General features: G+C 42.6%; 58 protein-coding genes and 4 pseudogenes (1 of these 62 running past the window's edge). 30 read left to right on the top strand and 32 right to left on the bottom strand.

Annotated features, from left to right (window positions below):
• The 3 genes from V6D42_RS05505 to V6D42_RS05495 all read left to right on the top strand — a co-directional run.
• A protein-coding gene (locus V6D42_RS05505; protein ID WP_333512614.1) for a YndJ family protein crosses the window boundary here: on the top strand, positions 1 to 849 show its 3' portion. It extends 780 nt beyond the left edge of the window; only the last 849 of its 1,629 coding nucleotides appear in the window; the start codon falls outside the window, past its left edge; the stop codon is at positions 847 to 849.
• 109 nt (positions 850 to 958) lie between these two features.
• On the top strand, positions 959 to 1,270 hold the full coding sequence (locus V6D42_RS05500) for a hypothetical protein (protein ID WP_026014714.1): 312 nt from the start codon (positions 959 to 961) through the stop codon (positions 1,268 to 1,270).
• Positions 1,271 to 1,497: 227 nt separating this feature from the next.
• On the top strand, positions 1,498 to 2,256 hold the full coding sequence (locus V6D42_RS05495) for a poly-gamma-glutamate hydrolase family protein (protein ID WP_333512613.1): 759 nt from the start codon (positions 1,498 to 1,500) through the stop codon (positions 2,254 to 2,256).
• Between the two features lie 22 nt (positions 2,257 to 2,278).
• Here the strand turns inward: V6D42_RS05495 and V6D42_RS05490 are convergent, their stop codons facing one another.
• Genes V6D42_RS05490 through V6D42_RS05480 form a run of 3 tightly spaced genes read right to left on the bottom strand, consistent with a single transcriptional unit; the run spans position 2,279 to position 3,248 of the window.
• Positions 2,279 to 2,731 carry a YndM family protein gene (locus V6D42_RS05490; protein ID WP_333512612.1) on the bottom strand — a complete coding sequence of 151 codons (453 nt, stop codon included), beginning with the start codon at positions 2,729 to 2,731 and terminating at the stop codon, positions 2,279 to 2,281.
• Between the two features lie 8 nt (positions 2,732 to 2,739).
• On the bottom strand, positions 2,740 to 3,039 hold the full coding sequence (locus V6D42_RS05485) for a spore coat protein (protein WP_010334401.1): 300 nt from the start codon (positions 3,037 to 3,039) through the stop codon (positions 2,740 to 2,742).
• Complete coding sequence (locus V6D42_RS05480; protein ID WP_410033825.1) at positions 3,036 to 3,248, bottom strand: DUF892 family protein; 213 nt, start codon at positions 3,246 to 3,248, stop codon at positions 3,036 to 3,038. The genes V6D42_RS05485 and V6D42_RS05480 overlap by 4 nt, the downstream gene beginning before the upstream one ends.
• Before the next feature lie 290 nt (positions 3,249 to 3,538).
• Here V6D42_RS05480 and fosM point away from each other — a divergent pair, with 290 nt between their 5' ends.
• Together fosM and V6D42_RS05470 are read left to right on the top strand one after the other, a co-directional pair.
• Positions 3,539 to 3,961, top strand: coding sequence for a FosM family fosfomycin resistance protein (fosM, locus tag V6D42_RS05475; RefSeq protein ID WP_333512611.1), 423 nt, complete (start codon positions 3,539 to 3,541; stop codon positions 3,959 to 3,961).
• Positions 3,962 to 4,042: 81 nt separating this feature from the next.
• Complete coding sequence (locus V6D42_RS05470) at positions 4,043 to 4,471, top strand: hypothetical protein (protein ID WP_333512610.1); 429 nt, start codon at positions 4,043 to 4,045, stop codon at positions 4,469 to 4,471.
• A gap of 393 nt (positions 4,472 to 4,864) precedes the next feature.
• Here V6D42_RS05470 and lexA read toward each other — a convergent pair whose 3' ends face one another.
• Positions 4,865 to 5,482, bottom strand: coding sequence for a transcriptional repressor LexA (gene lexA, locus V6D42_RS05465; RefSeq protein WP_010334405.1), 618 nt, complete (start codon positions 5,480 to 5,482; stop codon positions 4,865 to 4,867).
• A gap of 156 nt (positions 5,483 to 5,638) precedes the next feature.
• Between lexA and yneA the strand changes: the two genes are divergently transcribed.
• From yneA to V6D42_RS05435, 6 genes are all read left to right on the top strand, one after another.
• Positions 5,639 to 5,950 (top strand): cell division suppressor protein YneA, encoded by a 312-nt coding sequence (gene yneA / locus V6D42_RS05460; RefSeq protein WP_333512609.1) that lies wholly within the window; start codon positions 5,639 to 5,641, stop codon positions 5,948 to 5,950.
• Between the two features lie 17 nt (positions 5,951 to 5,967).
• Positions 5,968 to 6,621, top strand: coding sequence for a YneB family resolvase-like protein (locus V6D42_RS05455; RefSeq protein ID WP_010334407.1), 654 nt, complete (start codon positions 5,968 to 5,970; stop codon positions 6,619 to 6,621).
• Positions 6,622 to 6,684: 63 nt separating this feature from the next.
• A complete protein-coding gene (locus tag V6D42_RS05450; RefSeq protein ID WP_029441406.1) occupies positions 6,685 to 6,918 on the top strand; it encodes a DUF896 domain-containing protein in 234 nt (77 codons plus the stop codon).
• 173 nt (positions 6,919 to 7,091) lie between these two features.
• A complete protein-coding gene (gene tkt, locus V6D42_RS05445) occupies positions 7,092 to 9,095 on the top strand; it encodes a transketolase (protein WP_333512608.1) in 2,004 nt (667 codons plus the stop codon).
• A gap of 152 nt (positions 9,096 to 9,247) precedes the next feature.
• Entirely contained in the window at positions 9,248 to 9,694 is a 447-nt protein-coding gene (sirA, locus tag V6D42_RS05440) for a sporulation inhibitor of replication protein SirA (protein ID WP_029441408.1), read from the top strand.
• An 85-nt stretch (positions 9,695 to 9,779) separates the two neighbouring features.
• A complete protein-coding gene (locus V6D42_RS05435) occupies positions 9,780 to 9,998 on the top strand; it encodes a YneF family protein (RefSeq protein WP_003221221.1) in 219 nt (72 codons plus the stop codon).
• Between the two features lie 73 nt (positions 9,999 to 10,071).
• Here V6D42_RS05435 and ynzD read toward each other — a convergent pair whose 3' ends face one another.
• Positions 10,072 to 10,245, bottom strand: coding sequence for an aspartyl-phosphate phosphatase YnzD (ynzD, locus tag V6D42_RS05430; protein ID WP_024121579.1), 174 nt, complete (start codon positions 10,243 to 10,245; stop codon positions 10,072 to 10,074).
• A 220-nt stretch (positions 10,246 to 10,465) separates the two neighbouring features.
• Here ynzD and V6D42_RS05425 point away from each other — a divergent pair, with 220 nt between their 5' ends.
• The 3 genes from V6D42_RS05425 to V6D42_RS05415 all read left to right on the top strand — a co-directional run bounded on the left by V6D42_RS05425 (position 10,466) and on the right by V6D42_RS05415 (position 12,196).
• Positions 10,466 to 11,173, top strand: coding sequence for a cytochrome c biogenesis protein CcdA (locus V6D42_RS05425; RefSeq protein ID WP_333512607.1), 708 nt, complete (start codon positions 10,466 to 10,468; stop codon positions 11,171 to 11,173).
• Positions 11,174 to 11,262: 89 nt separating this feature from the next.
• A complete protein-coding gene (locus V6D42_RS05420; protein WP_010334411.1) occupies positions 11,263 to 11,625 on the top strand; it encodes a response regulator in 363 nt (120 codons plus the stop codon).
• A gap of 79 nt (positions 11,626 to 11,704) precedes the next feature.
• Positions 11,705 to 12,196 carry a CcdC family protein gene (locus V6D42_RS05415; protein ID WP_081720869.1) on the top strand — a complete coding sequence of 164 codons (492 nt, stop codon included), beginning with the start codon at positions 11,705 to 11,707 and terminating at the stop codon, positions 12,194 to 12,196.
• Positions 12,197 to 12,226: 30 nt separating this feature from the next.
• Here the strand turns inward: V6D42_RS05415 and V6D42_RS05410 are convergent, their stop codons facing one another.
• From V6D42_RS05410 to sspO, 4 genes are all read right to left on the bottom strand, one after another.
• Positions 12,227 to 12,655: a DUF2621 domain-containing protein gene (locus V6D42_RS05410; protein WP_333512606.1), complete on the bottom strand. Its 429-nt coding sequence runs from the start codon at positions 12,653 to 12,655 to the stop codon at positions 12,227 to 12,229.
• Between the two features lie 230 nt (positions 12,656 to 12,885).
• Positions 12,886 to 13,278, bottom strand: coding sequence for an outer spore coat protein CotM (gene cotM / locus V6D42_RS05405; protein ID WP_333513121.1), 393 nt, complete (start codon positions 13,276 to 13,278; stop codon positions 12,886 to 12,888).
• Positions 13,279 to 13,356: 78 nt separating this feature from the next.
• A complete protein-coding gene (locus tag V6D42_RS05400) occupies positions 13,357 to 13,503 on the bottom strand; it encodes a small acid-soluble spore protein P (RefSeq protein ID WP_003221237.1) in 147 nt (48 codons plus the stop codon).
• 31 nt (positions 13,504 to 13,534) lie between these two features.
• Complete coding sequence (gene sspO, locus V6D42_RS05395) at positions 13,535 to 13,681, bottom strand: acid-soluble spore protein SspO (RefSeq protein ID WP_003244839.1); 147 nt, start codon at positions 13,679 to 13,681, stop codon at positions 13,535 to 13,537.
• 226 nt (positions 13,682 to 13,907) lie between these two features.
• Between sspO and acnA the strand changes: the two genes are divergently transcribed.
• From acnA to V6D42_RS05360, 7 genes are all read left to right on the top strand, one after another.
• Positions 13,908 to 16,637, top strand: coding sequence for an aconitate hydratase AcnA (acnA, locus tag V6D42_RS05390; RefSeq protein WP_333512605.1), 2,730 nt, complete (start codon positions 13,908 to 13,910; stop codon positions 16,635 to 16,637).
• Positions 16,638 to 16,710: 73 nt separating this feature from the next.
• Positions 16,711 to 17,220 carry a redoxin domain-containing protein gene (locus V6D42_RS05385; RefSeq protein ID WP_333512604.1) on the top strand — a complete coding sequence of 170 codons (510 nt, stop codon included), beginning with the start codon at positions 16,711 to 16,713 and terminating at the stop codon, positions 17,218 to 17,220.
• 79 nt (positions 17,221 to 17,299) lie between these two features.
• The gene (locus V6D42_RS05380) at positions 17,300 to 17,425 is read left to right on the top strand and encodes an FbpB family small basic protein (protein ID WP_003244964.1); all 126 of its coding nucleotides are present in this window, start codon (positions 17,300 to 17,302) and stop codon (positions 17,423 to 17,425) included.
• A gap of 63 nt (positions 17,426 to 17,488) precedes the next feature.
• Positions 17,489 to 17,635 carry an acid-soluble spore protein N gene (locus tag V6D42_RS05375; protein WP_010334417.1) on the top strand — a complete coding sequence of 49 codons (147 nt, stop codon included), beginning with the start codon at positions 17,489 to 17,491 and terminating at the stop codon, positions 17,633 to 17,635.
• Positions 17,636 to 17,668: 33 nt separating this feature from the next.
• A complete protein-coding gene (gene tlp / locus V6D42_RS05370) occupies positions 17,669 to 17,920 on the top strand; it encodes a small acid-soluble spore protein Tlp (RefSeq protein WP_326128592.1) in 252 nt (83 codons plus the stop codon).
• 80 nt (positions 17,921 to 18,000) lie between these two features.
• Positions 18,001 to 18,417: a YbgC/FadM family acyl-CoA thioesterase gene (locus V6D42_RS05365; RefSeq protein ID WP_010334419.1), complete on the top strand. Its 417-nt coding sequence runs from the start codon at positions 18,001 to 18,003 to the stop codon at positions 18,415 to 18,417.
• Between the two features lie 15 nt (positions 18,418 to 18,432).
• The gene (locus V6D42_RS05360; RefSeq protein ID WP_010334420.1) at positions 18,433 to 18,732 is read left to right on the top strand and encodes a hypothetical protein; all 300 of its coding nucleotides are present in this window, start codon (positions 18,433 to 18,435) and stop codon (positions 18,730 to 18,732) included.
• 32 nt (positions 18,733 to 18,764) lie between these two features.
• Here V6D42_RS05360 and V6D42_RS05355 read toward each other — a convergent pair whose 3' ends face one another.
• Entirely contained in the window at positions 18,765 to 19,052 is a 288-nt protein-coding gene (locus V6D42_RS05355) for a HesB/YadR/YfhF family protein (protein ID WP_029441412.1), read from the bottom strand.
• Between the two features lie 93 nt (positions 19,053 to 19,145).
• Entirely contained in the window at positions 19,146 to 19,727 is a 582-nt protein-coding gene (gene plsY / locus V6D42_RS05350; protein WP_010334422.1) for a glycerol-3-phosphate 1-O-acyltransferase PlsY, read from the bottom strand.
• A 168-nt stretch (positions 19,728 to 19,895) separates the two neighbouring features.
• On the opposite strand from plsY, the gene V6D42_RS05345 reads away from it, so the two are divergent.
• The 3 genes from V6D42_RS05345 to parC all read left to right on the top strand — a co-directional run bounded on the left by V6D42_RS05345 (position 19,896) and on the right by parC (position 25,083).
• Complete coding sequence (locus V6D42_RS05345) at positions 19,896 to 20,303, top strand: CoA-binding protein (RefSeq protein ID WP_268447457.1); 408 nt, start codon at positions 19,896 to 19,898, stop codon at positions 20,301 to 20,303.
• A gap of 391 nt (positions 20,304 to 20,694) precedes the next feature.
• The gene (parE, locus tag V6D42_RS05340; RefSeq protein ID WP_333512603.1) at positions 20,695 to 22,662 is read left to right on the top strand and encodes a DNA topoisomerase IV subunit B; all 1,968 of its coding nucleotides are present in this window, start codon (positions 20,695 to 20,697) and stop codon (positions 22,660 to 22,662) included.
• 3 nt (positions 22,663 to 22,665) lie between these two features.
• Positions 22,666 to 25,083: a DNA topoisomerase IV subunit A gene (gene parC / locus V6D42_RS05335; protein WP_333512602.1), complete on the top strand. Its 2,418-nt coding sequence runs from the start codon at positions 22,666 to 22,668 to the stop codon at positions 25,081 to 25,083.
• A 48-nt stretch (positions 25,084 to 25,131) separates the two neighbouring features.
• Here the strand turns inward: parC and V6D42_RS05330 are convergent, their stop codons facing one another.
• Both V6D42_RS05330 and V6D42_RS05325 read right to left on the bottom strand, forming a co-directional pair.
• Positions 25,132 to 25,257, bottom strand: a complete 126-nt coding sequence (locus tag V6D42_RS05330) for a hypothetical protein (RefSeq protein WP_010334426.1) — start codon at positions 25,255 to 25,257, stop codon at positions 25,132 to 25,134.
• A gap of 24 nt (positions 25,258 to 25,281) precedes the next feature.
• Positions 25,282 to 25,635: a hypothetical protein gene (locus V6D42_RS05325; protein ID WP_229147432.1), complete on the bottom strand. Its 354-nt coding sequence runs from the start codon at positions 25,633 to 25,635 to the stop codon at positions 25,282 to 25,284.
• A gap of 495 nt (positions 25,636 to 26,130) precedes the next feature.
• Here V6D42_RS05325 and V6D42_RS05320 point away from each other — a divergent pair, with 495 nt between their 5' ends.
• From V6D42_RS05320 to V6D42_RS05310, 3 genes and pseudogenes are all read left to right on the top strand, one after another.
• The gene (locus tag V6D42_RS05320) at positions 26,131 to 27,528 is read left to right on the top strand and encodes an alanine/glycine:cation symporter family protein (protein WP_168747955.1); all 1,398 of its coding nucleotides are present in this window, start codon (positions 26,131 to 26,133) and stop codon (positions 27,526 to 27,528) included.
• Positions 27,529 to 27,857: 329 nt separating this feature from the next.
• Positions 27,858 to 28,986 (top strand): annotated as a pseudogene (locus V6D42_RS05315) (glycoside hydrolase family 5 protein).
• Between the two features lie 76 nt (positions 28,987 to 29,062).
• Entirely contained in the window at positions 29,063 to 29,323 is a 261-nt protein-coding gene (locus V6D42_RS05310) for a YnfE family protein (RefSeq protein WP_168747957.1), read from the top strand.
• 426 nt (positions 29,324 to 29,749) lie between these two features.
• Here the strand turns inward: V6D42_RS05310 and V6D42_RS05305 are convergent, their stop codons facing one another.
• The 5 genes and pseudogenes from V6D42_RS05305 to V6D42_RS05285 all read right to left on the bottom strand — a co-directional run.
• Complete coding sequence (locus tag V6D42_RS05305) at positions 29,750 to 30,895, bottom strand: alpha/beta hydrolase (protein WP_333512601.1); 1,146 nt, start codon at positions 30,893 to 30,895, stop codon at positions 29,750 to 29,752.
• 710 nt (positions 30,896 to 31,605) lie between these two features.
• Positions 31,606 to 32,877, bottom strand: a complete 1,272-nt coding sequence (xynC, locus tag V6D42_RS05300) for a glucuronoarabinoxylan endo-1,4-beta-xylanase XynC (protein WP_333512600.1) — start codon at positions 32,875 to 32,877, stop codon at positions 31,606 to 31,608.
• Positions 32,878 to 33,129: 252 nt separating this feature from the next.
• On the bottom strand, positions 33,130 to 34,668 hold the full coding sequence (gene xynD / locus V6D42_RS05295; protein ID WP_333512599.1) for an alpha-L-arabinofuranosidase: 1,539 nt from the start codon (positions 34,666 to 34,668) through the stop codon (positions 33,130 to 33,132).
• A 149-nt stretch (positions 34,669 to 34,817) separates the two neighbouring features.
• A pseudogene (locus V6D42_RS05290) lies at positions 34,818 to 35,038 on the bottom strand (malonyl CoA-acyl carrier protein transacylase); the annotation flags it as partial.
• Between the two features lie 356 nt (positions 35,039 to 35,394).
• Positions 35,395 to 35,542: pseudogene (locus tag V6D42_RS05285) on the bottom strand (6-carboxyhexanoate--CoA ligase); the annotation flags it as partial.
• Positions 35,543 to 35,765: 223 nt separating this feature from the next.
• Here V6D42_RS05285 and V6D42_RS05280 point away from each other — a divergent pair.
• From V6D42_RS05280 to V6D42_RS05270, 3 genes are all read left to right on the top strand, one after another.
• Positions 35,766 to 36,224, top strand: coding sequence for a GtrA family protein (locus tag V6D42_RS05280; protein WP_333512598.1), 459 nt, complete (start codon positions 35,766 to 35,768; stop codon positions 36,222 to 36,224).
• Positions 36,225 to 36,230: 6 nt separating this feature from the next.
• Positions 36,231 to 37,139: a UTP--glucose-1-phosphate uridylyltransferase GalU gene (gene galU / locus V6D42_RS05275; RefSeq protein WP_333512597.1), complete on the top strand. Its 909-nt coding sequence runs from the start codon at positions 36,231 to 36,233 to the stop codon at positions 37,137 to 37,139.
• Between the two features lie 73 nt (positions 37,140 to 37,212).
• Entirely contained in the window at positions 37,213 to 37,809 is a 597-nt protein-coding gene (locus V6D42_RS05270; RefSeq protein ID WP_333512596.1) for a DedA family protein, read from the top strand.
• A gap of 46 nt (positions 37,810 to 37,855) precedes the next feature.
• Here V6D42_RS05270 and V6D42_RS05265 read toward each other — a convergent pair whose 3' ends face one another.
• From V6D42_RS05265 to fenA, 14 genes and pseudogenes are all read right to left on the bottom strand, one after another.
• Complete coding sequence (locus V6D42_RS05265; RefSeq protein ID WP_333512595.1) at positions 37,856 to 39,055, bottom strand: DHH family phosphoesterase; 1,200 nt, start codon at positions 39,053 to 39,055, stop codon at positions 37,856 to 37,858.
• Positions 39,056 to 39,223: 168 nt separating this feature from the next.
• The gene (locus V6D42_RS05260) at positions 39,224 to 40,753 is read right to left on the bottom strand and encodes an acyl-CoA carboxylase subunit beta (protein ID WP_333512594.1); all 1,530 of its coding nucleotides are present in this window, start codon (positions 40,751 to 40,753) and stop codon (positions 39,224 to 39,226) included.
• Between the two features lie 19 nt (positions 40,754 to 40,772).
• Complete coding sequence (locus tag V6D42_RS05255; protein ID WP_333512593.1) at positions 40,773 to 41,552, bottom strand: enoyl-CoA hydratase; 780 nt, start codon at positions 41,550 to 41,552, stop codon at positions 40,773 to 40,775.
• 16 nt (positions 41,553 to 41,568) lie between these two features.
• On the bottom strand, positions 41,569 to 42,471 hold the full coding sequence (ldeG, locus tag V6D42_RS05250) for a hydroxymethylglutaryl-CoA lyase (RefSeq protein ID WP_333512592.1): 903 nt from the start codon (positions 42,469 to 42,471) through the stop codon (positions 41,569 to 41,571).
• Positions 42,472 to 42,486: 15 nt separating this feature from the next.
• The gene (locus tag V6D42_RS05245; RefSeq protein WP_333512591.1) at positions 42,487 to 42,708 is read right to left on the bottom strand and encodes an acetyl-CoA carboxylase biotin carboxyl carrier protein subunit; all 222 of its coding nucleotides are present in this window, start codon (positions 42,706 to 42,708) and stop codon (positions 42,487 to 42,489) included.
• A gap of 14 nt (positions 42,709 to 42,722) precedes the next feature.
• On the bottom strand, positions 42,723 to 44,057 hold the full coding sequence (locus V6D42_RS05240) for an acetyl-CoA carboxylase biotin carboxylase subunit (protein WP_333512590.1): 1,335 nt from the start codon (positions 44,055 to 44,057) through the stop codon (positions 42,723 to 42,725).
• Positions 44,058 to 44,073: 16 nt separating this feature from the next.
• Positions 44,074 to 45,720: an AMP-binding protein gene (locus tag V6D42_RS05235; RefSeq protein ID WP_333512589.1), complete on the bottom strand. Its 1,647-nt coding sequence runs from the start codon at positions 45,718 to 45,720 to the stop codon at positions 44,074 to 44,076.
• A gap of 41 nt (positions 45,721 to 45,761) precedes the next feature.
• On the bottom strand, positions 45,762 to 46,904 hold the full coding sequence (locus V6D42_RS05230; protein WP_333512588.1) for an acyl-CoA dehydrogenase family protein: 1,143 nt from the start codon (positions 46,902 to 46,904) through the stop codon (positions 45,762 to 45,764).
• Positions 46,905 to 47,009: 105 nt separating this feature from the next.
• A complete protein-coding gene (locus V6D42_RS05225; RefSeq protein WP_442893193.1) occupies positions 47,010 to 47,162 on the bottom strand; it encodes a hypothetical protein in 153 nt (50 codons plus the stop codon).
• A gap of 14 nt (positions 47,163 to 47,176) precedes the next feature.
• Positions 47,177 to 47,743: a GNAT family N-acetyltransferase gene (locus V6D42_RS05220; protein WP_333512587.1), complete on the bottom strand. Its 567-nt coding sequence runs from the start codon at positions 47,741 to 47,743 to the stop codon at positions 47,177 to 47,179.
• A 126-nt stretch (positions 47,744 to 47,869) separates the two neighbouring features.
• Positions 47,870 to 49,405, bottom strand: a complete 1,536-nt coding sequence (locus V6D42_RS05215) for a glycoside hydrolase family 10 protein (protein ID WP_333512586.1) — start codon at positions 49,403 to 49,405, stop codon at positions 47,870 to 47,872.
• Between the two features lie 143 nt (positions 49,406 to 49,548).
• Entirely contained in the window at positions 49,549 to 49,941 is a 393-nt protein-coding gene (locus V6D42_RS05210; RefSeq protein WP_010334451.1) for a DUF1360 domain-containing protein, read from the bottom strand.
• Positions 49,942 to 50,064: 123 nt separating this feature from the next.
• Positions 50,065 to 53,889, bottom strand: a complete 3,825-nt coding sequence (fenB, locus tag V6D42_RS05205; RefSeq protein WP_333512585.1) for a fengycin non-ribosomal peptide synthetase FenB — start codon at positions 53,887 to 53,889, stop codon at positions 50,065 to 50,067.
• A gap of 28 nt (positions 53,890 to 53,917) precedes the next feature.
• Positions 53,918 to 57,671: pseudogene (gene fenA / locus V6D42_RS05200) on the bottom strand (fengycin non-ribosomal peptide synthetase FenA); the annotation flags it as partial.

The raw sequence follows: 57,671 nt of genomic DNA, 5'->3' as shown, positions 1-57,671 counted from the left end.
GAAGTCACGCTGACCATCAGCCAAATGATTTGGATACACGGTGTCGTGAACGCATTCGGTGTCATTTTGCCGGCTCTAGTAGGATGGAGAAAAGAAAATCCTCAGCCCTCGGATGCGAGTGTCAAGGTTTTCAGCCGTATATACGGAAAGAGAACAATCGGAAAGAACTTTTTGCATAACATTCACGCTGAAAATAACATTCAATATAGCGGACTTGTGGATGATATGAGAAGCCTTCGTTCAAACGATTTTTCACCGGAGCATTTGAAACCGTTGATTGTTTCTTTTTATGAACAGACGAAAGATTATGAGGTAAAAGCAAAAGTGACGTGGAGCACTTGGTTTCAGCCCTTTGCGAAAATTTATGAATACATCAGCAAAAGAACCGGACAATTACACCTGTCAACGAATCCTAACTGGTATAGAATGCACAGTACAATAAAAGGTGTCCATTCAAAAAAAGACGGAAGAAAAAAGGTGCGTGCCTGGATCAGAACAAATGAAAAAAACGAAACCATTTTCACCGCGCTGTATTCTGTATATCGCTCAAAAGGAGAGGGGTACATGAATATTTCTCTGCCGCTCCCTTTCAGTAACATGACAGGCATTTTAAAGCCTTATCATCACAAAGAGAACCTGATTTTGACCAGCAGGCGGAGAAAAAGCGGTGCTGGGGATGAAGGGATTTATCTTAGAACAAGAATCGGGACATGCCCGCTGCCATTATCTGAAACCTTTCTTATAAAAGCTCCATGTGCAAGCAGATTAACAGCTGTTCACGAAATGTGGCTGTTTGGGATTCAATTTCTGACTGTTAATTATGAAATTACATATTGCCCGTCCAAATGAAGAATATAAAACAAAGACAAGAGTTCATCTGACAGTTGCTCGTCCGGCAAACAATGGACCGGCGCATTTTAATTCTGCACCTCATACAGACGGGGAAGGAAGGGTTTTTATGTTGTATATCAGTTTATTTCTGATTGTATGGCTGGCTGCGGGATTTGCAGTGGGGATGAAGCAAGTTTATGTCGATCAGCTGTTTGATAAAGATGTGATCGAAAGGCTTGAAAAAGAAGCAGGTGACCATGATCTTGTTGTCCGTTTTATCAAACACCGTTTCGTTTATATTGCAGCAGTTACTTTAAGCGGGTTTATTGCTGTTTACAGTGAAATAAAAGCCATTCCGCAAAAGCGGAGTATAAGAAAAATTGAAAAAGACATTAATAAGCTGAACAAAGTAAGGAAACGCGGGAATAACAGAAAGTAAAAGGTGCACAAGCCAGCAGGCGGGTGCATTTTTTTATTTAATGGAAAGCCGGTGCGATCTTACTTTTTTGTTAAAGAGTATAAATTCATAAATGTGAAGAACAGCGCCCGGGCTAATGGTATATAATATTGTGAATTTAACAAAAATTTAACAAGGAGGACGAGATAATTCGTGCTAAAGCCTCAAAGAATCCAGCATCCTGTGTTTTTGGTTTTGAGGCGGAGTAGATGAAACCGGCCAAAGTATCCCTGCTCCGCCGTTTGCTCCATTCCTTGAAGCATGTTGATTGTAACATAGTCAAACGTTTTCCATCAACTTTAAAAAATGTAAAAATATTGTTAATTTTTTTGTTGTTTGTTCCGGTTTCTTCGGTATGTGCAGAGGATATCTATCAGAATTTCGAGGAATTAAAGAATCACGAATATCCTTCTGATTACAGCATTGTCACAAAAGGAACCGGCAGCCCTGTGCTTGTTTTAGCTATTCACGGGGGAGGTATTGAAGGCGGCACAAGTGAATTAGCGAGAGAGCTCAGCCAACAGTATTCCATGTATTTGTTTGAAGGTTTGAAGACGTCTGGAAATTCAGTGCTGCATATAACAAGCACACATTTTGATGAACCTCAGGCACTGAAACTTGTAGCAAGTCATGAGTATGTCATTTCATTGCATGGGTATGCAGGAGAGGACCAACAGATACAAATCGGCGGAACAGACCGATCAAGAGCGGCAGAATTGGTTTCAGAACTGCAGAAAGCCGGTTTTCCAGCTGAATTGCTTGGTACGGATCATCCGCATGCAGGCGTAAGTCCAAACAATATAGCGAATAAATCAAAAACCGGTTTGAGCATCCAGTTAGAGATGAGTACGGGTTTTAGAGAATCTTTGTTTGGCATCTTTTCTTTAAAAAGCAGATCCACGACTCAAAATGAGAGGTTTTATGATTTTACGGAAGTGTTGACCCATTTTATGCAAAACAGTTATTAAAATAAGGAGGCTTTGCGCCTCCTTATTTTTCATCCTTCTGATCAGGGGCTTCAGGGAACAATTCATCTGATGCCTCGGTTTGATATTGCAAAGTGTTATCTTTAGCAGTCAGTTCGTTTCTGAATGTTTCATCCAACACATTTTTCAGCAAATACCGGTGAAAAGAATATTCAAAAACAGTCAGGCAGACAGAAGCAATAAGAGCAGCTGCAAACGGCGAGAAACCGTTTCTCGTTTGCGTTTCAAGAAAGACCCAAAGAATAACGAGTGAAAGTCCGAGGTCAGCCAGTGAAGCTGTCACATTGCTGGTTCTCGGCAAGATCAGGATGTCACCGGAAAGGTAGGTTACAAAGCTTAAGAAAAATGCAATAAACAGCACACTTAAGAAGGAAGCATGGTAAACTCTATCCAAAATCACATACAAGAGGGCAAGAGTTAAAGCTGTTTTAGAAGCAAGAGCGATAATATGTTTCATTTGATCACCTATATTTGAGGCAAATCTTTAGCGGTATCTGCAGCCTCAAGATCGACACTTATTTGCTGAGTTAAATCTTTAGAATGATAAAAACCCTTTGCAGCCATATAAAGATAAATTTGTTCATGGGTATTAATCGCGTCATGTAAATATTGCTGCAACGTTTCTCTGACTTCTGGGGAAGAAGATTCTGTGATGGCAGCTGCAATATTCCTTACGCCTGTCTTTGCCGATATTAAAAAATCCGTTGCGATCACTTGTTCGGTCATGCTGCCCATTCCGGCTAATTTTTGAAAGAACTCATTCACGCTTGTTCACCTCTCACTGACAGCAATTCCTGCAAACGTGCAACCTGCTGTTTTGTTTTTTGAGCATCCTGTTCAAGAATACTCTTTAATTCTTCATCTTGTACAAGTCCCGTCATGGTTGAAGATTTTGTCAAACAAAGATTTTTAAACGTAAGCAATTCGTGCAATTCTAACGTTTCATGAAGGCCGTAGTCATTCATCACGGTCATTCCCTTCTTAAGTAATATGGTTTATTTTGAGCAAATTGCTTTTGTTTACACTGGTATTTTTTGCTGTTGAATTGAAACTTTCTGACTGGAGCGCCCGTACATAAGGGTGGGGATGAGCGTCTGAAAATAAAAATCCAGCTTTCAATCTTTTGAAACGGGCTGAGTAAATATTAGAAGAATTATACGCTTTTACTAAAAAAACGTCTTTATCACAATGTCTGTATTGCCTTATTGAAAGTCCCATATTTAAGTTTTTAAACAGCTTCTATAAATACTGAGGAGGAGACACAGTGGAGATCAAAGGGATCAACCACTTGTTATTTTCTGTTTCTGATTTACTGACATCCATCGAGTTTTATCAAAATGTCTTTGATGCTAAATTGTTGGTCAAAGGAAGGAGCACTGCATATTTTGATTTAAACGGCATATGGCTGGCTCTCAACGAAGAGCGTGACATTCCCAGAAATGACATGAAGGCTTCTTATACCCATATCGCTTTTACAATTGAGGAAAGTAAGTTTGAAGAAATGTCCGCAAAATTAAAAAATCTTCAAGTTACTATTTTGCGTGGAAGAGAACGAGATGAACGTGATCGAAAATCAATTTATTTCACCGATCCTGACGGCCATAAATTTGAATTCCATACAGGAACTCTTCAAGACAGACTTCAATATTATAAGCAAGCTAAAACCCATATGGATTTTTATGATTGAAAAAGTACGGGAAACAGAGTAACAGAGGATATACATATTTATCTTTCAGGGGTAATATATGGTAAAGGAGGGGGATTGCATTTGAGAAATAAAATCTTGCTGATGACAGCTGTTTTGCTATGTGTTTTTGGAACCGGGACGATTCATGCAGCAACTTTACATTATGAATATAAAACTGATTTCATTCTAAATGATGAAACAAAAGCGCTTTATGTAGAAAACATTGGTGATATACCGGCAATTGACTATTTTTTAGGGTACCAGTTTACGATACGAGGAGTGAATACTTGTTCGGTTGACATTAAGCTTCAGCGAATGGCACTTACAGGTAATTATACTACGTTAAGCGCCAAACAATTCACCGGTAATTGGTTTGATTTTAGCGCTCAAGATAAGGTTTCCATTGAACCGTATCATCGGTATCGAGTAGTAGCTGAAGAACATTCCCCAAACTGTGGAAGTGTTCATGTAAAAGGGCGCTATGGTATAGAATATTTTACTTTTGATTGATGCTCACATTTATTGAAAAGCAGTGAGCTTTTTTTGCGGAATAAATTAACTAAATAAACTATGTACTAAATATTCAGTATATTTCTTTTTAATCTCGCTCATGATAAAAGATCAGAGTATAACTAATCTTTTCACGTCCAAAATCGAAACATTTATAAGATAGGAACGTCTACATTTTTAAACAGTATTTTTCTTGAAAAAAGTTTCGTTAAGGAAAGAAAATTTCTTGACTTCAACAATTAAATGATGGATAATTATGGTGTAAACATGATGTTCTTTTTCCTCCTATTCAGGTTCGCACCTAAGCCAGGGCGAACCTGCTTTTTTAAAAAACAAAACCCCCACTCCGTAAGGGAGAGGGGGTTTATTCTTTGTAACTGATAGTTTGATAGTTTAATGGACAGTTCTGAACACACCAATTACTTTTCCTAATATGCTGACATTCTGCAGTATGATCGGAGCCATGGTTGGATTTTCAGGCTGTAGGCGAATGTGTGTATCCTCTTTATAGAAACGTTTTACCGTAGCTTCATCATCTTCTGTCATCGCTACTACGATTTCACCGTTATTCGCCGTGTTTTGCTGTTTTACAATAACATAGTCCTTATCAAGAATACCTGCGTCAATCATACTGTCCCCCATGATCTCCAGCATAAACACATGCTCATCCGGAGGAACCATACGGTCAGGAAGCGGGAAGTATTCTTCAATGTTTTCAACCGCTGTAATAGGTGATCCGGCCGTTACTTTTCCGATCACCGGTACATTAACGACTTGGCTCTTTGGAATCTCTACTTCTTCATCCAGAATTTCTATCGCTCTTGGTTTTGTCGGATCGCGTCTAATCAGCCCTTTTGTTTCCAAACGGGCCAAATGGCCGTGGACAGTTGAACTGGACGCAAGGCCGACAGCCTCTCCGATCTCTCTAACGGAAGGCGGATATCCTTTTGATTTAACCTCTGCTTTAATAAAACGGAGGATATCAAGTTGCCTTTTTGATAGCTTCGTCATTTTTTGCACCTCTAAACGTCGATTTTAAGTAGATTATAGCATGATTTTCCTGACAGTACAAACATAGGTTCGAAAAAAACAATTGACAGAAACGTTTGTTCGTATATACTGAAATTATAAAAATGCGAACAAACATTCTTGTTGGAGGTTGTTATCATGAGGAAAGAATCTATTATTTTTGTCGGCCTGTTCACTGTGATTCTAAGCGTGGTTATCCTTCTGTTGTCATATACAAGCAGCGACCAGGAGCTTAACCAGTATGTTAAAATAAAAGTTCAGCAGGGGGATACGCTTTGGTCGCTCGCCGACCAGGTGGCTGACTCAAAAAAGATAAATAAAAGTGATTTTATTGAATGGGTAGCTGAAAAAAATAATCTTCAGCCGTCTGAACTTCAGCCGGGAGATGAATTGGTGATTCCATTAAAAAAGGAACATCCGGCTGCATACGAACTGGCTACTGTTAAATAGAGAGGAAAGGTAGAAAGGTGAAAGCACTCATTTATGCCCGAGTAAGCACAAATAAAGAACAGCAAGAAACCTCATTAAAGCGGCAGGAGGAGGAGCTTACGGCCATTGCTGCTGAGAACGGCATAGAAGTCGTCAAAGTGATTTCCGAAAAAGCCAGCGGATATGAAATGGACCGGGATGGTGTATTTGATTTGCTTGATCATATCAAGAACTCAAATATTGATGTGATTTTAGTTCAGGATGAAACAAGACTTGGCCGGGGAAACGCGAAAATTGCACTTCTTCATTGTATTTACAGGGAAGGTGTGAAAGTATTTACGACCGCTCACAGAGGTGAACTTGAGTTATCGGAGGCTGACTCTATGGTTCTGGAAATCGTCAGTATTGTGGAGGAATACCAGAGAAAGATCCACAACATGAAAATTAAACGCGGAATGAAACGCGCAGTAAAAAATGGTTTTAAGCCTCAAAAGAACCTGAAAAACCAGCATGAAAACAGCGGAAAAGATAGAATAGAAGTTCCGATCTCGGAGATTGTCCGGTTGAGAGCAAATAAACTGACGTTTGCTGAAATTGCGGCTACGTTGAGAGGTTTTGGCTATGATGTGTCAAAGGCGACAGTCCATCGGCGTTTTCAGGAATACATAGAGAATGAGCAGACAGGCGAGTGAACCAGTTGTAAAACTCCTCGTGTTTTAGTAGTATATAGACAAAATGCAATAAAGGAGTTTATCATGATTTCAAACGAAAAAATTGCCAGAATCAATGAACTTGCCGCAAAAGCTAAAGCTGGCGTTATCACAGAAGAAGAAAAAGCCGAGCAGCAAAAGCTCCGCCAAGAATACCTAAAAGGATTTCGTTCTTCTATGAAAAACACATTAAAAAGTGTAAAAATCATTGATCCTGAAGGCAATGACGTAACACCTGAAAAGTTAAAAAGAGAAAAAAAAAATAACAGACTTCATTAATATAAGAGGAATACGGCAATATCGTATTCCTCTTTTGTATATACTACAAACAGCAGGGCTTTCTTCAGGTGACAAAATTCATCAAGTTTCTCTCAAATTTAAGCTGAAACAGTTGAGAAAAAGTCGTCAGACATTTATGATGAAAGGGTACAACATATAGGAAGGGGATTTTTATGGATACAATTGAAAAGAAATCAGTTGCTACCATTCGCACACTATCAATAGACGCTATTGAAAAAGCAAATTCTGGTCACCCTGGAATGCCTATGGGGGCAGCGCCAATGGCATATACGCTATGGACAAAATTTATGAATGTGAATCCGGCAAACCCTGGGTGGTTTAACCGCGACCGTTTTGTTTTATCTGCGGGACACGGATCAGCACTTTTATACAGCATGCTTCATTTAAGCGGGTATGATCTCAGTATTGAAGATCTTAAGGGATTCCGTCAGTGGGGCAGCAAAACACCGGGACATCCGGAATTCGGACATACAGCCGGTGTTGATGCAACAACAGGACCGCTTGGACAAGGAATCGCAATGGCGGTCGGAATGGCTATTGCAGAACGCCATTTAGCCGAAACTTACAACCGCGATTCATTCAATGTAGTCGATCACTATACATACAGCATTTGCGGTGACGGTGATTTAATGGAAGGTATTTCTTCTGAAGCCGCTTCACTTGCAGGCCATCTTCAGCTTGGCCGTCTTATCGTATTATACGATTCGAATGACATCTCATTGGATGGAGATCTGGATCGTTCATTCTCTGAAAACGTAAAACAGCGTTTTGAGGCGATGAACTGGGAAGTTCTTTACGTTGAGGATGGAAACAATATTGAAGAATTATCTGCCGCAATTGAAAAAGCACGCCAAAATGACAAGAAACCTACATTAATTGAAGTGAAAACGACAATTGGTTACGGTTCCCCTAACCGTGCCGGCACTTCCGGTGTTCACGGTGCTCCGCTTGGCAAAGAAGAAAGTAAATTAACAAAAGAAGCTTATGCATGGACGTATGAAGAAGATTTCTACGTTCCGTCAGAAGTATATGAGCATTTTGCAAAAACAGTAAAAGAATCCGGCGAGAAAAAGGAACAGGAATGGAATGACCAATTCGCTAAATATAAAGAAATTTATCCGGAACTCGCTGAACAGCTTGAACTGGCTATCAAAGGAGAACTTCCGAAAGACTGGGATCAAGAGGTGCCTGTTTATGAAAAAGGAAGCAGTCTGGCATCCCGTGCCTCTTCAGGTGAGGTTCTAAACGGTCTTGCGAATAAAATTCCGTTCTTTGTCGGCGGTTCTGCAGACTTAGCAGGGTCAAACAAAACGACGATTAAAAATTCCGGTGATTATACAGCGCTTGATTACTCAGGCAAAAATTTCTGGTTTGGTGTTCGTGAATTTGCTATGGGTGCAGCCTTAAACGGTATGGCGCTTCATGGCGGACTTCGTGTATTCGGCGGAACATTCTTTGTCTTCTCTGATTACTTGCGTCCGGCGATTCGCCTTGCAGCATTAATGGGTCTTCCTGTGACATATGTCTTTACTCACGATAGTATTGCGGTCGGTGAAGATGGACCGACTCACGAGCCGGTTGAGCAGCTTGCTTCTTTACGCGCAATGCCTAACCTTTCTTTAATCCGCCCTGCAGACGGTAATGAGACAGCAGCGGCATGGAAGCTTGCGGTACAGAGCACAGATCAGCCAACGGCACTCGTATTGACACGTCAAAACCTTCCTACAATCGACCAAACAGCTGAAGAGGCATTGGTTGGTGTAGAAAAGGGTGCTTATGTTGTTTCTAAGTCTAAAAACGAAACACCGGACGCTCTTCTTATCGCGACGGGCTCAGAGGTTGGTCTGGCAATTGAAGCACAGGCTGAATTGGCGAAAGAAAATATTGATGTTTCTGTCGTCAGCATGCCTTCAGTAGATCGTTTTGAGAAACAATCTGATGAATACAAAAACTCCGTGCTTCCGTTAGATGTGAGAAAACGTCTTGCGATTGAAATGGGCGCATCATTTGGCTGGGGTAAATACACAGGGCTTGAAGGAGACGTGCTCGGCATTGACAAATTCGGTGCCTCCGCTCCTGGCGAAACGATCATCAATGAATACGGCTTCTCAGTTGCAAACGTTGTGGATCGAGTTAAAGCATTAATCAATAAATAAGGTTTTCAAAGGGGATGAGTCAAATCATCCTCTTTTTCTTGTTTATCCGACAAAAATAGTATTGGCTGGTTAACAGTAATAGACAATTCTTTCTTCTCTTCTTTTGTATAATAGATTGCAAATGAAATGCTGCTGGAAAAGGGGATGAGAAGATGGAACGTCACTACTATACGTACCTGATCAAAGAGGAATTTGCCAATCACTATTTCGGGCGGGAATCGGTTATGTTTGAGCTGTTTCAAGACTATCATTGGACAAGCCTGACGAGGCAGCAGTATGAAATGACAGAGAAACAAATTCAATATATTACGAAACCTATTCCGATTTTACATATGCATCAGCGGTTAAAAATGAATTTGAATAATACAAACTATACACAGCTGGATTATATTTATAGATTATCTCTGCCAAAAGCAAAGGGACAAGCGTCTTTTATGATGAGGGAACACATGATTGAAATTGTAGCTAACGGAGATTACGAGGCAGAAACGATATTTTTTGAAGTTCTTCGCAAAGTAAGCCCTTGCTTTCTCGCAATGGATTTCAATACGAAGCGGTATGGGTGGTTAAATCCGGTGAAAGAAAGAAATTTTGTCTAAAACCGAAGAAAAAGAGATGTAAATGTTGTATAATAGCTTTTGGTTTAGTACACTTTAAACTAGACAACATGAAGGAGGAAATAAAATGACTTTATGGGTTGGCATCCTAGTGGGCGTTGTTGCACTGCTCATAGGTGTTGCACTCGGGTTTTTTATTGCTCGTAAATATATGATGAGCTACCTTAAAAAGAATCCGCCTATTAATGAACAAATGTTACGCATGATGATGATGCAAATGGGAATGAAACCTTCTCAAAAGAAAATCAATCAAATGATGAAAGCCATGAATAATCAAACGAAATAATACGTAAAGATTATGATATAGAGAAACATGGTTATAAAATAAAAAACCCTTTATCGGGTTTTTTATTTTGCAATCATTCATCACCCGCTACTGCTCGAAGGCGCTGCTTTTGATATTGTATGAGAAGATGGTCAAGCTCCTGACTGAGTTCTATCGTAATATGAGATGTCATTCCGTTCGCCATGACAATTTGCAGCAGCTCTGCTCTTTTTTTTTCAATTTCATTTAATAGATGCTCTCTAATCACAGGGATGTATCCTTTCATACATTAAATCTTCAAAAGTGAATGTTTATATTATATCCATATTTATACTAATTTTCAAATGAGAAGGAGTACAATGTCTCAATGTCAAATTAAATTATATAAGTTTTTTTTGAAAATAGAAATCCTTCGAGTGAAAGTGTTAAAAAAATGAAATGATTTTGTCATAACTTGAAGGAATGTCAAATTATGAAGGGATGATGACATGGGAGATGTGAATTATCTTCTGACATTCGGGGCTGGATTTTTATCATTTATTTCGCCTTGCTGCCTGCCGCTGTATCCGGCTTTCCTGTCATATATTACAGGAGTGAGCATGGATGATGTGAAAACAGAGAAACTGCTGCTGCAAAAAAGAAGCTTGGCTCATACGCTGTTTTTTTTGCTAGGGTTTTCAGTGATTTTTATTGCTTTAGGATATGGTACATCTTTTATTGGAACCTTGTTTAGGGATTATCATGATGTTATTCGGCAAGTTGGCGCTTTGCTCATTATTCTGTTCGGTTTTATCACGCTTGGCGTGTTTCGTCCTGAGGTTATCATGAAAGAGCGCAGAGTCCATTTTAAGCATAAGCCGGGGGGGTTTTTCGGTTCAATTTTAATCGGCATGGCTTTTGCGGCCGGCTGGACGCCTTGCACAGGCCCTATTTTGGGGGCTGTTATCACATTAGCAGGTACGAATCCTGGCTCAGCGGTACCGTATATGATGCTATATGTTCTCGGATTTGCCGTTCCGTTTGTATTATTGTCTTTCTTCATTACGAAGCTGAAGTGGATCAGGCAGAATCAGCTTTTGATCATGAAAGCGGGCGGCGTACTTATGATTGTAATTGGGATCCTGCTATTTTTTAACTGGATGAACTTGATCATTATTTTGCTGTCGGATCTTTTTGGTGGTTTTACAGGTTTCTGACTGTTAAATTACTTTTGCACTACTACTAATCCTTTTGTTTTTGGTACAATAAGACTATTACCTGAGGAATTCGATTTTTGGAGGGGAATATGACAAGAGTTTTAGTTGTAGACGACGCCAAGTTCATGAGAGTAAAAATCAGAGAGATCTTGGAAGAGGCAAATTACATAATAGCAGGCGAGGCGGCGGACGGCGAACAAGCGGCTGACCTGTATAAAAAACTTCGGCCGGACTTAGTGACGATGGATATTACGATGCCGGTGAAAAACGGAATTAAGGCGCTTCGTGAGATCATTTCCTTTGACCCTAAAGCAAAGATAATTATGTGTACCGCAATGCGCCAGCAAAGAATTGTTACGGAAGCCATTGAACTTGGGGCAAAAGATTTTATTGTCAAACCGTTTGAGGAGTCCAAAGTATTAGAAGCTGTGAATCGCGTTATGGGAAATTGAAAGTCATTTCTTTTCAAAATGGTTTTTTTTATTGTTTTGGAGTATAGTATATAGTGTCAACACTCCGAGAAACAAAGGAATGATAAGTATGATGATAATCGTTTCATCAATTGTTGCTGTTTTAATGGCTGCAGCTGTGATGGTAGTCAGAATTAAGTCTTCCGATAAACCTGTTTCAGCGAAAAAAATCATTCTTCCGCCGATTTTTATGAGTACGGGGGCGTTAATGTTTTTATTTCCGGTTTTTTGGGTAACAGGTGAAGAGTTTTTAGAAGCGATCACTTTAGGCGTGATTTTCTCTATTTTTCTTATAAAAACTTCAAAGTTTGAAATTAAAAATAATGAAATTTACATGAAACGGTCTAAGGCATTTGTCTTTATTTTAATCGGCCTTTTGGTGATCAGAATTGTGATGAAATCGATTTTAAGCACATCGGTTGATTACGGCGCACTGAGCGGTATGTTCTGGATTCTGGCTTTCGGTATGATTGTGCCGTGGAGAATTGCCATGTATCTGTCATATCGAAAACTTCAAAGCGAGCTGCAGTCAGCAGACATTCAAATGAATTAAAAAACCTTTCCTCTTCGCGGGAAAGGTTTTTTATTTAAGAAGGGCCTGATAAGGTTCAATTTCGATATTCTTGTCTCTTAGATGTTTCTTTAAAAAGGTATGATCTCTTTTCGGAGTAGCCAGAATATAACCTTTGATAATAAGCCGCTGATCAATCGCTGCTACGTTTTCTTTTAATGCCAGCTCTCCGATTTTTCCGGCAATTTTTGCTCTCGCTATATCTCTGAACAGCTCTGGAACAGGTGTAACCAATTCATCGAGAAATTGTTTGTTTTCATTGCTCCATAGATGCCTGCTGTTTTCAATATAGTAATCCTGCCAATCCAGCTCAGATCTGCCGTCCTCTTTTGGTAAACGCTTTAAAAACTTTCGGAACATAAAAAAACCGCCGATTGATAACAAGACAATCATCGTGATCACCCAAAACAGAATAAACCACAAAAACCAGCCTTCCAGCATCAATCATTCCCCCTTATACTAACCATATTGTATATGAAGAAAGAATAGAAGAACAATGTTAAAAAAAATAGAAAAAAATGATAGACGTCTAGTCAAAAGAGATGATAGATCATATTCTATTGTATAGTGAATCTGCTATTTGGCCATGGGAGAGTCACTAGAGGGTATTTGACGATAAATGGACGGAAAAAAGTCACTTTCATAATAGGGGATGAAAGTGACTTTTGATTTTAGCTGAGAGGAAATTGAAGAGAAAAAGAAGAGCCATCATTTATCTCTTTATTGACAGCAACTGTGAGAATTTGATTTTCGCATTCAGTCTCAATCGATTTGTCATTCAAATAAAAAGGAAGCATCATTTGTTTTTCAAGAGTCTGTTCCGAGGATTTAGCCGTTAGGATGAACTCACATCCGGACAAGGTAATTGTTATTTGTGTTGGCTGTAAAGACGATAGGTCTGCTTCAATAATATATTGCTGACTTGTTTCATATAGATCAATAGGTAATGTTTCGTCGTACCAGGCGAACGGATCTTCAAAAAAATGTCGAAGCCATTCCTCCATACCATCGAAATCATTAGCATCGTTTCGTTTTGAATGGGTCATGGAAGCATTCCTCCATATATCAACCTTGCTTTAGCTTATGCAGTTGGTCAGAAATGGGTGAACGCATAAAAAAACAGACGCTAAGGTCTGCTTTTACTACATATCATGGCTAGAATTGTGCTTTTGTCTTGTGTGATTTCTGTTTTTTACTTTCTTGCTTCCGCTAAGAGGTTCCGGCTGACCCGGATTATGTCCTTTAGGGGCGTTTTTATGCATATCTTTACTAGTATTTTTATTGGTCATAAAATGAGAACCTCCTTAAAAGAGTTCAACGTTATTGATTGGTTTTTCTTTTTTTGTTATTTTGGCGTTCTGCTTCAGTCAGTACAAGCTGATCGTTTTCTATATAGCCGGCGCCTTTGCCTTGGCTTTTCGCGTCATTCATCCCATTTATTACGTGGTTTGCTTTTCTTTTGACCATCATTATCACCTCAATCATAATATGGCTTCTTTCAATGAGGAATATGAGAGAGCGCAAACAGTAAAATTTCCCGGTTTTTCGCCTGATAAGCCGATCTTATTGTATTTAATAAAAACATTGATATTTACTTATGTATGATTTTGTTTTAATATGAAATTGTGAGAAAATTGTGATGGAATGTAACGTTCATCTGAGAATGAACTGATCTGAAGGGGGATTTTGGAGAATGGCAAACGAGCAAAAAACTGTAGCACAAGACGTTTTCCAAGCGAGAAAAACGTTTACTACAAATGGGAAAACCTATCATTACTACTCTTTAAAAGCATTGGAAGATCTGGGGATCGGAAAGGTATCGAAGCTTCCTTACTCCATCAAAGTTCTTTTAGAATCTGTACTGCGTCAAGTTGACGGATTCGTCATCAAAAAGGAACACGTGGAAAATTTGGCAAAATGGGGAACTGCCGAGTTAAAGGAAATCGATGTTCCGTTTAAACCATCTCGCGTTATTTTACAAGATTTCACTGGGGTACCGGCAGTAGTTGACCTTGCTTCATTACGTAAAGCAATGGCAGCTGTCGGTGGAGATCCTGACAAAATCAACCCTGAGATTCCTGTTGATCTTGTCATCGACCACTCTGTACAGGTTGATAAAGCGGGCACAGAAGATGCTTTGGCTATTAATATGGACTTGGAATTTGAAAGAAATGCAGAGCGTTACAAATTTTTAAGCTGGGCAAAGAAAGCGTTTAATAACTACCAGGCAGTACCGCCAGCAACAGGTATCGTTCACCAGGTAAACCTTGAGTTCTTGGCAAGTGTTGTGCACGCAGTCGAAGAAGACGGAGAACTGATTACGTATCCTGATACGCTGGTAGGAACCGACTCGCATACAACAATGATTAACGGAATCGGTGTTCTCGGCTGGGGTGTCGGCGGAATTGAAGCGGAAGCGGGAATGCTCGGGCAGCCTTCTTATTTCCCTGTTCCTGAGGTAATCGGCGCAAAACTTGTCGGAAAGCTTCCGAACGGAACAACAGCCACTGACTTGGCGTTAAAAGTGACACAAGTACTGCGTGAAAAAGGCGTAGTCGGCAAATTTGTTGAGTTCTTCGGACCGGGAGTTGCTGAACTGCCGCTAGCAGACCGTGCGACAATCGCCAACATGGCTCCGGAATACGGTGCTACATGCGGGTTCTTCCCTGTAGATGAAGAAGCTCTTAATTATCTGCGTCTGACAGGCCGCGATGCTGAACATATTGACGTAGTAGAAGCATATTGCAGAAGCAACGGCTTGTTCTACACTCCTGACATAGAAGACCCGCAATTTACTGATGTCGTTGAAATTGATTTGTCTAAAATTGAAGCCAACCTTTCGGGTCCAAAACGCCCTCAGGATTTGATACCGCTTTCTAATATGCAGGAAACGTTTAAAAAGCACTTAGTCAGCCCTGCGGGTAACCAAGGATTTGGCTTAAACGCCGAAGAGGAAGACAAAGAAATTAAATTTAAATTGCTTAACGGCGAAGAAACAGTCATGAAAACAGGTGCAATCGCTATTGCTGCGATTACAAGCTGTACGAATACATCTAACCCATACGTCTTAATCGGTGCCGGCCTTGTGGCGAAAAAAGCGGTTGAATTAGGTCTCAAAGTGCCTAATTACGTGAAAACATCACTTGCACCAGGCTCTAAGGTTGTTACAGGTTATCTTGTGAATTCAGGCCTTCTTCCATACATGAAGGAGCTTGGTTTTAACCTCGTTGGATATGGATGTACAACATGTATCGGAAACTCAGGTCCGCTTTCACCGGAAATTGAAGAAGCAGTTGCGAAAAATGACCTGTTGATTACGTCTGTTCTTTCTGGAAACCGTAACTTTGAAGGACGTATTCATCCGCTCGTGAAAGGTAACTACCTTGCTTCTCCGCCGCTTGTAGTAGCTTATGCGCTGGCTGGAACAGTGAACATTAACCTGAAGACGGATCCGATCGGTGTCGGCAAAGACGGACAAAAAGTGTACTTTAACGATATTTGGCCGTCAATGGACGAAATTAACTCACTTGTTAAACAAACCGTTACACCGGAGCTCTTCCGCAAGGAGTACGAAACAGTATTCGATGACAACAAGCGCTGGAATGAGATTGAGACAACAGACGAAGCGCTTTACAAATGGGATAATGAGTCAACCTATATTCAAAACCCGCCTTTCTTCGAGGAAATGTCAGTTGACCCAGGCAAGGTTGAACCTTTAAAAGGCCTTCGTGTAGTCGGTAAATTCGGCGATTCAGTCACAACCGACCATATCTCTCCTGCAGGGGCAATCGGAAAAGATACACCTGCCGGAAAATACTTGCAATCAAAAGGTGTGTCACCTCGTGACTTTAACTCTTACGGTTCACGCCGCGGAAACCATGAGGTTATGATGAGAGGAACATTTGCAAACATCCGCATCAAAAACCAGATCGCGCCGGGCACAGAAGGCGGATATACAACGTATTGGCCGACTGGTGAAGTGACATCTATCTATGATGCCTGCATGAGATATAAAGAAGATAAAACAGGCCTTGCCATCTTAGCTGGAAAAGATTATGGTATGGGATCTTCCCGTGACTGGGCTGCAAAAGGAACAAACCTGCTCGGCATTAGAACTGTAATTGCTGAGAGCTTTGAAAGAATCCACAGAAGTAACCTGGTATTCATGGGTGTGCTCCCTCTTCAATTTAAACAAGGTGAAAATGCAGATACACTCGGCTTAAGCGGTAAAGAAGCGATTGAGGTGGATGTTGATGAAAGCGTACGCCCTCGTGATATCGTTACAGTAAGAGCAATTGATGAAAACGGAAATGTAAAAACATTTGAAGCACTTGTGCGTTTCGATAGTGAAGTTGAAATTGATTATTACCGCCATGGCGGAATTCTGCAAATGGTGCTTCGCGAAAAAATGAAGCAATCATGACGTATGAAGAAGAGAAGGCGCCCTGCTTTCTCTTCTTTTTATGAGATAAGATAGCTCCGGGGGTGGATGACATATGCTGAAAAAATGGGTCGCAGGAATCCTGTTGATTGGGCTTGCCGGATACATGTGCTGGAACATCTATCAGCAATTTAGCAAAAAAGAAATAGGCATCGAAGAGGGACAGCAAGCGCCTGACTTCACTTTGAAAACGCTATCAGGGGAAAGAAGCTCCTTATCAGATGTCAGAGGCAAAAAAGTTCTGCTTAACTTCTGGGCAACTTGGTGCAAACCGTGCCGTCAGGAAATGCCGGCGATGGAGGAACTGCAAAAGGAGCACTCAGATTTAGCTGTTATTGCAGTTAATTTCACTTCAGCTGAGAAAAGCGAAAAACAGGTGCAAGCCTTTGCAGATACGTATCATGTAACCTTCCCCATTTTAATTGATAAAAAAGGTATTAATGCAGACTATAATGTGTTTTCATACCCAACTACCTATATTTTAGATGAAAAAGGCGTGATACAAGACATACATATCGGGACCATGACAAAAAAAGAGATGAAAGAAAAACTGGATATTCATTAGATTCAGTTTTTTTTTGTGCGAACATGCTTACAAATTTTCAGAATTGGAAAAAATAAAAGAATACGCGGAGGTGAGAAGAGTGAAGAAGATGAGAAAACGTTCTTTTCATGAGCTCGTCATGGAAAACAAAAAAGAGCTGATGACGAATACGGAATATTTAAATCAGCTTGAGGAAAAACTTGAACAGAGATTCAAGCAAAAATAACCTTTAATTTGTATTCATGTTTACCCCTCCTTTTGAGAATCCTATTTGTGAGGAGGGATAAACATGGGAAACAACAAGAAAAACGGTCAGCCTCAATATGCTCCGAGCCACTTGGGTACAAAGCCTGTTAAATATAAACGCAATAAAGGGGAAAAAATGCACGATACTTCTGGTCAGCAGCCAGTTATCATGCAGACGAAAGGCGAGTAGCCGGATTGATTTTATTCTAGGAGGTTCATCCCAATGACAAAAAAACAAAATCAATATCAGCAGCCTAATCCTGACGACCGTTCCGACAACGTGGAGAAACTGCAGGATATGGTTCAAAATACGATCGAAAATATAGAAGAAGCAGAAGAATCAATGGAGTTTGCTTCAGGAGAAGATAAGCAGCGTATTAAAGAAAAAAACGCGAGACGGGAAGAGAGCATCGAAGCGTTTCGCAATGAAATTCAAGACGAATCCGAAGCGAGAGAAAACGGATACCGTTCGTAAAAACCAGGGAAACCTGGTTTTTTTCTTTCTGATTTGGATGTGGTAAAATGGGGCTAAACTGATTAAGGGAGCAGAGTATCTTGCATGTATCAAAAACAGAAATAGAAGTGCGTTACGCTGAAACAGATCAAATGGGGATCGTGTATCATGCGAATTATCTTGTTTGGATGGAGGTCGGAAGGACGGCACTCATTAAAGACTTAGGCTTTTTGTACAGTGATATGGAAAAGAAAGGCGTTCTTTCCCCAGTCGTTGATATCAATATTTCCTACAAAAAACCCCTTCATTATGGGGAAACTGCGGTGGTGCACACATGGATTGAGGAATACAACGGCTTTAAAACCATATATGGCTACCACATATATAATCCGGCCGGTGAGCTTTCTATTGAAGCGAAATCATCTCATATTTGTGTGGATAAAGAAAGTTTTAAACCGATTCAGTTTCGTAAGGCTTTTCCCGATTGGCACGCAGCATATGAAAAGGCCAAAAAATAGGGAAGTGAATGACAGATGGCATTTGGCGTGAAACGGGAGGAAGTTAACCGCTGGAAGAAGGCAGTAAAAAGAGGGGAAATCGCATTTTTAACACATTATTGGCTGGATGACCGTTTCCCGGAATCTAAAACCGTGACAAAAGCAGGCTGTGCAGATATTGATAAGCTGGTTCAATGGGGTGCGGCTTACGGTTTGAAGGAAGAATGGATACATAAAAAAAGCGAATTTCCCCACTTTGATCTTTTGGGCGAGACGCAAAAATATATCCTAGAACAAGAAAACCTGACCGATCATCTTACACGTTTTCATTTATAAAAAAAGAACGCATATGATATGCGTTCTTTTTCTTATTGATATTCAAATACAGGCTCATCAGCAGACTCTGAATAGCTGACCAGAAGATCATGGTTGTCAAAGTACCAAAGATCACTTTCTTCAATAAAGAAGGTGATGCCTCCGACTTCTGCCGTGACTCCTGCCTCTTGAGGAGCATCTTTTGTCACTCCTAGAGAAAAACCTTTTTGAACGTTGCTGCAGCCGCCATAGCGGACAAAAAAACGAACTTGGTCTCCGTTTTGTAAATCAAGCTCTTCTTTATACCAGTTCAGCGCGTCTTCGTTAACTGTCATATTCATAACAGAACCCCCTTTTCCCTTTGTTATCATTTGATTTTCTCTATTATAAACGTATTAGGCTGCCTCGTGTCAAAATAGAAGCTTTTCAAACATTTATAACCATTTGACTTTAGGTTCTGTTTTATTGATAATTCGTTTGATGTTCGCCCGGTGCCTGTATATTACAAAAACAGTGAGCAGCGTGACGACAATCAACAAATACTTATCATGTACAAAGAGACTATATATGACAGTATATATCCCTGTTAACATTGATGACAGAGAAACAAATTTAGTCAAGTATAAAAAGATGAAAAAGACCGCAACCATTGTAATGAATAACAGAGGAGCATAAAACAGCAAAACGCCTCCCGAAGTTGCCACGGCTTTGCCGCCTTTAAATTTGGCGAAGACAGGAAACACATGGCCAAGAACCGCTATGACTCCCGCAAGGAGCGGATGAATATCAACATGCATGAGGTAAGGCAATGCAGCTGCCAGTGTCCCTTTCAAAATATCTCCGGCTATGACAATCGAACCAGCTTTTACGCCCAGTGTACGGAACGCGTTGGTAGCGCCCAAGTTTCCGCTTCCATGCTCCCGGATATCAATTCCCTTGGCAAGCTTACCTACAATTAAGCCAGATGGAATACTGCCTATCAAGTAGGCCAAAATAATCAATAAAGCAATTAACATCTACATTTCTCCTTTTTCAATGTCCCTAATTTCTATTTTAACATGAGATGTCATGATCTGATGATAAGTTTTTTTGTAAAGTTTGCTTACAAATCTAATCATTCATACATCATGTTTTGCGTTCTTCCTTATCGGTCTTGTAGAATAAACAAAAAGGAGTGGTCTATCATGCAAAATCCATCCAAAGCGGAAATCAAAGAAATTCTTGATGGAAGCAAGAGAATAGCAGTTGTCGGGCTTTCAGACCGTCCCGAAAGAACATCGTATATGGTATCAAAAGCGATGCAGGATGCGGGATACGAAATCATACCGGTAAATCCGACGATCGAAGAGGCGCTCGGTGTAAAAGCCGTATCATCGTTACAAGAAATTGACGGTCCGATTGACATCGTAAATGTATTCAGACGTTCAGAACAGCTTCCTGATGTCGCTAAAGAGTTTCTGGAGACAGATGCTCCGGTATTTTGGGCGCAGCAAGGTCTGGTCAACGAAGAGGCTTATCAGATGCTGAAGGAAGAAGGCAGAACAGTCATCATGGATCTGTGCATAAAAGTGGCACACGCTGTAACAAAATAGATGCAGAGCTGCAAAAATCCTTGTGAATTCAAGGATTTTTGCTTTTTTATGTAAAGATATTGTTTGCGAATTACTGTGAAACAGATACAATAAAGCTTGAACAGCTTTTTTGAATGCCTTGCTAAGCTGGGTTCCGGCCGTACGATTTGCGAAGGTTCGCTGCTTTATATATAATAAACAAACATACGTTCTTATATCGAAAAAACAGCACTTTTGGATGTTTTACGGAATGATTCGTTAGCTGTATGTTGAGAATGGGATTACATTGGTTATAATGAAGAGTCCAAGGCAGAAGCGCACCGGGGCAAGGATTTTGAAAAATACATTTATACAATTAACAAGTAAACAATGAAAAAGAGAAATGTTAGTTTTTTGAAAGGGGTTTGTACGTTTGGCTAGAAAACAGCAATTTGATTACAACGAAGATGCCATACAGGTGCTGGAAGGCCTTGAAGCCGTTAGGAAAAGGCCGGGTATGTACATTGGCTCAACCGACGCGAGAGGCTTGCACCACTTGGTTTATGAAATAGTAGATAACTCCGTCGATGAGGTACTTGCCGGCCATGGTGATCACATTATCGTTAAAATACATAAAGACAACAGTATTTCTGTACAGGATAGAGGCCGCGGCATGCCGACTGGAATGCATAAACTCGGCAAACCAACCCCTGAAGTCATTTTAACGGTGCTTCACGCCGGCGGAAAATTCGGTCAAGGCGGTTATAAGACAAGCGGAGGGCTTCACGGCGTCGGTGCATCTGTCGTGAATGCTTTATCTGAATGGCTGACGGTTACGATTGAGCGGGACGGCTTCACCTATCAGCAGCGTTTTGAAAACGGAGGTAAACCGGTCACATCTCTCGAAAAGATCGGCAAAACAAAAAAGACAGGCACACTTACTCACTTTAAGCCTGATCCGACAATGTTCAGCACAACAACTTATAATTTTGAAACGCTTTCTGAGCGATTACGAGAATCAGCATTTTTATTAAAAGGATTAAAAATTGAACTGATTGACGAACGGAGCGGCCAGCGTGAAGTCTTTTATTATGAGAACGGCATAGAAGCATTTGTTGCTTACTTAAATGAAGAAAAAGATGCCCTGTCTGAAGTGGTCTCGTTTGAAGGAGAACATCATTCCATCGAAGTGGATTTTGCGTTCCAGTTTAACGACGGCTATTCTGAAAATATCCTGTCGTTTGTTAACAATGTCAGAACAAAAGACGGCGGGACTCATGAGTCAGGTGCAAAGACAGCGATGACGCGAGCCTTTAATGAATATGCGAGAAAAGTGTCTTTGCTGAAAGAAAAGGATAAAAACCTGGAAGGCACTGATATAAGGGAAGGTCTTTCAGCGATTATTTCTGTCCGTATTCCTGAAGAACTTCTTCAATTTGAAGGACAAACAAAAGGAAAACTCGGCACAAGCGAAGCCAGATCAGCCGTAGACGCAATCGTGTCAGAGCAGCTTGCGTATTTTTTAGAGGAAAACCGGGACACGGCTACTCTTCTTGTGAAAAAAGCAATAAAGGCGAGCCAGGCGCGTGAAGCGGCTCGTAAGGCACGGGAAGAAGCCAGAAGCGGCAAAAAACGAAAAAAATCAGAAGCGACATTAAGCGGTAAGCTGACACCTGCGGGTTCAAGAAATCCGGCAAAAAATGAGTTGTATCTCGTTGAGGGTGACTCTGCGGGCGGTTCAGCAAAGCAGGGAAGAGACCGCAGATTCCAAGCGGTTCTGCCATTGCGCGGTAAAGTCATTAACACGGAAAAAGCAAAGCTTGCTGATATCTTTAAAAACGAAGAGATTAATACGATCATTCATGCAATCGGCGGCGGTGTCGGAGCTGATTTTTCAATCGACGACATTAATTACGATAAAATCATCATTATGACGGATGCCGATACTGATGGCGCTCATATTCAAGTGCTGCTTTTAACCTTTTTCTATCGCTATATGAAGCCGCTCATTGAGAATGGAAAGGTATTCATTGCACTGCCTCCTTTATATAAGGTCAGCAAAGGAAGCGGAAAAAAAGAAATCATTGAATATGCATGGTCTGATGAAGAGATGGATGGAGTATTGAAAAAAGTCGGCAAGGGCTATACAATTCAGCGATACAAGGGTCTTGGTGAGATGAACGCGGATCAGCTGTGGGAAACGACGATGAATCCGGAGTCCCGTACGCTTGTAAGGGTCAAAATTGACGACGCGGCACGTGTTGAGAGACGCGTGACGACATTGATGGGCGATAAAGTAGAGCCGCGCAGAAAGTGGATTGAGAAAAACGTAGCTTTCGGCTTAGACGAAGAAAGCAATATTTTAGAAAATGAAAACTTATCGGTCGCTGAGGAGGTTTAATGATTGTCACAGCCAGAATTATTTCATGATTTACCATTAGAAGAGGTGATCGGCGACCGTTTTGGACGCTATAGTAAATATATTATTCAAGACAGGGCGCTGCCTGATGCGCGCGACGGTTTAAAGCCCGTACAGCGCAGAATTCTGTATGCGATGCATACAGACGGAAACACATTTGATAAAAATTTCAGAAAAGCGGCCAAAACGGTCGGTAACGTCATCGGTAACTACCATCCGCACGGGGACAGTTCGGTGTATGAAGCAATGGTGCGGATGAGCCAGGACTGGAAAGTGCGTAATGTTTTAATTGAAATGCACGGGAACAACGGAAGTATTGATGGAGATCCTCCGGCGGCCATGCGTTACACAGAAGCAAAGTTATCTTCGATTGCATCAGAGCTTCTGCGGGATATTGACAAAAATACAGTTGAATTTGTCCCGAACTTTGATGATACAAGCAAGGAGCCCGTTGTACTTCCGGCTATGTTTCCTAACTTGCTGGTCAACGGATCTACCGGTATATCTGCAGGATACGCGACTGATATACCGCCTCATCATTTAGGAGAAGTCATTGATGCTGTGATTAAACGCATTCAAATACCGTCATGCTCTGTAGACGATCTCATGGAAGTGATTAAAGGGCCTGACTTTCCGACAGGCGGAGTTATCCAGGGCGTTGATGGCATTAGAAAAGCCTACGAAACCGGAAAAGGGAAAATCATTATCCGCGGAAAAGCTGAGATCGAAGCGATCAGAGGCGGACGTGAGCAAATTGTGATTACCGAAATCCCATTTGAAGTCAACAAAGCCAACCTTGTGAAAAAAATGGACGAATACCGTATTGATAAAAAGGTTGAAGGCATCTCCGAGGTCCGAGACGAGACAGACCGAACCGGCCTTAGAGTGGTCGTAGAACTAAAGAAAGAAGCAGATGCCAAGGGCATTTTGAATTACTTATATAAAAATACTGATTTGCAGATTACGTATAACTTTAATATGGTGGCGATCCATAACCGCCGTCCAATGCTGATGAGTCTTCCTGCTATTTTAGATGCATATATCGGCCACCAAAAAGAAGTGGTCACAAACCGATCTGTTTATGAGCTTCAAAAAGCAAAAGACAGACATCACATTGTAGAAGGCCTTATGAAGGCTTTATCGATCTTGGATGAAGTCATCGCAACGATTCGCTCCTCAAGCGATAAACGTGACGCCAAAAACAATTTAATGGCGAAATATGAATTCACTGAGCCTCAGGCTGAAGCTATCGTGTCCTTGCAGCTATATCGTTTAACAAATACAGATATCACAGCACTCAAGGAAGAGGCTGAAGAGCTCAGTAAAAATATTGAAGAACTTGAATCCATTCTGAGCAATGATAAAAAGCTGTTAAAGGTCATTACAAACAGCTTAAAAGCGTTGAAAAAGAAATATGCGGACACGAGACGCTCTGTCATTGAAGAAAAAATTGAGGAAATCAAAATTAATCTTGAAGTTATGGTTGCCTCTGAGGATGTATACGTGACCGTTACAAAAGATGGCTACTTAAAGCGCACAAGCCAGCGTTCCTTTGCCGCTTCAAACGGGCAGGATTTCGGAATGAAGGATACAGACAGGCTGCTGCATCAGTTTGAAATGAATACGACAGATGTGTTGTTGCTTTTCACAAATAAGGGAAGCTACATCTATTGTCCGGTTCACCAGCTGCCTGATATCAGATGGAAGGACATGGGCCAGCATTTTTCAAACATAATCACGATTGAACGGGACGAATCGATTGTAAAGGCCATCCCGATAAAAGAATTTGATCCATCTGCTTATCTTTTATTCTTCACGAAAAACGGCATGGTGAAAAAGACAGAACTCACGCATTACAAGGCACAGCGTTATTCTAAAGCACTTGTAGCGTTAAATCTAAAGGGTGAAGACGAGCTGATTGATGTACACGTGACAAATGGTGACAGTCAGATCTTGATGGCGACACATCTGGGGTATGGCCTATGGTTTGGAGAAGATGAAGTGAATGTTGTGGGTGCACGTGCAGCAGGCGTTAAAGGAATTAACTTGAAAGATGGAGACTTTGTCGTGTCAGGAGAAATTCTGCATGAATCCGATTCTCTTGTATTGTTCACACAAAGGGGAGCGGTCAAACGTATGAGTCTTTCTGAATTTGAAAAGACCTCTCGTGCAAAACGGGGAGTCGTTATGCTGCGGGAACTGAAGAAAAATCCACATCGTGTCGTTTCGCTGTTCGCATGCGGACTTAATGAGCGGTTCATGGCAGAAACGGAAAAAGGGGATAGAAAAGAACTGCAGGCTAAAGAATTGCGAACAAACGACAGATACAGCAATGGTTCATTCTTTATTGATGAAGAAGAATCAGGCAAGATCACAGCTGTCTGGCGTCTTAAAACTGAATAATGATTAAAAAACCCGCTCACATATCGTGAGCGGGTTTTTTAATTTTCATCAGCTTTCATGGCTGGTGAATAAGTCTGTCACGGCATGAATGACTTCAATACCTTGCCATACAAATAAGTTCAGCGCTGTGAAAGAGAATAAGCCTAAAATCACCATTCTTAAGATAAACAACATGTTAACAGCCTCCTCATATTTTCGTTATATATTCGGGTGATGTTGAACATGAAGTTTGTCGAAATAAGACGATTGATAAAATTTGGCCAGTATAAAGCTTTTTTTCCGCTGGCGCCTGCGGGAGTATCCCGTACTTTTGCTTTCGGCGGTCAGAAGCAGAACAGCCATTGCCCATAAAGCAGTCAGCGCAAATGCCCCTGTGATGGATTTCTTCTCATCATCAGCATTTTGGCCGGCTTTCATCTCATGCATTTCCTGCTGGTCGGCTACGGCTTTATAATGATGGCCGATATCAAAGGCGTGGGGAATTGAGAACAAATGAAAACTGGCAATCGCCAAAAATAAGATGGACGCTTTCAATATCGTTACTTTTTTCAAATGATCTCCCCCCTTTTAATATTACTGAATATTTTTATAATAATACCCTAATCCACCCTGAAAGTAAACCTGATTTATTAAATTTAAAAATAAATTTCACTTTGTTAAGTATATATCTTTTTGCTTATTTTTGAAAGAGAAATTTCTTTTATTAGTGTATGTATACCCGGTCTAAGGTGTGAATAAAAACACATTTTAAAAGATATGTTGGTTGTTTAGAATTTATTACTTTTGGAATCAAAGGAAACAGAAAATGTCAGGCAAGAAATGTTTACATATTAAAAGAGACTCTTATTTAAAAGCTTAATAAGACATTTTTTTATTCATAGGAAAATAATAGAGAGGGAGACCGAAGGAGTAACTTCAATCTAGAACAATATTCTTCCCGAAAAAACTTCCTAATTCGACATAATGTGATATAATAAGACTTGATATGTTAAAAAATCTAACATCGAATTTGAATTTACTATGAATTGATGCAAACGGGAGGTAAATATGGAGTCTTTTTTCAACAGTTTGATTAATATTCCAAGTGATTTTATCTGGAAATATTTATTTTATATTTTAATAGGACTTGGATTATTTTTTACACTTCGTTTTGGTTTTATCCAATTTCGTTATTTTATTGAAATGTTCAGAATAGTAGGAGAGAAACCTGACGGAAATAAAGGTGTTTCTTCTATGCAGGCATTCTTTATTTCTGCCGCATCCCGAGTCGGTACAGGAAATTTGACTGGTGTTGCCTTAGCAATTGCGACAGGCGGACCGGGCGCTGTATTTTGGATGTGGGTTGTAGCTGCTGTAGGTATGGCTTCAAGCTTTGTTGAGAGTACGTTGGCACAGCTTTATAAAGTGAAGGACGGAAACGATTTCCGCGGTGGACCGGCCTACTATATTCAAAAAGGTCTTGGAGTCAGATGGCTCGGCATCGTATTCGCTGTCTTAATTACCGTATCATTCGGTTTAATCTTTAACGCTGTTCAATCCAATACAATTGCAGGAGCGTTAGATGGCGCATTTCATGTGAACAAGATAGTTGTAGCTATTGTTCTTGCTGCTTTAACGGCTTTTATTATTTTCGGCGGTTTAAAACGTGTAGTTGCAGTGACACAATTGATTGTTCCGGTCATGGCTGGTCTTTATATTCTCATAGCTCTATATGTTGTATTCACTAATATTTCTGCATTTCCAAGCGTTATTGCGACCATTGTCAAAAATGCTTTGGGATTTGAACAAGTTGTCGGCGGAGGAATAGGAGCGATCATCGTTATCGGTGCACAGCGCGGACTTTTCTCTAACGAAGCAGGAATGGGTAGCGCGCCAAACGCTGCTGCGACAGCTCATGTTTCGCATCCGGCAAAGCAAGGCTTTATCCAGACATTAGGCGTGTTTTTCGATACATTTATCGTATGTACGTCCACAGCGTTTATTATTTTGCTGTACAGTCTAACACCAAAAGGTGACGGCATCCAAGTCACACAGGCTGCTCTGAACCACCATATTGGAGGATGGGCACCTAGTTTTATAGCAGTCGCAATGTTCTTATTCGCTTTCAGCTCAGTTGTCGGAAACTACTATTATGGCGAGACAAACATTGAATTCATTAAAACAAGTAAAACATGGCTGAACATTTACCGTATTGCGGTTATTGCTATGGTTGTCTTTGGATGTGTAGCAGGTTTCCAAATTGTTTGGGACATGGCAGATCTCTTTATGGGGATTATGGCGCTGATTAACTTAGTTGTAATCACGCTGCTGTCAAACGTAGCATACAAAGTCTATAAAGATTACGCAAAACAGCGCAAACAAGGACTTGATCCTGTGTTTAAAGCTAAAAATATCCCAGGACTGAAACACGCTGAAACTTGGGAAGAAGAGAAACAAGAAGCATAAATGATAAAGAACGGCTGCATTCAATGACTTGAATGCAGCTTTTATTTGCAGAAAAAAAGCGGAATCTTTTGATTTCATTAAAAAATAACGTGCAAAGTCCTGATCAAACACTTTTATCCCTGATACACATGTATCAGCTGTATACAAAACAACACAAAAAGAGTCAATAGACAGGCTTTTAAGCCGCCTAAAAACAAGAAATTAGGTTGATAGACAAACATAAGAAAGATTTTTACAATGAGTCCGTGTTTAAAAAACGAAAGGGAGGGAGAGCGGCAGCTAATAGGCATACGTTTTACATGATTATTTGGAGGAGGAGAGAATGCTATATGAAACGTTCAGTCTCTATCTTTATCGCATGTTTAGTAATGACAGTATTAACAATTAGCGGTGTCGCGGCACCAGAAGCATCTGCAGCAGGGGCGAAAACGCCTGTAGCCCTTAATGGCCAGCTTAGCATTAAAGGTACTCAGCTAGTCAATCAAAACGGAAAATCGGTGCAGCTGAAGGGGATCAGCTCACACGGTTTGCAGTGGTTCGGCGATTATGTCAATAAAGACTCTTTAAAATGGCTAAGAGACGATTGGGGAATTACCGTCTTCCGAGCGGCAATGTACACGGCTGAAGGCGGTTATATAGAGAATCCGTCTGTGAAAAATAAAGTCAAAGAAGCTGTTGAAGCGGCAAAAGAGCTCGGGATATATGTCATCATTGACTGGCATATTTTAAATGACGGCAATCCAAATCAAAATAAAGAGAAGGCAAAAGAATTCTTTAAGGAAATGTCGAGCCTTTACGGAAGCACACCAAACGTTATTTATGAAATTGCTAATGAACCGAACGGTGATGTAAATTGGAAGCGCGATATCAAACCGTATGCGGAGGAAGTGATTTCGGTTATTCGTAAAAATGACCCGGATAACATCATTATTACCGGAACTGGCACGTGGAGTCAGGATGTCAATGATGCTGCCGATGATCAGCTTAAAGATGCAAACATCATGTACGCGCTTCATTTTTATGCCGGTACGCACGGCCAGTATTTAAGGGATAAAGCCGATTATGCGCTCAGCAAAGGAGCGCCGATTTTTGTAACGGAATGGGGGACGAGTGACGCTTCCGGAAATGGCGGGGTCTTCCTTGACCAGTCGAGGGAATGGCTGAATTATCTCGACAACAAGAAAATCAGCTGGGTAAACTGGAACCTTTCTGATAAGCAGGAATCCTCCTCAGCTTTAAAGCCGGGGGCATCTAAAACAGGCGGCTGGCCGTTATCAGATCTATCCGCTTCAGGGACATTTGTAAGGGAAAAGATCCGTGGCTCCCAACAATGAGGATTGGGGCAATTATTCACAATCCGAGGATTATTCTTTTTTTCAATCAAATACGTTTAAAGATACAAAAAAAATCACATTATATAATAACGGAAAACTGATTTGGGGAACTGAACCCAAATAGTTACTGTATTGACGGACATCACAATTGGTGTCCGTTTTCATTATCTAATAAGCAGCAGAACAAGGAGGTGTAAGCTGTGGACGAAACATTGAAACAGTATATGTTGCTATTCAAACAAAACAACGACCTGGTTAACGGACCGGACTATCCAAATAAGGAAAAAGATATCCAAAACCAAAAAGAACAGATTGAAGCCTATGAAAAACTTCTGCAGCAAGGTTTTACCAGTGATTACGATTATGATGAGTTTGCTGATTCGGTGATCAAATGCGCATACGGTGATATGACATTAGAAGAGCTGGAAGCCGTTTATTATGGGTTGACCTCGCCATTTTAAAGTTTCTTAATAAGACTTGCTGAAGCTCAGAACATTTTTTTATTCTGTCTCACTAACTTAAGTATACTTTGTTATTGAGATAGAATTTCTTTAAAATTAATTACTTCCTAGAATATATATTATGTAAACTAAAAATGAAATTCATATGTTGTTCCGATATTCATCCGGTTATGTACTTGTATAGTGACAGAATTATGCAACGTCCCTCCACTAAAGTGTAATGATTCTGTCACTTAAATTTTGTCGGTTATTTCAAGATAATATAATTTGATCTCTTCCATGAAATTTTCTTTTTTATAATAAACAATTCTTGAATAATGTGGATCCATTGTTGTTTCGATATCAGCATTTTCAATTTTTTAGGTGGGATGATGTCAAGCTAAGACAGAAATAGATACTTCAAATATCAGCAACCTCTCGGTTATGTCACTTGTTGCTGGTCTTCTTGATCAAGTCCACGCCATCGTATGCCATACTTTCCACACTTGCAGCCTTCTGCAGTAAGTAATAATCAAAAAAGTTCTTCGTATAGTCTGTAACAAGATTTCGCATCTCCATAGCATCCCGTTCGCCTCTGAGTTCCTCATTCACACTGGTAAACAAGATGTCGCAGTAATCTAAATGAGCAACACGATCAACAGAGAAATAATAGGTTTCCATGCTATTGTTAGCGCCAATTATCGCATTCATGTTATAGTTAGGTTCACAAAACAGTAGCAAGAAGGGTTTTTTAAGGTCGCTGTCGAGAAGGCCGAACGCACCGCTATCTAAGCCAATCCCGCAGGCGAACCGGTCGTCGTCCTGGCAAACAATTGCCGTCGTAGGCCCTCCATAAGAATGTCCGACTATGCCCATGCCCATGTCAAGCAACAATCTGCCCTTAAAGATGGAATTCAGCTCTCCAGAGTCCAGTTTGTCAAGATAATCGGCTACATACCTTACATCTTCTGCCTGTAATTCACTATACTCTGTTAACTTGGCAAGTATCGGCAGTGTAAGCACGTTATGGCACATCTCAATGGCAGTTTCATCGTCAGGCCGCATCTCCATCTTACCACCCAACGCCAGCATCTCCGGATCTTCAGAAAATGCCATAATGACATCCGAAAAATCCTTTGATACATTAAACAGACGCCCATCTTTACGCTTATACATCGTGCTATTCTGATGGCCAATGCTTACTACAACATATCCCATGCTTGCCAGGTCTGTACAGATCACTGTACCCCATTCTGGAGAACCGCCCCCGCCGCAAACATAGAATAACACCGGATAGCGCTTTTCCTTCCCGGAGAGAGCGAGGTCGTCGTAACACTGGGTCTTGATATCTATAGAGAAAACATCCTTCCCCTTAAGATACGCAGTGATAAGTGGCTGCTCATTAAACATTTCGTAGACTTCAGGAAACATGTACGTTGATGTAGTCTTACCTTCGCTACTGTCGGACGGATAGTACACAAACGCCGTCAGTTCTCTTTTTGAGTGATCTGATGCTGTGTACTCAACATCCATCTGGGTTCGACCGACAGTATAGCCACCAATTGGTTCTGGAAATGCGTCATAAGTTTTCATTTTCTTGTTCCCCCTTAATTAATAAAAGTGGCGAATGTGAAGTATATACAATGCGCTATGAGCGCTTTTCAAAACTGTGAAACTATTACATCCAATCTTCAGTGAATCATATCTACTCCTTGGCTTTCTTGAGATCGCTAACAATTTCAGAAAATTTATGATCTTCAAGCAGCCCATGACTCATAAAGTCAGCAACTTGCTAATCTTATGTTGCAGCAATTATTTCCGAACTTGCTGCTCCCTTTAATGTTAATGGGCGAATACATGTACACATCTCTTTTAACAAGATATTTCTATAAAAATTTCGATAGCGTTCTACATTTCCCTTCCATGAATATTCATAATATCTCAGTAATAGTGCACCAGTGGTTCAGAATGGATAAGTTTTACTTTCTGTAAAGAGGACATAAAAGTGAATTCATTAAATGATAAAATACTTATTTGACTAGTGTTTATAACGCATATGTTTACTTCCTTGTACTTTTATTTTAACAAGCTGATGCCCTCCCACATTTAAAAACCTTGAAACATGCGTCTTTAAAACGACGCACGACACGAAAAAAAGCGATTTTCTGATCGGAAAATCGCTTTTTTCAGACTTCGACTTTTTTATTCCCGTACAGGTTTATTTGCGGCACCCTTGGCGGTTAATGTATACGGCGTTTAGATCCGTATCCGCTCCAATGCGGTACCGCTTGCCTTAGGTGTCCTTAACGATTTACAACAAATGTTGTCACGCTTTGAGCTGGAAGATGGGCCCAAAAATGATTGCCTGATACAGTGAGATTCGTTCCAGGTTGTAGATTGGTGCTGCTGCTCGTGATCCATCTAGATACGTTTGAAGCAGATCCATTCTGCAAAACAAAGTTTTGGTTGACTCCTGTGTTGCTTTTATTGATGGCAACAATAACGACCTTGTTGTCACCTTTATAGGCTGACACGTAAACGTTCGCATTAGGGTTTTTCGTTGCATCAATCCTTACATAGCCGGGACGCACAAACTTCGAGAAATGAGCCATATTGTAGCCGCGTTTGCTGATTGTACCGTCTTCTTTCATAGGACCGTATGATCTTCGGATGTACCACCAAACATAAGCTTGAAAATCTCCCTCTACCATCGAACTGTGAATATGATGTGAAACATCCAATGCCTCAGGCCATCGATCCGCTGAATTGTTATCACTGTTCGGATAGTATACTTCCGTCATCCAAAGGTCCTTCCCTGCTCCTTTTTGTTTGAAAAGAGGATAAGGAAACTGACTGACCTGAGTACCGTACAGGTGAGTTCCGAGAATATCCATGTTCCTAAGCGCCTGTGGATCGTTCAAAATGGGGTCCGATATATTTTTCAGGTATTGAAATGATTCTGGTGCAATGACACGTGCATTAATGGAACCGGCATTTTCTCTCATGAAACGAAGTATTTCTTGTGGCGTCCACCACGTCCATTCGTGGGCATAATCGGGCTCGTTTTGAACAGAAATCGCATAAAGATTCACGCCATTATTCTTCATGTAGGTAACAAAATCGTTAAGGTGCTGCGCGTATGCGGCGTATTTATCGTATCTTAGCCGTTTAGCTGATGCGTTACCATTACGATTAAAGGTTTCAACCATATCGCTTGGAGGATTCCAGGGAGAAGCAAAAACGATTGCTCCATGTTTGATTGCACTCTTTGCAGTCTCCACTTCTCTGTACCAATTATTTCTATTTTCATCTATATGAATTCTTAAAATTGAAAAGCCTAACTGATTCTGTCCATTGCCAAAAGCGGTTTTTCTTTGAGCAGCTGTCAAATCTCCAATCCAAGCCGGGTGGTTCATTCCTCCAAAACCGCGAATCACTTGTTTTTCTGCAGATACATTAATTGTTACATCACTTGCTGCCAAAACTTCAGTAGCACCTGGCCCGGCTAACATGACTGACAGCATAGTGAAACATACCAATAATAAACAAATTGGTTTTTTTACGCATGACATCATTTTTACCTCTCCTTTATATGTCTTTTTCTGTCTCCCTTTTATATTGCAAACAAAAGATTTTTATCTCTTTTGAACCCTTTGCTTTATGCGGTATAACAAACGTTTCATTACTAAACCCGTTATAATTACCTGAACCCTTTTTTCGCCCAAGTCGCACGCGCATTAGAGTTGACTTATCCGATCAATGGGGGCTACTCCGGTGTTGGTCAGTTCTGCCCCCTTCTCGTTTCTTAAGCGGTGCCATTACAGGCGCTATCGTTGCGTAAACTGCCAGTAATCAAAATTAAACAAGTTTCCTGTACCTGTTCCGGTAAATACAAAGAATACTTTGTGCACACCGGTTATACCGCTTACCGCAGTTTCTATTTCTCTCCAGGTTTGCGCTCCACCTGTGGAAGGTACATTCAGGGTTCCTACAAGCTTACCGTTTGCACTGTCGAGGCGCACTTCTATTTTCCCGCCTACAGTGGATGCTACATTTGCTTTAAACGTTCTGGCACCGCCCGCCCCGAAGTCTGCATTTCCTACAGCAATCCAGTCTCCGTTATGAATGCTTGTTACATGTTGATTATTTACCGGCCCGCCTGATGCTGAGGATTTCTCTGTCAAAATGCGTCCATTCCAGGCAAACGTTTCAGCTTCTACCCGGTTATATGGATTCAAATTGGAAAGCTGTGTTACGCCTGCATAATTTGCCGCAACCTCTTGAATGGATCCATCTGCATTGTGCACCAGCTTATTAATATGGGGAGAACGGTATCCTTTCCCAGCCCCGAACAGAGCGGAACTGACAGTTTGAGTATGGTACACCACATACCACTCGTTTTTAAAATTGAAAACAGCATGGTGGTTGTTTCCGCCACCTCCGAAAAATGCTCCCGGATTTTTCAGGAAGTGCCCTCTATATGTAAAGGGACCCATGGGACTTGAACTGGTCATGTAGCCAATCTCACCTGGGGGTTTATCGGCCGGGTGCATGCCCCCGAAATTGATGCAATAGGAATAGTAATATTTTCCGTTATGCTTATGCATTCCTGAATCTTCAAACATAAAAGGCGCATCAATTGTAGCTGCACTTCCAACAACACTGGTCATATCAGGGCCCAATTTCATGACTCTTGCTGTTTTAGGATTGGCCCATTGTCCCTGCGTTGGGTTTGAACCGCCAGGAACGCCTCCCCCGGCATACAGGTAACCGGTGCCGTCATCATCTACAAATACTGCCGGATCAAAAAGCCATACAACACCAGACATTCCTGGCGTACTTGGCGTTACGAGCGCTTTTCCAATTGGGTCGGTCCATGGACCAATCGGGCTGTCTGCGGTGAGAACCCCGATACCTCCCCCGCTGTTAGCGAAATAAAGGAAGAATTTATCCTTGCCGTTTATTTTTTTAACTGCGATTGACGGGGCCCAGGACGCACCTGCCCATTTCGCAATCCCCCGGCCACCATTAGCCCCGTTGGCACCTGCTACCGGAATGGCTCCGTGGTCTGTCCAGTTCACCATATCCGCTGAAGAGATGACGAATACTCTATTCAAATTGGCAAATGAATTATCCTTAATCGTTCCGTCGCTATTGTATTCATAGTCATCACTTGACATATAGATGTAGACTCTTCCGTTATAGGTCAGCGCAACCGGATCTGCTCCCAAATGATGGTCGATAAGCGGGTTTGAATTTCCTATATGTTTTGCAATTGTAGTATTGGCAGCATACGCAGACTCCCCAAATAAGCAACTCAATAATAAAGCAAGAACCCATAAACATACGCAACACTTTTTACCCATAACTAAACATCCTCCTTTTTCCTTGAAATGAAGGGGGTTCTTTTAAAAATTGATGACACAGGTCCAGAACGCAAAAAATAGATAATTTCTAGAGTAAACCGTTGATTTCCTAGCTTTGATTCCCTACCAGCCTCCAGTATTTGAAAAGCGGAAATGATCGGCCATGCGGCATCCCGGAAGGAATACTGGTGTAATACAGTCTGGAATTGTTCGGATGCTGATCATATCATCGAACTGTGAAAAGGCGCACTGACATTCAAATAAGTATATTTAACTCCCTTTTCCTTCGTCATCCTGATGACACGTTTCACAGCTTGCCGATGTCCGGACAACACTGCTGCTGGTCTGAATTCATGCAAGTTACATCAGCTCCCTCCGATCACAATGAACAGTGATACAATATTATACAAAGTATCCTTTATCTAACATCCTAGCATGATTATAATAAATGTGTATAGAATTCTTTCGGAGGAATTATTGTTCGGTTTTACAAAGAAACTGGATACATCTACTCATTAAATATATAAGATGGGCTGACACCGAAAAATCAGTCTTAAAGAGAGGTGATCAGAGCCGGGATGGAAGGCTGTTACCAACTCTTCTTCCTTAGACTGTGCCTTCAAGGTTTACAGGCACAAAAAAAACAGCCGTTCAGAGCGGAGGATAAGAACTATTGAGCGGTATATCCGCCGTCCATGACTACGGCCTGACCTTTTACTTTGTCGCTGTCCTTCTTGAGTGCGAGAAGCCTTTATGTAATAAGCCATTCACCCCTTCCTGTAATCTGCTGTAAGTGATGACCCGTTCTCTGCCTGTTCATGGGGGCGCCCTGGGAAGCTCTCATTCTGACGCTGTAATATGTTTCTTCCTGCATCATATTCCCCTCCTTTCTTACCTTGAAAATGAATGTTAACTAAAAATCATTAAAGGTTAATAATTGTGCAGAATATTAGTGTTGCTCGTAAAATTCGTCAACCTAAACGATCAAACTATTAACTTAATGGATCTGCAAGGCCTCATTACTTTTTCATGTTTTGTTCATATTATGGTAATTGTTTATTCAACACTCTCCGCTAAAGTAATCCATATCACCAAATATGACAGCCATATGCATCTTTTATGAAGGGAGGTCAAAACCGGGTGCCGTTATGTTGAAGGAAAAAATAATAACATTAGGACGTTTTTGCACCGTAGGCGTCGGCAATACGCTGATAGATTTTAGTGTCTTCTTTCTTCTCACCGCTTGTCATGTCCCTTATCTGCCGGCACAGATCAGCTCCTATTCGGCAGGTATCATCAACAGCTATGTGTGGAACCGGAATTGGACGTTTCGTGTAAAACGTAAGGCTGACGGGAAAGAAATCGTGCGCTTTCTCATGATTAATATTGCCGCGTCGGGAATCACCTTTTTGCTGCTTTGTTTGTTTCAAAGAGGCGGCTGTTCGCTTTTGGTGAGTAAGCTCGCCGCCACTATCGGCGGAATGATGATGAATTTTATCGGAAACCGAATCTGGGTATTTGGAGATTCGCTGAAAAACATACAGGATCAGGAGTGAAAATGAATGAGAACAAAAGTGAGAAAAGCGGTCATTCCCGCAGCGGGTTTAGGAACGAGATTTCTGCCGGCGACAAAGGCGCAGCCGAAAGAAATGCTCCCGATCGTAGACAAACCAGCAATCCAATACATTGTAGAAGAGGCTGTAGAGTCAGGAATTGAAGATATACTGATTATTACAGGGAGAAACAAACGCTCGATTGAAGATCATTTTGACCGGTCGGCGGAATTGGAATTCAATCTGCGGGAAAAAGGCAAGACGGAGACGCTTAAGGAAATGAAGCAGATTGCCGATTTGGCCAACATTCATTACATCCGCCAGAAAGAGCCGCTCGGATTAGGTCATGCGGTGCTGTGTGCAGAGCATTTTATCGGAGATGAGTCTTTTGCCGTTCTTTTAGGCGATGATATTATGGTGTCTGAAAAACCGGCTCTTCGGCAATTAATGGATGTATACGATGCTTACGGCACAGAGGTTGTCGGTGTACAGTCAGTTCTCCCTGAGGATGTCAGTAAATATGGTATTATAAATACATCAGGCTCTCAAGGGTATGTGTATGAAGTGAAGGATTTAGTTGAAAAGCCTTCTCCTGAAGAAGCGCCTTCGGAAATCGCCGTGATGGGACGATATGTACTGACCCCTTCTATCTTTCCTTTGTTGAAGTCGATTGGGAGAGGCGCAGGCAATGAAATTCAATTAACAGATGCACTTCGTGAGGTTTGCCGCACCCAGCCTATTCATGCGCGGCTTTTACAAGGAAAACGATATGACATTGGCGATAAATTGGGCTGTTTTAAAGCAAGCACTGAAATCGGCTTAATGCGTCCTGAAATGCGACCTCAGCTTTTAGCTTATCTAGAAGAATTGCTCGAGCGGGAAACACTTGAACGGGAAACAAAAGAAGTGCTGCAATAAAAAAATTTGTAACCATCTTGCTCGTCAATCAGTCATATAATAGTGAAAAAGATAAGGACAGGTTGTGAAGAATGTGGGCAGTTTGATAAGTGAAATTTTAACATGGCTGACGAATATGGGATATGCGGGCATTGCGATTGGTTTGATGATCGAAATTATACCGAGTGAAATTGTATTGGCCTATGGCGGCTATATGGTATCAGAAGGCACGATTGGATTTATTGGCGCAATCATTGCGGGTGTTATCGGGGGCACCATTGCCCAGATCTTTATTTATTGGATTGGACGCTATGGCGGCAGACCTTTTTTGGACAAATACGGGAAGTACTTAATGATTAAAAAGCATCACATTGACATGTCAGAAAGCTGGTTTCAAAAGTACGGCACGGGGGTTGTCTTCTCGGCACGTTTTATACCGGTTGTCAGACATGCGATATCCATTCCTGCAGGCATTGCCAAAATGCCGTTTCTCAAATTTGTGATACTGACTGTGCTTGCTATCATTCCGTGGTCTATCCTCTTTGTTTATTTAGGCATTCAGCTCGGAAGCCAGTGGGATGACGTTGAGAACATTGCGGGCACCTATACCACGCCGATTATGATATTGGCTATTGTGGTCATTGCACTTTATTTTGTCATAAAAAAACGCACAGCCATTTTTAAACGATAGCTTATGGATATGCATAGGGATGACTCTCCCCTATGCATATTTTTTGTTATTTTCGATGATGATTTGAAAGCTTCATATGTTCCGCTAAAAATGCGACAAACACTTCATCCCGTACAAGAGATGCGGCATAATTCCTTTTAATAAACCATTCTGCTTCCTCAAAAGCCGCGAAGGTTTCGTCCTGTGTCTCCCCATTAATTTGAATCTTCCATGCGTTGTCCAAAGGAAACAGGAAAAATCTCATTTGTTCTCGATTTTCGTATAATGAGCCGTTTGCCGATCCTTTCAAATTATAGAAATTACGGAATGCATCTGGGCGGACCGGTTCCATTCGGAATGCTTCAGCTACAAACAAATCGTATACTTCGTCCGTTATGGAACAGCCGGAAGCCTTCGCATGCCCCCCGCCTCCGTACCTGCCTGCTACTTCTGAAACATCAATGTAATCATGAATGGTGCGCAAGCTGGCTCGTTTTGATCCCATACTTAAAATGGCAATGTAATCAAGATGCGGATTGTCTTTTCCGAGTCTGTTTCCGAGTTCAGAATGGTACGATTCTGCGTGAACGATACCTACACAGTGTTCATGAACAAAGGTTTGCACCATTTCTCTTTTTTTCCTGCGAAGGTAGCGCTCGATTTTTTCTTCTTCTAAATCAAGCAGTTTCACTTCAAATTCATCAAAGAAAAATTCGGCATGGGCAGAAAGCCGCTGGATCATTTTTTGTTCAAATTCATCGATTGAAAGCAAATAGAAAAGGTCATTGAGCCGCTTTGCCTGTTTTTGATCGTACTGCTCCCACTCCCAAGTGTCGTATTGGCGGATGAGCTCTGTAAATTGATCTAAAGCGTTTGTCGGCTTCATCAAATCATTTTGGACAAGGTAGTCGTATAACAGAGATGTAGCCGATGCAAGGCGTCCGTCATCGTATTCCACCTGGACAAATCCCCACTCATGCTCATTCAAATGGAGGGCTGTTTTATGATGGTCAATCAGTTTCACTTTTCCGCCAGCATGGACATACTCGTTCAGCCTTTTTTCATTCTCTTCATTGACAGCAAGATCCGTGATAAATAAGGCATCGTGTCTGCTGGTCTCTTTTGCTTTTTCTAAGAAGTATTGGACTTGAGCATTTAAGCCGTTGACAGAGTTATAACGGACCTCAACTTCTTTCCCGAAAGCCAATTTCGCAACGATTCCGCACCCCACTCCGTCCAAGTCGTTATGTGAATATAAATGGTACATAATAAAGGCCCCTTTTTATCATACTGGAGATTGCCGCTATAGGTGTGCGGCAGCCTTTATTTACTATTGTAAAAAAGAGATGGTTTTATGCACAGCTGATTAGTTTACATAATAAGATTATCAGAAACAATAAAAAGAGCGCTTATTCACGCTCCTGGTACTTCCTTTTTAAACTGGATAAACCGGATGTTTTCTATTGGTGAATGTCATTTCCTTTGTCATGTATGCCCTAAGCCGTTTGTGCAATTCTTCGCGCAATGAATTGGCTGGGATTACCGCGTCAATGATCATCTCTGAAGCCAAGCGGTATATATTGATGTCCTCTTTGTACTCCTCGCGTTTGCTGCTGATAAATTCAGCTCTCTCTTCTTTTGGTAGCTCGGAGATTTTTTTGGCGTAGACAGCGTTTACGGCTGCTTCAGGGCCCATTACGGCGATTTGAGCGGTTGGAAGCGCTATGCAGCAATCCGGTTCGAAAGCCGGTCCGGCCATTGCATATAAACCCGCTCCATAGGCTTTTCTCACAATCACAGAAAGCTTGGGAACGGTTGCTTCTGACATCGCTGAAATCATTTTGGCTCCATGACGGATGATTCCGGCCTGTTCTACTTTTGTTCCGATCATGAAGCCGGGAATGTCCGCTAAGAACAGCAATGGAATATGAAAAGCGTCACATAATGTGATAAATTTAGCGGCTTTGTCAGCGGAATCGTGGAACAAGACACCGCCTTTTACTTTCGGCTGATTTGCGATAATTCCGACAGGCTGTCCGTGAATCCTCGCTAGACCTGTAATGATTTCCGGTGCGAATAAAGCTTTGATTTCAAAGAAAGAGTCTTCATCTATTACACGATCGATCAGCTCAAACATATTAAAAGGTGCATTTTGGTTTTGCGGAATAACGTCGGAAAGCGGATTGTCAAAGGGCTTTGGCGGCCGTTTTTCTTGTACAGGGGCTTTTACTTTATAATTTGCCGGAAAGTAAGATAAATATGAGCGTGCCAAGTGAATGGCTTCTTGTTCAGTTTCTGCGAGAATATCTCCGCAGCCGGAAACTGAACAATGCATGCGGGCGCCTCCCATCTCTTCAAGTGACACCTTTTCGCCGATCACCATTTCCGCCATCCGCGGCGAGCCTAAATACATGGACGCATTGCCGTCTACCATGACGACAATATCGCAGAAGGCAGGAATATACGCGCCCCCAGCTGCGGACGGGCCGAAAAGAAGGCAGATTTGGGGAACGCGCCCTGACAATTTGACCTGATTGTAAAAAATTCTCCCTGCGCCTCTTCTGCCCGGGAATACATTGATCTGGTCGGTGATTCTGGCGCCTGCCGAATCGACTAAATATATGAGCGGACAGTTTAATTTTTCTGCTGTTTCTTGTATTCTGATGATTTTTTCGACTGTTTTTGCTCCCCAGGAGCCTGCTTTCACTGTAGAATCATTCGCCATGGCGCAGACGGTTTGGCCGCCGATTTTACCGATGGCGGTTATGACTCCGTCGGCGGGAAGCCCGTCTGACATACATTCTGCAAAAAAAGCGTCCTCAAGCTCGATGTCATCGTCAAATAAGAGGGCAAGCCGCTCTCTTACAAAGAGCTTGCCTTTTTCTTGGTTGCTGCGATGATACTTCTCCGCTCCGCCTTTTTGTATCCTTTCTGCCCGTTCTGTTCGTTCTTTTTCATAATCCATAAGGCATTCCCTCCGCTCTTTATTCTCCCGTGTATACGGCACGTCTTTTTTCTTGAAAGGCTTGAAGTCCCTCTGTCCTGTCCTTTGTCGGGATCGTGTGTTCATATGCTTTCTGTTCAATTGATAATCCCGTTGCCAGATTTGTATCCAATCCTTTATTGATCGCGAATTTAGCTTGGCGGATGGCAATTGGACCGTTAGCTGAAATGGCTTCTGCCAGTTCCTCTGCTTTGGCCATAAGCTCACTAGAAGCCGTAACATGCTCTACAAGGTTTATCTTTTTGGCTTCATGGGCCGTTATGCGTCTGCCTGTATAAATTAATTCTTTTGCCTTTCCTCTGCCGATTAGACGGGGAAGTCTTTGTGTCCCTCCTGCGCCTGGGATAATGGCTAAAGCCGTTTCCGGAAGGCCTAATGTAGCATTCTCGGCTGCTATACGGATGTCGCATGCCATTGCCAATTCAAGCCCGCCTCCTAAAGCACTTCCGTTTATGGCTGCTATCACCGGCTGCGGTAAGGCTTCGAGTAAAGCAGCGGTTCTCTGAATGAAGGATACACTTCTGAGAACCTGATCTTGTTTCATTTTTATTCTTTCTTTTAAATCTGCTCCAGCGCAGAACGCTTTTTCGCCGGCGCCTGTCAGGATGACGCAGCGAATTTTCGGGTTGAATTCGATTTCTTGGACAATGGATTGCAGGTCTCTAAGCATTTCTGCCGAAAGGGCATTTGCCGCATGGGGCCTGTTAAGGGTGATGACAGCAATGTGTTCTGTTTTTGACGTAAAAAGGATAGATTCCATTGGTTTTTCCTTTCTTTTATAAAGATGATTTATACACCTGTAAATTTCGGCTCGGAAGATGTTTCCCGATTTTCTCCTCGATCCATTTGGCTGCTGGAAGCAACTTGGCGAGCTTTACGTTTGTTTCGATTCCCATTTGCTCAAACATGTACACGATATCTTCTGTCGCAGCATTTCCTGATGAACCTGGAGCATATGGGCAGCCGCCAAGCCCGCCTGTTGAGCCGTCAAATATTGTGATGCCCATTTGCAGTGCGGTGAGGATATTGGCGAGAGCTGTTCCCCTTGTATCATGAAAGTGGAGTGCGAGCTGGCTTGCCGGGAACCGTTTTAAAAGCGCTTCAAGTACGATTTCAACCTGTACAGGATTTGCCGCTCCGATCGTATCTCCAAGCGATAGTTCAGAAATTCCGAATTCAAATAAAGAATCTGCTAGGCGAATCACTTGTTCGATCGGTACACGTTTTTCATACGGACAGCCGAAAACTGTGGAGAGATAGGCTCTTACTGTAAGATTTGCTGTTTTTGCGTCGTCGGTTACTTGTTTGAGGACTTGGAGAGTGTCAGCAGTGGATTTGTTGATGTTTTTTACGTTGTGTGTTTCGCTTGCGGACATAAAGACAGAAGCTTCGTCAATACCCCCTTCCAGCGCATTCTCCAGTCCCTTTTGATTAGGGACAAGTGCTGCGTACGTGACGCCCTTTACCCGGCTGATGCCTTTTGCCACATCTAAAGCATCTCGAAGCGCGGGAATCCATTTTGGATGAACGAAGGATGTCAATTCGATATAGGTGAGTCCTGTCTGGGAAAGCTGGTTGATCCAAGCGATTTTGTCTTCTGTTGCAAGCCACACCGGTTCGTTTTGCAAGCCATCCCGAGGGCCGACTTCTCTTAACATAACTTTTTTAGGATAGGACATGGTCTGCCTCCCTGATTATTGAGTTGGATCGGCCAGTTCGAGCAGCACATCACCTTCATTCACGAAATCACCTTCATTTTTTTTGACTTCTTTTACTGTCCCGCTTCTCTCTGCAACAATCGGGATTTCCATTTTCATTGATTCTAAAATGGCGACTTCCTGCCCTTTTTCGATGTGGTCTCCGGCTTTAACATGCACCTTCCACAGATTCCCTGCCATTTGAATGTGTATGGTCATGACAGCTGCCTCCTTTATAAGTTGTTTTTCAAAAAATCAGTTGTGACGTCTCCTTTTTTGAATGCTTCTGATGAAGCAGCCTGTAAAAGAAGCGGAATATTCGTTTTAATCCCTTCTATCTGATAGTCACGGAGCGCCTCTTTTAGTCTCTCAATCGCTTCCTCTCTGTTTTGACCTTTGACGATCATTTTGGCGATCATCGGATCATAAAAAGGAGTGACTGCGCTCCCTGTTGCTACTGCACATTCGTGCCGTACTCCCTTTTGTGCCGGGAGAGAAAAAGCGGTGATTGTTCCCGGTGACGGATAAAAGGTTTTCGGATCTTCCGCATAGATTCTGACCTCTATGGCATGCCCGTTTTGGCTTATGTCCTGCTGAGCGAATTTGAGAGTCTGTCCCTCCGCAACCCTTAATTGCTGCTCAACTAAGTCTAAACCTGTAATTTCTTCAGTCACGGGATGCTCTACCTGCAATCTCGTGTTCATTTCCAGAAAATAAAAATTTTTATTCTCGTCAACTAAAAATTCGATTGTTCCCGCATTGGCATAGCCGATCGCTTTGGCTGCTTTCACTGCCGTTTCTCCTATCTTCATTCTCAGCTCATCATCAACAAATGAAGATGGGGCTTCTTCAATGACCTTTTGGTGGCGTCTCTGGACAGAACAATCACGTTCAAACAGATGCACGGCATGCCCGTGGTGATCTGCAAGAATTTGAATTTCAATGTGGCGGGCGTGTTCAATCACCTTTTCTATATACATGGACCCGTCTCCGAAAAAATCTGCTGCGCGCTTTTTGGTGCCTTCATACGCCTTTATCAATGCTTCTTCGTTAGGAACGAGCTGCATTCCGATGCCGCCTCCCCCTGCTGAAGCTTTCAGCATAACGGGGTAGCCGATTTCACTCGCAGCGAGGCAGGCGGCCTGAATGTCTCCAAGGGATTCGGAAACACCGGGCACTACGGGAACACCTGCCTCCTCCATTGCCTTTCGTGCTTCAATTTTACTTCCCATTTTGGCAATGACAGCTGGTGAAGGGCCGATAAACACAATGTTTTCTTCTTTGCAGCGTTGCGCAAAACGGCTGTTTTCTGACAATAATCCATATCCCGGATGGATGGCGTCGGCATTTGCCTTTTTCGCCGCCTCTATGATTCTCTCAATATTTAAATAGCTCTCACTGACTCTCGATTTTCCGATATAATAAGCCTCTGTTGCTGCCTTTGTATGGAGCGCTTCCCTGTCTGCTTCAGAATATACGGCTGCCGTTTTGATCCCAAGGCGGCTGCACGTACGAATGATTCTCATTGCGATTTCTCCCCGATTGGCAATCAGCACTTTTGTAAACAAATGAATTCACCCCTCATTAACTTGATGGTAAGTGAAACAGCTGAATCGTTTTTTCACGCAGTTTGTATTTTTGAATTTTGCCTGAGGCTGTCATAGGATACTCGTCTGTAAAGATGAAATAGCGCGGAATTTTGTGGCGGGCGATTTTCCCTTTGCAATAGGCTTTCAGCTCTTCGGGTGAAGCTGTTTTTCCCTCTTTCAGCTTAATCCAGGCAGCTGCTTCCTCCCCGTATTTTTCGTCAGGCACACCAACTACCTGTACATCTAAAATATTAGGATGGCGGTATAAAAATTCTTCTATTTCTCTGGGATAAATGTTTTCACCGCCTCTGATGAGCATGTCTTTTAATCTCCCGGTGACGCGGCAGTATCCGTCTTCATCCATAACAGCGAGATCACCGGTAAATAGCCATCCGTCTGGGTTGATTGCCTTTTGGGTAGCTTCTTCGTCTTTATAATAGCCCTTCATGACATGATAGCCGCGGGTGCAAAGCTCTCCCTGTACACCTCTTTGAACCTCATGAAACGTGCCCGGCTCCACAATTTTCACTTCGACCTCAGGCAAGGCTCGGCCGGTTGTTTCCACCCTTCTTTGGAAGGAATCATTAGCTCTTGTTTGTGTGATCACCGGCGAAGCTTCCGTTTGTCCGTAAGCGATTGTGATGTCTGTCATGCCCATTTTTTCAATGACAGCTTTCATCACTTCGCTTGGACAGGATGATCCGGCCATGATGCCTGTTCGCAACGATGACAGATCATAAGAATCAAAATTCTGATGATGAAGCTCCGCGATAAACATGGTCGGTACGCCGTGAAGCGCTGTGCATTTCTCGTTTTCAACCGTTTTAAGGACTGTGACAGGTTCAAATTCTACAACAGGTACCATAGCTGCGCCGACGGACACACATGCCAAAACGCCAAGCACGCAGCCGAAGCAATGGAAAAACGGAACCGGGATGCACATGCGGTCATATGAAGTTAATTTCATACATTCAGCGATATTTACGGCGTTGTTGATGACATTAAAATGAGTCAGCATCACTCCTTTAGGAAATCCTGTCGTTCCTGACGTGTATTGCATGTTAATCACGTCATTTTTTTCAAGGCTGTTCATTCTTGCTTCCAGCTCGGCATCTGTCACTGTTTGTGCCAGCATCTCTGTATCGTCCCAGTGATACATACCAGGTAAACGTTTTTCACCGATATAAATCAGTGTTTTTAAACACGGATAGCGTTCTGATTGCAGCTGCCCTGGCTCTGCATCCTTCAGCTCAGGAATTAAGCTGTTGAGGATCCCTGTATAAGAAGTGCCGCGATAGGAATCCATGACAATAAGCGCATCCGCATCTGATTGTCTCAGCAAGTAATCAAGCTCTTGGGCTTGGTAATTCGTATTCACGGTAACGAGCACGGCTCCGATTTTTGCGGTGGCGAATTGAGCAGCAAGCCATTCCGGTATATTTGAGGCCCATATGGCCACGTGGTCTCCCTTTCCAATCCCCATCCCCATAAGCCCTTTAGCGGTTTGACGGCACAGCCTGTTGAATTGCGCGTACGTGTAGCGGAGATTCCGATCGGGATAGACAACCGCTTCTTGATCAGGATAGGCTGTTGCCGTTTGTTCCAGTAGCCTGCCGATTGTGCAATGGATGAGTTCGGACATGTGTCGGTCCTCCTTTCACGAGATCAGAAAGCGTTTACATTTCATTTCAGAAGCTGTCTGGCGATCACGATACGCTGAATTTCTGATGTGCCCTCTCCAATTTCCATCAATTTTGCATCCCGCAGCATCCGTTCAACCGCGTATTCCCTCATGTAGCCGGAACCGCCGTGGATTTGAATCGCTTGGTTGCATGCCCTTGTTGCCATTTCAGAGGCAAACAGCTTGGCATAAGCCGCTTCTTTCGTAAACGGGCGCTTATGATCTTTCAGCCAGGCCGCTTTTAATACCATTTGCCGGGCCAGATCGATTTCCATCGCCATGTCGGCAAGTTTAAACTGAATGGCCTGAAAGGAAGAAATCGGCTGTCCGAACTGCTTTCGTTCTTTTGCATAGGCTAAGGATGCGTCTAGTGCCGCTTGGGCAATGCCGACTGCCAGAGCGGCAATTGAAATGCGTCCGCCATCCAGGGTATGAAGAAACTGTTTAAATCCTTTTGAAGGGTCGCCGAGCAGGTAACTTGCGGGTACACGGACATCCTCAAGCAGAATTTCCGCTGTATTTGACCCGCGCACACCCATTTTATCGTACGGGCTCGTTATGGTAAGGCCGGGTGTATCAGTCGGAACAATCAAAGCGGAGATGATATTATGCCCGCTCTCATTTTTGCCTGTCACTGCCGTCACAATCACTGTACGTGCGTAGCTGGCATTTGTGATCCAGCATTTTTCGCCGTTAATCACATATTCATCACCATCTATCACCGCTTTCGTTTGCGTGCCTCCTGCATCAGAGCCGGCATTTGGTTCTGTCAGACCGAATGATCCGAGTGCTTTGCCGGAAGCTAGAGGAATCAAATGCTCCCGTTTTTGTTCTTCTGTCCCGAAGTAATATAGAGGGCTTGCACCGAGTGAAACTGCAGCTGCATAGCTTAATCCTGTACTGCCGCATGCTTTGCCGATTTCTTCAACAGCTAAGGCATAGGAAATTGTATCTCCGCCTGATCCTCCATATTCCTCAGGAAAGGGGATGCCCATCAGTCCGAGACCACCCATTTTTTGAAACGTTTGTATCGGGAATTCACCCGTTTGATCCACATGTTCTGCGTGAGGAGCAATTTCTCTCTTTGCAAAATCCTTTACCATTTCACGTACCATTTGCTGTTCTTTTGTCAGTTCAAAATTCACTTGGTTTCCTCCTTCACATCTTTGTAACATCCTATTAAGTGAATTCAGTAATCATTCCCTGACAAAAGAAGTCTGAAAATTAAAACGGAACCACTTTCTATATGATCAGCAATGGTATGAACAAATATATGGCGTAAGCACATCCTTCCATATTGCAAACGCAATCTCTTGCCCTTCAGAAAGTGCCGGGAAGTTCCAAAGGAAAAACGTATCAATAAACAAGCCGACGGTTGCCCCCATTTTGCTTGTTTCATACATCTAAACCTGCAGACTCAGATGTATTCCCCCTTGAGAATGCTATATATTTCTAAGTCGACAACTCCTTTGCCGGCCCAATAAGAAGCCTGTCTAATTAAGCCTTCTCTCATAAAATTATTTTTCAAGAGGACTTTTTTTGACGCTTCATTTGCAGGCATAACCTCTGCTTGAATTCGGTTTACGTTGACTTTATTAAATAAAAAAGTGACCAGCATTTGGACGGCTTCAGTTGCAATGCCTTTACGCCAATAAACTTGTCCTAGAAAGTATCCTATGGTTACCATGTTTACTTTCTGGTTAAAATCCATTGCTTCAATGATCCCAACCAATGTAGTCCCTTGATACTTCTCGAAAATCCCCCACTTTATTCTGCTTTTTTTCTGATAATCTCTCTCAAAATGGCGAATCATTTTATGTACTGTCTTTATGTTATGTTTCGGAATGATGCCGCAGTATTCAAATACTTTGTCATTGTCATAGATTGAAAATACATCTTGCAAGTGTGTCTCTTCGATCTTTTTTAATACTAAATGCTCGTATTCCAATACAGGAAAATCGGTAAAAATCATTTCCAAATTCACGTTCTTTCCTCCATTGTATTTCCTTTATTTGTTTTCTCTTAGTACTTCAGCACCGGCCATACGTTTCCTGTCTATTCATGAAATTGGAATATAAAGAGACGGCTAGTAAATAGCCGTCTCTAAGGGCTATTGATTTATTTTTCTTTTTGAGGCCTTGCTTTCGTTATGAAGCCGATCTACTGATGTGACATAATACGTATAGGTTTTATTTGGTTCTGCCGTGTCATCCAAGAAGGTTTGCTTGTCGTTTGTTTTTCTTGCGGTGGACAGTAATGCTTGCTCCTGTTTTCCTTCAGATCTGTATATCGCATAATAGGCTGTTTCCTTCGTTTTTCGATTTGATGGGTGGTCTTGTATGTGCAGGAGATTTCCATTATCGTCTGCGGTTACTTTGGTCAGTTTCGGTTTTTTTGGCGCTTTGCTGTCGAGCCAAGGCATTTCGGGTACCAGTGCGGGCTTACTGTACAGGTCGGTTATGAGTCTGTCTTTGATGCCGAGCGGATTATTATTGAGGTCTTTGAGGCTGAAATGCATGCTTCCTTTCACCAGCTCCAGCTGCCGGTTGAGGTTGATTTGTCGGGCGTATTCTTCAGGGTCGGACCACGGCGGGTCAAAATTGTTATTGATTTTATAAGCTGCCTGCCCGATGTATAAATGAACGGATCTATTTTTGACTTCGTTGCTCCACCAATCAGCCAGCACGTCATAAGCCGCTGCGTTGAAGCCGATGCTCCAGTAAATTTGTGGGGCAATATAGTCGATGTCGCCTTGCTGGATCCAATGTCTCGTATCTGCATAAAGGTCATCATAATTTCTGACGCCTGCTTTTGTATTTGATCCGGTTGGGTCGTCTTCTATGTTTCTCCATACACCGAATGGGCTGATGCCGAATTTAACATATGGTTTTTCAGCTTTAATGGTTTGATTGATTTGGCGGACAAGCTGGTTTACATTGTCTCTTCGCCAGTCATCAATATCGGGAAATGTGTCTTTCCCGTATTGTTCGTACTGTTTTGAATCAGGGAATTCCTGTCCGGCTATTTTATAAGGGTAAAAATAATCATCCATATGAACGGCATCAATATCATAATGCTTTACGACTTCTTCAATGCCCTCGACGATAAAATCCCTTGCTTCAGGAATGCCGGGATTATAATAAAGCTGCTTTCCGTAAGCAGCGACCCAGTCAGGATGCTTTCTTGCCGGGTGATCCTCAGACAATTTATTGAGATCTGTATGGTTCATCGTAATGCGGTAAGGATTAACCCAAGCGTGAAATTCAAGATTTCGTTTATGGGCTTCTTCAATCATAAAGGCGAGCGGATCATAACCTGGGTCTTTTCCTTGAACACCAGTCAAATATTCAGACCAAGGCCCGTAAGCGGACGGATAAAAGGCATCGGCCGTCGGCTTAATTTGAACAATGACGGCATTCATTCCCATTGACTGAACGTCATCCAGCAGGCTGAGATACTCCTGTTTTTGTGCTTCAATCGACAACCCTTTTTTTGATGGCCAATCAAGGTTTAATACGGATGCAATCCATACGGCTCTCAGTTCCCTGTCCGTTTGTGCTTTGGCCAGATACGGAACGGTTATGATCAACGTTCCGATGAGCAAGCTGACAAGAATACGTACGATCGGCTTTTGACAACCCTTCATTGTATTTCGTCTCCCCCATTACATCGCTTTCACTATTTCGTTATTACGGTATTCCCGGGCTGTAAAAGGGTGCTTAATCGATTGAAGAAACCGGAATTATCACTGGGTGAACGTAAAAAAGTCCCGAAGCATCTTTATCTGCTTTAGGACTTTTTATCATTTATGAGTATTTGGACACTTTTTAACACGTCAACGAGTTTTACACCTACGCCGACAGCTGATTCAAGAATGGCCTGTGCGCCTGCGATCGATAATATGAAAATCACCGGAACAGCGATATCAGGTAAAAAAAGATAGCCCAGCCCAATCAGGATGGCACACCAAACGCCGGCGCACCAGTAGCAATTAAGCATATAGCCAAAGTTTGAGGCCGGCACGTTTTTTTCATTCACGTGCCCGTTTGCATCAACAGTCCTTTTCTTTTTCATAAAAGGTTTTCGGATGAATTCAGTAATTTTGTCGAATACAATTAAGTGTGTCAGCCTGTAACTCGCCAGTATCAGCATAAAAAAAGTAAGCCAAGAAAGATGTTCCATGACAAGCCTCCAAGAAAAAGGATGTTGTTATCATTCCCCGCATTTTTGCATCCATTCTTATGCGCGACTCTCTAGCAAAAAGAAAACCGGACAGAGAATCGCTTCTGTTCGGCCTGTATTTGTTTAATGCTTGTTTGGCAGCATTTTTTGATCTGACGTAATCTTGTCTAATATATCAAGTATGATGCTTGCATTCTTTTCAGCAAATTCACCTTCCAGCATGTCTTTGTGCGCGCCGTAGCCGGTGTATTCGGTATAGCCTTCCTCAGCGGCGTCTTGCCATTTCTGTAATACCATCGGGCCGCTTGTTTCCGACTGAATGCCAGCTTCAATGAAATGAATGTTTGACTTGATACGGCCTTCATTTATTAGGTGAGCCCAATAATCCTGATAGCACCTTTTTTTCTGCATCACTGTTTCTCTGACTGCTTCTGGCAGGTATGCGGCTGAGTCGTCGTTTTCGGTATCTGCTGTTATCGACTGATCCTTTTTGTAGGCGTCTACGATAATGAAGTCACTGACTTCTAATCCTTTCTGCTCCATAGCCTGTACGACCTCAAAAGCCAAATTTCCGCCCGCGGAGTAGCCTAATAGAACGTACGGTCCTTCTGGCTGTATGTCGGTGATGCGGCTGACGTATTGTTCGATGCGGCTGTCTTCCTCAATAAAATGAAAACCATATACGGCTGCTTTGTGATTTAGCTGTAGTGCCAAGTCTTTGAAATAAATCCCGAAGCCTGAAATCGGCGGGAAGCAGAAAAGGTTTTTTCCGCCTTGTTCGTTCAGTTGGATCACATGCTGTTCGCCAGCCGCTGCCAGCTGATTAGAATAAAGCTTTTCCGCAAGCTGGGCGATCGTCGGATTTTCGAATAAGACATCGATCGGTATATCAATATGCTGATGATGTTTAAGCATGTGTATCACTTGAAGCGCTTTAAGTGAATGTCCGCCAACAGCAAAGAAATCATCATGTATTCCGATCGTTTTGACACCGAGTACGCTTTTCCAAATTTGCATCAATTCCTGTTCGACCCAGTTTCTGGGCGGTGTAAGATCCTGACGATTTTCAGACTCGTTTTCAGGAATAGGAAGTGCGCTGCGATTGATTTTTCCGTTTCCAGTAAGCGGCATACGGTCAACCCGGACCCAGCGCTGCGGAATCATGTAGTCAGGAAGCACACGTGCCAATGCAACGCGAATTTCCTTTTCGTTTCTGCTGTCATCACTAACATAATGCGTGTATAGCTGCGCCTCTCCGTCTATTTCCACCAATGTAACTGCTGCTTCACGGACCCCTTCAATTTCTAACAGCCGCGCTTCAATTTCAGCGGGTTCAATCCGTTTGCCGCGAATTTTAATCTGCCTGTCAATCCGGCTGATATATTCTAGATTCCCATCTGGCAGCCATCGCGCCAAATCACCGGTACGGTATATTCTTTTTTCAGGTATGAAAGGATCAGGAGAAAAAACGGCAGCTGTTACATCATCTCTATTCAAATAGCCTTTTGCCACTCCGTCACCGCCGACATATAGCTCTCCGGGAACGCCTATTGGCAAGAGACGTCCTTTTGCATCTAAGATGAAAGCGGTACAATTGCTGATCGGTTTCCCAATCGGTATTGGAGTCGCATAGTCTCTTTTAATCTCAAAAAAGGTTGAGAATGTCGTGTTTTCCGTTGGTCCATAGATATTATAAAGCGAAAGCTTCGGACACGCGTGTCTGACAGCATTTATAAGCTCAGGCGACAGCGCTTCGCCCCCGACATATAGCGTATGAAGCCTGCCGAACATGTCAGCTTGAGCTTGTGCCAGCTGATTAAAAAGAGCGGTTGTCAAAAACAGCACTGAGATGTTGTTTTCAAGCAAATAAGAGCCAAAACGATCTGGTGTCAGCATTGTTGATTTGTCAATGATATGCAAAGTTGCTCCTTTTAAAAGGGCCCCAAACATTTCAAAGGTGACGGCGTCAAAGCTGATGGATCCTGTCAGGATAAAGCGGTCATTTACAGAAGCTGATGTGTAATTGCTGTTGCAAACAAGGGACACGACATTGCGATTGGTGATCATGACGCCTTTAGGCTGGCCGGTCGAACCGGAAGTATACATGATGTACGCGAGATCATCCGGGCCAGTGACGATTTCCAAAGGTTTCGTATGTTCTTCAATCAGCGCCTCTGCATCTGCAGAAATGAGGGTTCCTGCAAAGGCTGTGTTTGGCTCCAGTCCTTTTTGAACAATCAGCATAGCGGCTTTTGTCTCGTCGAGCATATAGCTAATCCGTTCAGGCGGAAGCTCCGCGTCAAGAGGAAGGTATGTCCCCCCTGCTTTTAAAACAGCCAGTACACTAATGATGAATTCAGGAGAATGACCAGCCAAAATACCAGCTGTTCCGTTTCGGCGCAGCCCGTTTTCATACAATGTTCTGGCCAATACATCCGATTTTTGATCAAGTTCACGATACGAGATGGACCTATTTCCGTAAGCTAGAGCCGTTTGATCTGGTGTTTTTGCTGCCTGTTCGCGGAATAGATCTATCACTGTTTTGTTTTTCGGATACTCCGTTGAAGTGTCGTTACATTGTGTTAACATCTGCTCTTTTTCTTTCGGATCAAGAAAGGAAAAGTCTGCAACGGGAATGTCAGGGTGATCTGCAGCAGCTTGTAACGCTTGTGTTAGCTGTCTTTGGATGCAGGTCATCCAGGCAGCATCATACACGTGCGCATTATAGCTGAACTTGATGACGAGTTCATCACCGGGAGCAACGACAAGGTTGAAATTGTACCCTGACTGTTCAGACACGTTTACATTGTCTATTTGCAGAGGTGAATCAATCCGATCAGCTGAGTCAGCCATTTTTTGCTGTAATGGATAGTTTTCAAAGACAATAATGTGGTCAATCAGTTCCTGTTTTAATGCGGTGTTTGCCTGAATATCGAATAAAGGATGGCAGGTAAACGGCTCGGCGTCCAGCATATCTTGTTGACAGCGGGTGAGCAGTTCTGCAAACGTTTCTTCTTTACCTGTTTGAACACGAACCGGAACCGTATTGATAAACAATCCGATCATTGACTCAACACCCGGGATTTCAGATGGTCTGCCTGAAACGACTGCGCCAAAAACGACATCGTCCGTTCGGTTGTAGCGCTGGAGCATGACACCCCAGACCGTTTGAATAAAGGTGGCAAGCGTGACGCCTGTTTGTTTGGCGGTCTCTTTTAGCTTGTCCGTCAGCTTTTGATGTAGAGTGAAAATGAATTCTTCACGGTAATACCCTTCTTTTGCTTCTCTGTCCGTCACCCGAGGCAGCGGTGAGGGGGTGCTGTAGTTTTTCAGATAAGCACGCCAGTAGTCCGCTGCCGCTTCTTTGTCTTGTTTTGTCAGCCAAGAAATATAGGTGCTATAGGGACGGACAGGCTCCATAGCAAGGTGATTTCCTGTATGGATAGATTGATAGATTTGCATAAATTCCTGCAGAATGATCCCGAGACACCAGCCGTCCATTAAGATGTGATGATGACTCCAGACACAGACATGCTCATTTTCCGCTTTTTTGAGCAGAGAAATCCGCATCAGCATGTCTTTTTGCAAATCAAACCCTTTTTCTTTATCTTTCTCTTTAAACTGTTCAATATAATCTATCTGCTCATTCGTTTGCAGGCTGGAAATGTCCTCATTGTGCAAATGGAATTTCCGTTCTGTCATCACGACCTGCCGAGGCCCCGATAAATTGGGGACGTGCGGCAGAAATACGGTTCTGAAGATATCATGGCGGTCGATGATGGCTTGAATACTGCGCTGAAACATCTCATAGCTAAGGTTTCCTTTTATCGTAAAGAGCGACTGCTCAACATATGCTCCCTCCTCTTTATGGAGGAAGGAATGAAACAGCATTCCCTCCTGCATATGACTCAGAGGATAAATGTTCTTGATTTTTTTTGTTTTACCCATATCGCCTGCACCTTTCTATACGGTTTCATTAGTGAAAACTGAGCATATCAGCGATTTCCTGGAGTGCGTCCTCGGTCAGTTCATGATCATCAAAATCGCTGATGGTTTTTTCTGTTTCTGTTTTGTTCAGACAGTGATCAATCAGCTTCAGTAAATAGTGATGGCAATTCTCACAAAGCTGTGCGATTGTTTTATGCTGGAAACGGGATGTTTCGTACGTCATGTTGACTGTCATTTTTCCTTCTGCTGCCATCGCACTGATGTCAAGCGTTTGCTCACGGTTCCAAGAAGTGCTGATATCTTCTCCGGTCCCGAGCGGAGAAAACGAGAAGGTGTTTTCATCAGGCGCTTCAGTTGTACGGCTGTTTTCAAATTGCCCCAAATAGTTGAAGCTGATTTCCGTTGTGCCGGTGAAATCGACGTCAGTTTTCTCAGGCGAGGTCAAATACTTGAGTACACCGTAGCCGAATCCTTTGTCCGGTACGCGTCTCAGTGTATCTTTTGTTGTTTTTAACACATGAACCAAGTATTCTTCTTGATCCTTGTCGGTCAAGTCTGAATCTAGGTTGACGAATAACGGATAAATGGCGGTAAACCATCCAACCGTGCGGCTAACATCTATGCCGTCTAACACATCCTCGCGTCCGTGGCTTTCTAATGACAATTTGACGGTGGATTGTTTCGTCCAATCCCGCAAAGCTAGAATCACGGAAGCCAGCAGCATATCTTGCGTATCTGTGTTATATGTGCGGTTGACGCTTTTTAAAAGCGCCTCCGTCTCTTTTGTATTGAGAGAGAATGAAACTGTATCCCGTTTTCTCTGATTTAACGTTTGATCGTTTATTTGATCAAACGGCAGTGCTTCTGCCTGATACTCTTCAGCTTCGCGCCAATAGGCGAGCTGTTTCATAAGCTGACGGCTTTCAGCATAGTCGGCGAGTTTTTCCGTATATGCTTTGAATGAGCTTGTTTTAGGCGGCAAATCAATGCCTTCTCCGTTTGCAGCCTGACGATATCCGGTTGCCAAATCCTCCAGCAGGACACGCCATGAGATGCCGTCAACGATGAAGTGATGAGCCGTTAGGAACAAAAAATCTCCGTCATCTGTACGGAAAAGTCCGGCCTGCAATAGCGGCCCTTTTTCCAAATCTATGTTCTGTTGAATGCCACGTACATGGTGTTTCATAAGAGACTCATATGCTTTGACTTCTGAACCTTTAAGGTTGATGATCTGAAGGCTGTAAAGCGCGTCGTCTGAATGACTGACTGGCCGATTATATTGAACCCATTTACCTTGCTCAGACTGTGTGAACACCATTCGCAGCGCATCGTGGTGGATTGTGATGGCTTTTAACGTTTTGCGCAGCGCGTCTTCTTGGACGGAGGTATTCCGATGCAGCATAACAGATTGATTAAAATGGTGTTTCTCTTTTATATCTTGAGAAAGGAACCATTTCTGAACAGGTGACCATTGTACTTCTCCCTCAACCGGAGCTTGGCTGGCACTAGTATCGGAATCACGAATATAGGCTGCAAGTTCTTTCATTGTCGGATGACTGAATAAATCTTTAACCGACATTTGTTTCCCGATTCGATGAAGCCGTGCTGACACCTGTAACGCTTTAATGGAATCTCCCCCGAGCTCAAAGAACGAATCATCAATTCCGATTTTCTCTGCACCGAGCACTTCACCCCATATATCTGCCAGTGTTTGTTCCATCTCGCTGTTCGGTGCATGAAATGTACGTACTGGATTGAATGTCGGTTCTGGAAGTGCCCGGCGATCCAGCTTGCCATTTGGTGACAAAGGAAGTGTGTCCAGCGTTTGAATAAACGCCGGCATCATATATAAAGGCAGCTGTTTTTTTAATTCGGCACGCAGCATTTCTGTATTGAAGTCTTGATCTGCCACAATGTAAGCACACAATTCGGTTTGAGCAGGCGCTGTTTCGCGAGCAAGTACAACAGCCTCTTTTACTCCGTTTATACGGCGGATAACTGATTCAATTTCTTTCGTTTCTACACGGTGGCCTCGGATTTTGACTTGATCGTCCAGTCGTCCTACGTATTCGATTGTACCGTCTGTCATCCATCTGGCTGCGTCACCTGTTCGATACATCCGTTTTTCGGGCTGGAATGGGTGCTGAACGAACGTTTTTGCTGTCAGTTCCGGAAGATTGACGTACCCTCTTGCAAGCCCTGTTCCTGCTATGCAAAGCTCGCCGGTAACGCCGATTGGCTGAAGCTGATCCCCGTTTAAAATCAGCACTTCAGTATTGTCGATCGGGCGGCCGATGCATACGTTTTTCTGCCGTTCCATATGTCTCATGGCTGTGGTTGCCACACTGTTTTCTGTCGGCCCATATTCATTTGCTAGCTCTGTATTCGGGCATATTGCCATGCTGCGGTCTATCAATTCCCGGTCAGCTGCTTCTCCTGCAAGCGTGACTACTCTAAGCGTCTTCGCATCTTCCGGCTGTATGACGTCCAAAAGTGCCCGATATAAAACAGGGACGATAATCATATGTGTAATCCGATGATGAGATAGATTATGCTTAATGGACAAAATATCTTTCGCTTCGTTTTCATCAGGCAGCACTGTCTTTGCACCTGACAAAAGCGGTGTGAACATACTTGTTAAAAAGCCGTCAAACGAAAAAGAAAAGAGCTGAAGGACTGTGTCTGTCTCATTCAAAGCATAAGCATTTCGCCGCCACTGCAGGGTATTGGCTATTCCTTTATGTTCGACCATCACTCCTTTTGGCTGGCCTGTCGTTCCTGAAGTGTAAATGATATAAGCCAAATGCTGAGGGCGTGACACTTGAGGAAGCGGTGATCCGTCGTATGTCTCCGCGTTCTCTATGGCGAATATCTCACCTTCAAAATCTTCAAGTGCTTCTTGATCCGCAGCAGGTAAAGTGATGAGCAGTTTGCTTCGGCTGTCGCCGAGTATATAGCGTTTCCGTTCCGCCGGGTATTCCGGATCAATCGGGACATAACAGCCGCCGGCTTTCCAAACACCCAGAATGGCTGCAATCATGCTGAATGAACGAGGCATCATAATTCCGACTGGTGTGTCCGGTTTAACCCCGCGGTCACGCAGGGCCCATGCAATGCCATTGGACCATTCGTCCAGTTCCTGATAGGTGAGTGTGTTTTCTCTGCTGACGAGTGCAGGAGCATTCGGAGTCAGCGCTGCTTGTTTTTCAAACAGGTGATCGATTGTTTGCACTTTATGGTCATTCTCTTGCCCGCTGTTAAACTCATTCAGCAGTTTGTTTCGCTCTTCATGAGTCAGAATGTCGATATCGTTAAGAAGTGTGTTCGGATTTTCGACGATATGGCTAAGCAAATTTGTCAGATGACATGTCCATTGTTTTATCGTTGCTTTTTGAAAAAGCGAAGTTGAATATTCAAATTGCAAATGAATTTGCTCGTCACCCTCAGAAGCCTGCAAAGTGATATCAAACTTAGAAACATGATGAGAAACGCCGGCCGACTGGAGTTGTATGTCATCCAGCTCCAAAGTCTGTTGCTCTGTATTTTGAACGACTAACATGGAATCAAACACTGGATTTCGGCTCATATCCCTTGTCACACCGAGCTTGTCGACAAGCTCTTCGAACGGGTAATCCTGATGTTCGTAAGCTTCCAATGCGGTCTCGCGCACTTCCTGCAACAATTGCGCAAACGGCTTCCCGCCCTCCGGGCGTGCCCGAAGCGCCAGGGTGTTGACGAACATTCCAAGTATCGGCTCAAGCTCCTTGTGAGGACGTCCGGCG

It is taken from the genome of Bacillus sp. 0909A, assembly GCF_036765115.1.
Classification (GTDB): domain Bacteria; phylum Bacillota; class Bacilli; order Bacillales; family Bacillaceae; genus Bacillus; species Bacillus mojavensis.
The sequence above is the reverse complement of the archived record's forward strand: the minus strand, read 5'-3'. Positions and strand labels throughout refer to the sequence as shown.

Coding starts and splice junctions, on each gene's coding strand:
- V6D42_RS05500 (WP_026014714.1), top strand. CDS start 959: ATGTTGTATATCAGTTTATTTCTGATTGTATGGCTGGCTGCGGGATTT.
- V6D42_RS05495 (WP_333512613.1), top strand. CDS start 1,498: ATGAAACCGGCCAAAGTATCCCTGCTCCGCCGTTTGCTCCATTCCTTG.
- V6D42_RS05490 (WP_333512612.1), bottom strand. CDS start 2,731: ATGAAACATATTATCGCTCTTGCTTCTAAAACAGCTTTAACTCTTGCC.
- V6D42_RS05480 (WP_410033825.1), bottom strand. CDS start 3,248: ATGACCGTGATGAATGACTACGGCCTTCATGAAACGTTAGAATTGCAC.
- lexA (WP_010334405.1), bottom strand. CDS start 5,482: ATGACGAAGCTATCAAAAAGGCAACTTGATATCCTCCGTTTTATTAAA.
- yneA (WP_333512609.1), top strand. CDS start 5,639: ATGAGGAAAGAATCTATTATTTTTGTCGGCCTGTTCACTGTGATTCTA.
- V6D42_RS05450 (WP_029441406.1), top strand. CDS start 6,685: ATGATTTCAAACGAAAAAATTGCCAGAATCAATGAACTTGCCGCAAAA.
- tkt (WP_333512608.1), top strand. CDS start 7,092: ATGGATACAATTGAAAAGAAATCAGTTGCTACCATTCGCACACTATCA.
- sirA (WP_029441408.1), top strand. CDS start 9,248: ATGGAACGTCACTACTATACGTACCTGATCAAAGAGGAATTTGCCAAT.
- V6D42_RS05435 (WP_003221221.1), top strand. CDS start 9,780: ATGACTTTATGGGTTGGCATCCTAGTGGGCGTTGTTGCACTGCTCATA.
- V6D42_RS05425 (WP_333512607.1), top strand. CDS start 10,466: ATGGGAGATGTGAATTATCTTCTGACATTCGGGGCTGGATTTTTATCA.
- V6D42_RS05420 (WP_010334411.1), top strand. CDS start 11,263: ATGACAAGAGTTTTAGTTGTAGACGACGCCAAGTTCATGAGAGTAAAA.
- V6D42_RS05415 (WP_081720869.1), top strand. CDS start 11,705: ATGATAAGTATGATGATAATCGTTTCATCAATTGTTGCTGTTTTAATG.
- V6D42_RS05410 (WP_333512606.1), bottom strand. CDS start 12,655: ATGCTGGAAGGCTGGTTTTTGTGGTTTATTCTGTTTTGGGTGATCACG.
- V6D42_RS05400 (WP_003221237.1), bottom strand. CDS start 13,503: ATGACCAATAAAAATACTAGTAAAGATATGCATAAAAACGCCCCTAAA.
- sspO (WP_003244839.1), bottom strand. CDS start 13,681: ATGGTCAAAAGAAAAGCAAACCACGTAATAAATGGGATGAATGACGCG.
- acnA (WP_333512605.1), top strand. CDS start 13,908: ATGGCAAACGAGCAAAAAACTGTAGCACAAGACGTTTTCCAAGCGAGA.
- V6D42_RS05385 (WP_333512604.1), top strand. CDS start 16,711: ATGCTGAAAAAATGGGTCGCAGGAATCCTGTTGATTGGGCTTGCCGGA.
- V6D42_RS05375 (WP_010334417.1), top strand. CDS start 17,489: ATGGGAAACAACAAGAAAAACGGTCAGCCTCAATATGCTCCGAGCCAC.
- tlp (WP_326128592.1), top strand. CDS start 17,669: ATGACAAAAAAACAAAATCAATATCAGCAGCCTAATCCTGACGACCGT.
- V6D42_RS05360 (WP_010334420.1), top strand. CDS start 18,433: ATGGCATTTGGCGTGAAACGGGAGGAAGTTAACCGCTGGAAGAAGGCA.
- V6D42_RS05355 (WP_029441412.1), bottom strand. CDS start 19,052: ATGAATATGACAGTTAACGAAGACGCGCTGAACTGGTATAAAGAAGAG.
- plsY (WP_010334422.1), bottom strand. CDS start 19,727: ATGTTAATTGCTTTATTGATTATTTTGGCCTACTTGATAGGCAGTATT.
- V6D42_RS05345 (WP_268447457.1), top strand. CDS start 19,896: ATGCAAAATCCATCCAAAGCGGAAATCAAAGAAATTCTTGATGGAAGC.
- V6D42_RS05330 (WP_010334426.1), bottom strand. CDS start 25,257: ATGTTGTTTATCTTAAGAATGGTGATTTTAGGCTTATTCTCTTTCACA.
- V6D42_RS05320 (WP_168747955.1), top strand. CDS start 26,131: ATGGAGTCTTTTTTCAACAGTTTGATTAATATTCCAAGTGATTTTATC.
- V6D42_RS05305 (WP_333512601.1), bottom strand. CDS start 30,895: ATGAAAACTTATGACGCATTTCCAGAACCAATTGGTGGCTATACTGTC.
- xynC (WP_333512600.1), bottom strand. CDS start 32,877: ATGATGTCATGCGTAAAAAAACCAATTTGTTTATTATTGGTATGTTTC.
- xynD (WP_333512599.1), bottom strand. CDS start 34,668: ATGGGTAAAAAGTGTTGCGTATGTTTATGGGTTCTTGCTTTATTATTG.
- V6D42_RS05280 (WP_333512598.1), top strand. CDS start 35,766: ATGACAGCCATATGCATCTTTTATGAAGGGAGGTCAAAACCGGGTGCC.
- galU (WP_333512597.1), top strand. CDS start 36,231: ATGAGAACAAAAGTGAGAAAAGCGGTCATTCCCGCAGCGGGTTTAGGA.
- V6D42_RS05265 (WP_333512595.1), bottom strand. CDS start 39,055: ATGTACCATTTATATTCACATAACGACTTGGACGGAGTGGGGTGCGGA.
- V6D42_RS05260 (WP_333512594.1), bottom strand. CDS start 40,753: ATGGATTATGAAAAAGAACGAACAGAACGGGCAGAAAGGATACAAAAA.
- V6D42_RS05255 (WP_333512593.1), bottom strand. CDS start 41,552: ATGGAATCTATCCTTTTTACGTCAAAAACAGAACACATTGCTGTCATC.
- ldeG (WP_333512592.1), bottom strand. CDS start 42,471: ATGTCCTATCCTAAAAAAGTTATGTTAAGAGAAGTCGGCCCTCGGGAT.
- V6D42_RS05245 (WP_333512591.1), bottom strand. CDS start 42,708: ATGACCATACACATTCAAATGGCAGGGAATCTGTGGAAGGTGCATGTT.
- V6D42_RS05235 (WP_333512589.1), bottom strand. CDS start 45,720: ATGTCCGAACTCATCCATTGCACAATCGGCAGGCTACTGGAACAAACG.
- V6D42_RS05225 (WP_442893193.1), bottom strand. CDS start 47,162: ATGTATGAAACAAGCAAAATGGGGGCAACCGTCGGCTTGTTTATTGAT.
- V6D42_RS05215 (WP_333512586.1), bottom strand. CDS start 49,405: ATGAAGGGTTGTCAAAAGCCGATCGTACGTATTCTTGTCAGCTTGCTC.
- V6D42_RS05210 (WP_010334451.1), bottom strand. CDS start 49,941: ATGGAACATCTTTCTTGGCTTACTTTTTTTATGCTGATACTGGCGAGT.
- fenB (WP_333512585.1), bottom strand. CDS start 53,889: ATGGGTAAAACAAAAAAAATCAAGAACATTTATCCTCTGAGTCATATG.